Source organism: Paraflavitalea devenefica (assembly GCF_011759375.1).
Classification (GTDB): domain Bacteria; phylum Bacteroidota; class Bacteroidia; order Chitinophagales; family Chitinophagaceae; genus Paraflavitalea; species Paraflavitalea devenefica.
The window spans coordinates 1960828-2018498 of sequence record NZ_JAARML010000001.1 but is presented as its reverse complement, the minus strand read 5'-3'; the positions used below and the strand labels follow the sequence as shown (position 1 = coordinate 2018498).

At 46.5% G+C, this 57671-nt stretch carries 49 protein-coding genes; 15 read left to right on the top strand and 34 right to left on the bottom strand.

The genetic code is table 11. From position 1 onward, the window contains the following. Positions 1-74: 74 nt before the first annotated feature. Positions 75-764, top strand: coding sequence for a GNAT family N-acetyltransferase (locus HB364_RS08275; RefSeq protein WP_167287413.1), 690 nt, complete (start codon positions 75-77; stop codon positions 762-764). Between the two features lie 6 nt (positions 765-770). Here the strand turns inward: HB364_RS08275 and HB364_RS08270 are convergent, their stop codons facing one another. Then, the gene (locus HB364_RS08270) at positions 771-2510 is read right to left on the bottom strand and encodes a M28 family peptidase (RefSeq protein ID WP_167287412.1); all 1740 of its coding nucleotides are present in this window, start codon (positions 2508-2510) and stop codon (positions 771-773) included. A gap of 134 nt (positions 2511-2644) precedes the next feature. Then, positions 2645-3778 carry an anhydro-N-acetylmuramic acid kinase gene (locus tag HB364_RS08265; RefSeq protein ID WP_167287411.1) on the bottom strand — a complete coding sequence of 378 codons (1134 nt, stop codon included), beginning with the start codon at positions 3776-3778 and terminating at the stop codon, positions 2645-2647. Positions 3779-3865: 87 nt separating this feature from the next. On the opposite strand from HB364_RS08265, the gene upp reads away from it, so the two are divergent. Both upp and HB364_RS08255 read left to right on the top strand, forming a co-directional pair. After that, the gene (upp, locus tag HB364_RS08260; RefSeq protein WP_167287410.1) at positions 3866-4516 is read left to right on the top strand and encodes a uracil phosphoribosyltransferase; all 651 of its coding nucleotides are present in this window, start codon (positions 3866-3868) and stop codon (positions 4514-4516) included. 66 nt (positions 4517-4582) lie between these two features. Next, on the top strand, positions 4583-5608 hold the full coding sequence (locus tag HB364_RS08255; protein WP_246228359.1) for a PorP/SprF family type IX secretion system membrane protein: 1026 nt from the start codon (positions 4583-4585) through the stop codon (positions 5606-5608). Positions 5609-5610: 2 nt separating this feature from the next. Here the strand turns inward: HB364_RS08255 and HB364_RS08250 are convergent, their stop codons facing one another. Continuing rightward, complete coding sequence (locus tag HB364_RS08250) at positions 5611-6231, bottom strand: DNA-3-methyladenine glycosylase (protein WP_167287408.1); 621 nt, start codon at positions 6229-6231, stop codon at positions 5611-5613. A 92-nt stretch (positions 6232-6323) separates the two neighbouring features. On the opposite strand from HB364_RS08250, the gene HB364_RS08245 reads away from it, so the two are divergent. Both HB364_RS08245 and HB364_RS08240 read left to right on the top strand, forming a co-directional pair. Further along, the gene (locus tag HB364_RS08245; protein ID WP_167287407.1) at positions 6324-7085 is read left to right on the top strand and encodes an EI24 domain-containing protein; all 762 of its coding nucleotides are present in this window, start codon (positions 6324-6326) and stop codon (positions 7083-7085) included. 1 nt (position 7086) lies between these two features. Further along, positions 7087-7815: an SAM-dependent methyltransferase gene (locus HB364_RS08240; RefSeq protein WP_167287406.1), complete on the top strand. Its 729-nt coding sequence runs from the start codon at positions 7087-7089 to the stop codon at positions 7813-7815. A 136-nt stretch (positions 7816-7951) separates the two neighbouring features. Here the strand turns inward: HB364_RS08240 and HB364_RS08235 are convergent, their stop codons facing one another. After that, a complete protein-coding gene (locus tag HB364_RS08235) occupies positions 7952-8341 on the bottom strand; it encodes a hypothetical protein (RefSeq protein ID WP_167287405.1) in 390 nt (129 codons plus the stop codon). A 155-nt stretch (positions 8342-8496) separates the two neighbouring features. Here HB364_RS08235 and bshA point away from each other — a divergent pair, with 155 nt between their 5' ends. Next, positions 8497-9666, top strand: coding sequence for an N-acetyl-alpha-D-glucosaminyl L-malate synthase BshA (gene bshA / locus HB364_RS08230; RefSeq protein ID WP_167287404.1), 1170 nt, complete (start codon positions 8497-8499; stop codon positions 9664-9666). A 28-nt stretch (positions 9667-9694) separates the two neighbouring features. Here bshA and HB364_RS08225 read toward each other — a convergent pair whose 3' ends face one another. The 6 genes from HB364_RS08225 to porU all read right to left on the bottom strand — a co-directional run bounded on the left by HB364_RS08225 (position 9695) and on the right by porU (position 17772). Continuing rightward, positions 9695-10993 carry a murein hydrolase activator EnvC family protein gene (locus tag HB364_RS08225; protein WP_167287403.1) on the bottom strand — a complete coding sequence of 433 codons (1299 nt, stop codon included), beginning with the start codon at positions 10991-10993 and terminating at the stop codon, positions 9695-9697. Positions 10994-11086: 93 nt separating this feature from the next. Further along, the gene (locus tag HB364_RS08220; RefSeq protein ID WP_167287402.1) at positions 11087-11911 is read right to left on the bottom strand and encodes a DUF4292 domain-containing protein; all 825 of its coding nucleotides are present in this window, start codon (positions 11909-11911) and stop codon (positions 11087-11089) included. A 42-nt stretch (positions 11912-11953) separates the two neighbouring features. Next, positions 11954-12397, bottom strand: a complete 444-nt coding sequence (gene dut, locus HB364_RS08215) for a dUTP diphosphatase (protein ID WP_208419875.1) — start codon at positions 12395-12397, stop codon at positions 11954-11956. 18 nt (positions 12398-12415) lie between these two features. Further along, positions 12416-12892 (bottom strand): 2-C-methyl-D-erythritol 2,4-cyclodiphosphate synthase, encoded by a 477-nt coding sequence (gene ispF / locus HB364_RS08210; protein ID WP_167287401.1) that lies wholly within the window; start codon positions 12890-12892, stop codon positions 12416-12418. A gap of 78 nt (positions 12893-12970) precedes the next feature. Further along, positions 12971-14152 carry a type IX secretion system outer membrane channel protein PorV gene (gene porV / locus HB364_RS08205; RefSeq protein ID WP_167287400.1) on the bottom strand — a complete coding sequence of 394 codons (1182 nt, stop codon included), beginning with the start codon at positions 14150-14152 and terminating at the stop codon, positions 12971-12973. A 191-nt stretch (positions 14153-14343) separates the two neighbouring features. Further along, positions 14344-17772 carry a type IX secretion system sortase PorU gene (porU, locus tag HB364_RS08200; protein WP_167287395.1) on the bottom strand — a complete coding sequence of 1143 codons (3429 nt, stop codon included), beginning with the start codon at positions 17770-17772 and terminating at the stop codon, positions 14344-14346. Positions 17773-17948: 176 nt separating this feature from the next. Here porU and HB364_RS08195 point away from each other — a divergent pair, with 176 nt between their 5' ends. Together HB364_RS08195 and HB364_RS08190 are read left to right on the top strand one after the other, a co-directional pair. Then, positions 17949-19550: an SUMF1/EgtB/PvdO family nonheme iron enzyme gene (locus tag HB364_RS08195; protein WP_167287386.1), complete on the top strand. Its 1602-nt coding sequence runs from the start codon at positions 17949-17951 to the stop codon at positions 19548-19550. A gap of 74 nt (positions 19551-19624) precedes the next feature. Next, on the top strand, positions 19625-20920 hold the full coding sequence (locus tag HB364_RS08190; protein WP_167287382.1) for a UDP-N-acetylmuramoyl-tripeptide--D-alanyl-D-alanine ligase: 1296 nt from the start codon (positions 19625-19627) through the stop codon (positions 20918-20920). 3 nt (positions 20921-20923) lie between these two features. Here the strand turns inward: HB364_RS08190 and HB364_RS08185 are convergent, their stop codons facing one another. The 3 genes from HB364_RS08185 to HB364_RS08175 all read right to left on the bottom strand — a co-directional run bounded on the left by HB364_RS08185 (position 20924) and on the right by HB364_RS08175 (position 23466). Further along, positions 20924-21748, bottom strand: a complete 825-nt coding sequence (locus HB364_RS08185) for a CHAD domain-containing protein (protein WP_167287380.1) — start codon at positions 21746-21748, stop codon at positions 20924-20926. 46 nt (positions 21749-21794) lie between these two features. Beyond that, positions 21795-22967, bottom strand: coding sequence for a trans-sulfuration enzyme family protein (locus HB364_RS08180; protein ID WP_167287379.1), 1173 nt, complete (start codon positions 22965-22967; stop codon positions 21795-21797). 64 nt (positions 22968-23031) lie between these two features. Beyond that, positions 23032-23466: an OsmC family protein gene (locus HB364_RS08175; protein WP_167287377.1), complete on the bottom strand. Its 435-nt coding sequence runs from the start codon at positions 23464-23466 to the stop codon at positions 23032-23034. 69 nt (positions 23467-23535) lie between these two features. On the opposite strand from HB364_RS08175, the gene metX reads away from it, so the two are divergent. Then, positions 23536-24549, top strand: a complete 1014-nt coding sequence (gene metX, locus HB364_RS08170; protein ID WP_167287376.1) for a homoserine O-acetyltransferase MetX — start codon at positions 23536-23538, stop codon at positions 24547-24549. Positions 24550-24556: 7 nt separating this feature from the next. Here the strand turns inward: metX and HB364_RS08165 are convergent, their stop codons facing one another. The 14 genes from HB364_RS08165 to HB364_RS08100 form a co-directional block, all read right to left on the bottom strand. Next, entirely contained in the window at positions 24557-26185 is a 1629-nt protein-coding gene (locus HB364_RS08165; protein WP_167287375.1) for a hypothetical protein, read from the bottom strand. A gap of 125 nt (positions 26186-26310) precedes the next feature. Beyond that, positions 26311-29259 (bottom strand): TonB-dependent receptor, encoded by a 2949-nt coding sequence (locus HB364_RS08160; protein ID WP_167287374.1) that lies wholly within the window; start codon positions 29257-29259, stop codon positions 26311-26313. Positions 29260-29354: 95 nt separating this feature from the next. Further along, entirely contained in the window at positions 29355-30875 is a 1521-nt protein-coding gene (locus HB364_RS08155) for a TSUP family transporter (RefSeq protein WP_167287373.1), read from the bottom strand. A 36-nt stretch (positions 30876-30911) separates the two neighbouring features. After that, positions 30912-32585: an NADPH-dependent assimilatory sulfite reductase hemoprotein subunit gene (locus HB364_RS08150; RefSeq protein ID WP_167287371.1), complete on the bottom strand. Its 1674-nt coding sequence runs from the start codon at positions 32583-32585 to the stop codon at positions 30912-30914. Positions 32586-32635: 50 nt separating this feature from the next. Then, on the bottom strand, positions 32636-34369 hold the full coding sequence (locus HB364_RS08145; protein WP_167287370.1) for a diflavin oxidoreductase: 1734 nt from the start codon (positions 34367-34369) through the stop codon (positions 32636-32638). Beyond that, entirely contained in the window at positions 34353-35207 is an 855-nt protein-coding gene (cobA, locus tag HB364_RS08140) for a uroporphyrinogen-III C-methyltransferase (protein ID WP_208419874.1), read from the bottom strand. Before cobA ends, HB364_RS08145 begins: the two co-directional genes overlap by 17 nt. An 85-nt stretch (positions 35208-35292) precedes the next feature. After that, entirely contained in the window at positions 35293-36534 is a 1242-nt protein-coding gene (locus HB364_RS08135; RefSeq protein ID WP_167287369.1) for a sulfate adenylyltransferase subunit 1, read from the bottom strand. A 30-nt stretch (positions 36535-36564) separates the two neighbouring features. Next, positions 36565-37473: a sulfate adenylyltransferase subunit CysD gene (cysD, locus tag HB364_RS08130; protein WP_167287367.1), complete on the bottom strand. Its 909-nt coding sequence runs from the start codon at positions 37471-37473 to the stop codon at positions 36565-36567. A gap of 63 nt (positions 37474-37536) precedes the next feature. Continuing rightward, positions 37537-38253 carry a phosphoadenylyl-sulfate reductase gene (locus HB364_RS08125; RefSeq protein WP_167287365.1) on the bottom strand — a complete coding sequence of 239 codons (717 nt, stop codon included), beginning with the start codon at positions 38251-38253 and terminating at the stop codon, positions 37537-37539. A 270-nt stretch (positions 38254-38523) separates the two neighbouring features. Beyond that, positions 38524-39639, bottom strand: a complete 1116-nt coding sequence (locus tag HB364_RS08120) for a formylglycine-generating enzyme family protein (RefSeq protein WP_167287363.1) — start codon at positions 39637-39639, stop codon at positions 38524-38526. A 26-nt stretch (positions 39640-39665) separates the two neighbouring features. Further along, positions 39666-40781 carry a glycoside hydrolase family 18 protein gene (locus HB364_RS08115; RefSeq protein ID WP_208419873.1) on the bottom strand — a complete coding sequence of 372 codons (1116 nt, stop codon included), beginning with the start codon at positions 40779-40781 and terminating at the stop codon, positions 39666-39668. Between the two features lie 94 nt (positions 40782-40875). Then, complete coding sequence (locus HB364_RS08110) at positions 40876-41310, bottom strand: hypothetical protein (protein WP_167287361.1); 435 nt, start codon at positions 41308-41310, stop codon at positions 40876-40878. A gap of 11 nt (positions 41311-41321) precedes the next feature. Then, positions 41322-42365 (bottom strand): AAA family ATPase, encoded by a 1044-nt coding sequence (locus HB364_RS08105; RefSeq protein ID WP_167287360.1) that lies wholly within the window; start codon positions 42363-42365, stop codon positions 41322-41324. A 111-nt stretch (positions 42366-42476) separates the two neighbouring features. Further along, positions 42477-44744 (bottom strand): aconitate hydratase, encoded by a 2268-nt coding sequence (locus HB364_RS08100; RefSeq protein ID WP_167287358.1) that lies wholly within the window; start codon positions 44742-44744, stop codon positions 42477-42479. A gap of 169 nt (positions 44745-44913) precedes the next feature. Here HB364_RS08100 and HB364_RS08095 point away from each other — a divergent pair, with 169 nt between their 5' ends. Together HB364_RS08095 and HB364_RS08090 are read left to right on the top strand one after the other, a co-directional pair. Then, the gene (locus HB364_RS08095) at positions 44914-45135 is read left to right on the top strand and encodes a PspC domain-containing protein (RefSeq protein ID WP_119052007.1); all 222 of its coding nucleotides are present in this window, start codon (positions 44914-44916) and stop codon (positions 45133-45135) included. 88 nt (positions 45136-45223) lie between these two features. Further along, positions 45224-46213 carry a helix-turn-helix domain-containing protein gene (locus tag HB364_RS08090; RefSeq protein WP_167287356.1) on the top strand — a complete coding sequence of 330 codons (990 nt, stop codon included), beginning with the start codon at positions 45224-45226 and terminating at the stop codon, positions 46211-46213. Between the two features lie 415 nt (positions 46214-46628). Here HB364_RS08090 and kdsA read toward each other — a convergent pair whose 3' ends face one another. Continuing rightward, positions 46629-47450: a 3-deoxy-8-phosphooctulonate synthase gene (gene kdsA, locus HB364_RS08085; RefSeq protein ID WP_208419872.1), complete on the bottom strand. Its 822-nt coding sequence runs from the start codon at positions 47448-47450 to the stop codon at positions 46629-46631. 395 nt (positions 47451-47845) lie between these two features. Between kdsA and HB364_RS08080 the strand changes: the two genes are divergently transcribed. Beyond that, the gene (locus HB364_RS08080) at positions 47846-50248 is read left to right on the top strand and encodes an alpha-amylase domain-containing protein (protein ID WP_167287355.1); all 2403 of its coding nucleotides are present in this window, start codon (positions 47846-47848) and stop codon (positions 50246-50248) included. Positions 50249-50369: 121 nt separating this feature from the next. After that, the gene (locus tag HB364_RS08075; RefSeq protein ID WP_167287354.1) at positions 50370-51338 is read left to right on the top strand and encodes an NAD-dependent epimerase/dehydratase family protein; all 969 of its coding nucleotides are present in this window, start codon (positions 50370-50372) and stop codon (positions 51336-51338) included. Between the two features lie 95 nt (positions 51339-51433). Here the strand turns inward: HB364_RS08075 and HB364_RS08070 are convergent, their stop codons facing one another. The 5 genes from HB364_RS08070 to HB364_RS08050 form a co-directional block, all read right to left on the bottom strand. Further along, a complete protein-coding gene (locus HB364_RS08070; RefSeq protein ID WP_167287352.1) occupies positions 51434-52186 on the bottom strand; it encodes a 3-keto-disaccharide hydrolase in 753 nt (250 codons plus the stop codon). Between the two features lie 56 nt (positions 52187-52242). Continuing rightward, positions 52243-52515: an acylphosphatase gene (locus HB364_RS08065; RefSeq protein ID WP_167287351.1), complete on the bottom strand. Its 273-nt coding sequence runs from the start codon at positions 52513-52515 to the stop codon at positions 52243-52245. 45 nt (positions 52516-52560) lie between these two features. Beyond that, entirely contained in the window at positions 52561-52995 is a 435-nt protein-coding gene (locus HB364_RS08060; protein WP_167287350.1) for a hypothetical protein, read from the bottom strand. A gap of 118 nt (positions 52996-53113) precedes the next feature. Next, entirely contained in the window at positions 53114-53524 is a 411-nt protein-coding gene (locus HB364_RS08055; RefSeq protein WP_167287349.1) for a hypothetical protein, read from the bottom strand. Positions 53525-53642: 118 nt separating this feature from the next. Further along, a complete protein-coding gene (locus tag HB364_RS08050; RefSeq protein WP_167287348.1) occupies positions 53643-54878 on the bottom strand; it encodes an isocitrate dehydrogenase (NADP(+)) in 1236 nt (411 codons plus the stop codon). Between the two features lie 214 nt (positions 54879-55092). On the opposite strand from HB364_RS08050, the gene HB364_RS08045 reads away from it, so the two are divergent. After that, positions 55093-55692 (top strand): Crp/Fnr family transcriptional regulator, encoded by a 600-nt coding sequence (locus tag HB364_RS08045; RefSeq protein ID WP_167287347.1) that lies wholly within the window; start codon positions 55093-55095, stop codon positions 55690-55692. Positions 55693-55701: 9 nt separating this feature from the next. Next, positions 55702-56307, top strand: coding sequence for a Crp/Fnr family transcriptional regulator (locus HB364_RS08040; protein WP_167287346.1), 606 nt, complete (start codon positions 55702-55704; stop codon positions 56305-56307). Positions 56308-56367: 60 nt separating this feature from the next. Here the strand turns inward: HB364_RS08040 and HB364_RS08035 are convergent, their stop codons facing one another. After that, entirely contained in the window at positions 56368-57591 is a 1224-nt protein-coding gene (locus tag HB364_RS08035) for a DUF6807 domain-containing protein (protein ID WP_167287345.1), read from the bottom strand. Between the last annotated feature and the right edge of the window lie 80 nt (positions 57592-57671).

The following is a 57671-nucleotide window of genomic DNA, read 5'->3' as shown; positions in this document are numbered from 1 at the left end:
AACAAACCGTAACCCTTTCATAGAATACATTTTTTTGGTCAAGGCTCTGGTATACATACTTTAAATCAACAGTAATGTCCACCAGCTTTATTTTTATGCCCGCTGCTTTTCAGGCCAAAACAGGAGCAGTTAACAGCCCTGCTGATACCCGTAATATTAATGTGGTACATAAGATGCTGTGCAAGCCTGTTTCGTACGATGCAGTACAGAATGTTATTTACTCCCACGATTTTAAAACAGACCAGGTAATTATTTCCTTACGATTATTGTGTTTGTCCACCGACCTGCCGGTGATCTACAATTGGTTGCCTTGGGAATATACCCGGCACCTGAAAAAAGAAGCCCATGTAGAGCACCTGCAGGAGATCTATAGCCGGATTGCCGGATCGGGTACCGCACAATCGTTCATGGTGATGATGAATGGTACGAACCTGGCGCAGGCGGATGTTTACCAGGCCTCTGCTGACGATATCAGTTTACAATACGCCGTAAAGCCCGGGGATTACAAATTGCAGTTCCTGATTAAACCGGAACGGTTACTGATCGGCAATTATTCCATTTCTGCTATCCAAACGACCCTTGAATTTTTCTTTTCCTTCCAGGAGGTGAAACGCATTGTTATGCAGCTTGATGAAAATGAATACCTGAATAATAAGATGGAAAAAGCCGGATTTATATTTCATAAGAAGACTACTTCCCGGCAAAAAACATCACGCCTTTATACCTGTACAAAAGAAAGTTTTCTGAAGACAATACAGCATTAATGGCTGTTATTGAGCAATACAGGCGGCAGCTTCCTCACGTACTTGTTGCTGAGCCCGTTTAATAGCCTTGTCTATTCTGTTATTAGCACCTTTCACCGCAATGTCCCTTGTTTTATCGAGGGCTGTCAGGTACCAGTCGCGCCATACATCCAGGATATGTTTTTCCCGGGCGGCATCGCCTCCCTGCTGAATGATTGCTTTGCTCAATCCACATTCCGTACGCAGCCGCTGCCGGGCATTTTCAGCGAGGTCTTTTATGAGCGCCACAGCCGTATGACGGTTGGCCTGTGCGAGCAGGTAAGCAGTGACCAGGGCACTAACTCCTACGTGCTTCATTTCTTCGGCAGAGACCATGTCGAGCCGGTCGCCATCGGTATGATAAAATACATCGGTAAAATGCCACATGAGCAATCCGGGGATTTTGGCCTGCAAAAACGGCGTGTGGTCGCTTCCTCCTTCAAAAGGGTTGGTGTTTACTATCCATCCGGTAGCTTTTGATTCCTGCAGGCAACGGTTCAGCAACAGGTCATTAAAGTAATGGGGAAACATGTCTGATTCCTTTAATGGCGAGCCGCCCCATTCACTGTGTTTATCATTGCCCCTTGTCCAGATGGCTGAGGGATCGGGCATTTTTTCAATGAGGAAGCTACCGCCTGTTTTTTGTACATCCTCCCCTACCATATCGAGGCTGAGCCCCCATTTTATACCCTTTGCCCGGATGGAATCATCGCGTATATACCGGTTGGTAGAGACGATCTCATCACCCCATAAGAACGTGATCGTACGTTGGGGAGCTATCTGTTTTGCTTGCACAAGTTGCGCTGTAAGGCGGGCCATTTCGGCCAGGGTGCCTACGCCGGTGGCATTGTCATTGGCGCCCGGCTCCTGTACATGCGCACTGAATACAAAACGCTCATCGGGCTTTACGCTCCCACGCACATTGGCTACGATGGTCAACTCTTCGGAGGGATATATCTTTGTATGGGTGATTACCCGCACTGAAACGGGACCTTTGGCCAGTGCAGCTTTTAATTTCTCCCGCGCTGCATAAGATAAAAGGATGCCCCATTTGCGCCGGGCAGAATCGGCCTCATGCCTGATGCCCTGGAATTGTATGGAGTTAATATGCTTTTGTGGTTGTGTATATCCCGGCAGGGAATAGGACAAGGCGCCCAATGCTCCTTTATTGATGGCTTTCGTGTATACACTACCTATTCCTCCTTCGGCCAATACGATCTTCCCGGTAAGGTCTTTCCCTCCGAGCTCTTTATCAGTGGCTTTTCCAATATCTACCAATTCTGCTGTAATACCTGCCGCCGGTGTAGAGCCGGAATACATGGCCAGCATGTTACGATTGGTCGTAAACTCCAGCAATGGTTTATCCTCGCCCACAATAAATAGTTGCGCATTCACCGGCTCCCAGGTAGGCCTTTGCAGAGGGCGCTTTTCAATGCGGTAAGTAAGGATGGCATCGGTTTCCCCATTTACCTCTTTTTTGAACCCGGCCTGCTGCAGTATTTTTTCTACATAGAATATGCTTTCATTGAAACCGGTATTACCGGCAATCCGCCACCGTTGCTCTACAAATGCTACGGTTTGGTAAGCATTGTCCGCTACAAAATGTTTACGTAAGAGGTTGAAATATTTCTTCTCCTGGGAAGATGCTTTTTGAGCAAATGATCCGGAACACGATAGGATTAGTACCAGCAAGTGGATTACTGCAAAAGGTTTATTGGTTATATGCATGAAATTTCGTTAACCTCAGTTAGCAGGCTAACCGTTACAATATACGAATTATCCGGACGCTGCTGCCGCCAGCCATGTTAAGGATTCGCAATTGAAAGACCAATTGTCCGGGATCAATATTTAATGCGCAACGATCAGGCCTCCTGACCGATCCATACCGCACCGCCAATGCTGTTACGCAGTGAACCGGTTACTGATGCCAATACATTATTCTCTTCGCGCCAGCGCAGCACACCGATCAATGCCATGATGATGGCTTCCTTATAATCTATCAGCTTTTTATCAGGTACCACTACGTCAATATTGATTTCACGCAATAAGGTAGCTAACCGGTCAATGAGGAAGGTATTATGGGCACCACCGCCGGTGACGAGCAGTTTGTAGGGAGGTTGGTCGCTGGCAGCCGGTGGCTGGTGGCCGGAAAACAGACAGGCGCTCAACGCATTTTTAACCTGTACGGCAATATGCTCTACATACGTTCTGAGGCTATCCTGTATCCAGGTATCTTTTATCCTGAACCGGGAACCGGTTACCAGAGGAAATACGACATCGGTACCAAAGTCATTGGCCAGTGATTTAGGCCCGGGCAGGTGATAATACTCCAATGCATTAAGAATATTTAATAACTCTGGCTGAAGCGTTCCGCCGGCAGCCATTTGCCCGCCTTCGTCGAATGATTTACCAGCTTTATTGGCCAGCATGTTAAGCACGCGGTTGGCAGGGCATACATCGTATGCGATATAATGGCTGGCAAGGTTGCAGGAAACATTGGCAATACCTCCAAGATTGAGGAATAAGGGGTAATCTTTCAGAAGCAATTTCTCCCCGATGGGCACAATGGGGGCGCCATTTCCGCCGAGGGCCACATCCATGGCCCGCAGATCGCTGACAACATTGATGCCGGTGGCGGCAGCAACGGCGGCGCCATCGCCCAATTGGGCCGTCATTTTTTGGGCAGGCATGTGAAAGGTGGTATGCCCGTGCGACGCAATGAGCTGTACCTGGTAGTCCAGCCCGTATTCTTCTATAAAAGCATTGACCAGTTGACCAGTATAATGCCCATAGGCGGTATGCAATAACTGGTAATCTGCGGCATTGAGCGAGGTGGCTTTTTTCAGTTTTTCTACCCACTCGGCGCTATAGGCGTAGCATTCTGTAGCCTTTATCTCATAGCTCCAGGCGCCGGCCTGCTCATGGAATTCAACAAATGCAATATCCAACCCATCCAGGGAACTGCCACTCATGAGCCCGATTACACGATATACCATAATTTTTATATTTCTGATTTCAGAACGTAGGTTATAGTTTTGTTCACCAAATGTCAGGCTTCGCCATCAAAATCCAAAACTTAAAGCATGGTAATCAATTTAAGCGACCAAAGTTCCCTGGTATCTCAATGGATCAGTGAACTGCGTGATATCCAGGTACAGACGGACAGGATGCGCTTTCGCCGTAACCTGGAACGCATTGGCGAAATAGCCGCTTACGAGATTAGTAAAGTGCTTGAATATGAAGAGAAAGAGGTGCAAACGCCGCTGGGTATCTCCGTATGCGATGTGTTGAAGGAACAACCTGTACTGGCTACCATCCTGCGCGCAGGCCTGCCCCTGCACCAGGGTCTGCTGAATTATTTTGATAAAGCCGACAATGCCTTTATTTCCGCCTACCGGAAGCATTTACGGGATGGATCATTTGAGATAAGTCTGGAATATGTTTCCTGCCCGGAACTGGAAAACCGGGTAGTGATTATTTCCGATTCCATGCTGGCTACCGGCTCTTCCCTGGTAAAAACGATCCAGTATTTACGGGAAGAGGGCCATCCGCGGGAGATCCATATTGTGGCCGCTATTGCCTGCACCGTTGGGATTGAATATGTTCAGCGCAGTGAGCCGAACGTCAAATTGTGGTGCGGGGCCATTGACGAAGAACTGACGGCCAAAGGATATATTGTTCCCGGATTGGGCGACGCAGGCGACCTGGCTTTTGGCACAAAGGTCCAAATGTAAAATTTACATTGACATTCCCCCTTTTTGTTGTACTTTGGAGGTACTTAGTAAGTACCAACTATGCGGATGAGGAATTTATTTATACTGATGGCCATTTGCCTGATGCTGAAAACGGCCGCCGTTACAGCCCAGGACCCTAACTTTTCCCAATTTTTTGTTTCTCCCCTTACACTGAACCCCGCACTAACCGGTAAGTTCAATGGCAATTTCCGCATAGCCGGCAATTACAGGGACCAATGGCCCGCTATCAGCAATGCTTTTATTACTTCCACCGCCTCTTTCGATGCGCCGATTCTGAGGAATCGCATATCCGAGCTGGATACCTGGGGCGTAGGGGTGATGGCCATGACCGACAGGACTGCCAATGGCATTCTTACCACCAACTCTATTTCACTTACCACCGCTTATCATAAAGGACTGGACGAAGATGGCCTGCATCAGCTCGGCATTGGATTCCAGGGCACCTATACCAATAAAAGGCTGGATGGTACGAAACTGCATTTTGAGACTGAGCTAGACTCTTTGGGAGGCTGGACAAACGCCAGCGGTGAGGCAGTTGATGACCAGGTGATCAACCTGAATTATTTTGATTTCAGCGCAGGCGTACTGTATAATGGTTCTACTGATGGATATAATAACTTTTATTTAGGGGTATCTGCTTACCACCTCAATAAGCCCCAGGAAAGCTTTACCGGTATTTACTATACGTTGAATCCACGCTTCACCGTACATGCCGGTGGTGCTATCCCGATAGGTGACCGCAGTAAAACGATTTACCTGAGCTCCCTGTTCAGCCGGCAGGCGGCAGCCAGCAACATTGTATTGGGCGGCGCTGCAGGCTTCAACGTAAATGGGGATGAAGAGAACCCAACAAATTTTTATGCCGGTCTATGGACACGTTTCAATAATGTCAATGATGCCGTGATCCCTTATATTGGTCTTGAGTTTGGCGGCTTCCGCTTAGGCGCTTCTTATGATGTTAACATCTCCAGCCTTAAAACGGCTTCCCAAAGTCGTGGAGGTATTGAAATTTCCCTGATCTATATCAATTTGCCGCCGGGTAATAAAGGTATTCCCTGCCCGAGGTTCTAATACTATTTCTTCACAAGCCCTATCTTCTTTCCGCTTACATACGGGTTACCCTGTATGATAAAACGGTAGGGCAAGGCCGCATCTTCCCCGGCATAATCCACACCTATACGGGGCGTAGCTACAATATCGTTTTTCTTGACGCGGAATCCGTCATCTGTAATGAACAGGTCGTCGTCCAATAAACTAAGCCCAGTATGACGGGTGAAGATACCCAGCGCCTTCGCCACATTACCAGGACCCTTGGTAAGGGTATTGTCCAGCCGCTTTTTGCGGGTGCGCTGCAACATGATGTCTATACCTGTTACCGGCTCTACTGCCCGCACCAGGATAGCATGGGGAATGCCCAACTGGTTGGTAACAACGTTGAACATCTGGTGAAGGCCATAACACAGGTATACATAGGCGGTGCCACCTATGCCGTACATGATCTCCGTCCGGTTGGTACGGCGGCCACCCCAGGCATGCGAAGCCCTGTCTCCTACCCCGGCATACGCTTCCGTTTCCACGATGCGGCCGGAGGTAAGCTGCCCATCGAAAGTAGTAACAATGATCTTCCCCAGTAATTCTTTGGCTATTTTCAGCACATCGGTACGGTTGTAAAAATGCTGGTCCAGTTTTTTCATTGATTATTCAATAGATATATTTGTTAAGTTTGACTGCACAAGCACTCCTTATCCTGTGAGTCATTGCCCCGGGCACATCAAATTTATACAACTTGCTCAAAGAAATTGTTATAGCAATACAGTCCTATTTCAGGGCTCACAGGTTCATTTCCAAACACCAATTGTGGAAATGGATCCTTATTCCGGGCGTTCTGTACATGATCCTCTTCGTGGCGGGTATGATCTTCTTCTGGGCATCCTCGGGAGCTGCCGTTACCTACCTCAGCCATAGCCTGGGCATTGACCGCTGGCTGCATCGCCAGAGCAGCGGTTTCCTGAGCTTTATTTTTATGATGGGAGAGATTATGATCCGTCTTCTCCTGGTACTCTTTTATTTCTCCCTGTTTAAATACCTTTTTCTCATTATCGGCTCCCCGCTGTTTGCCTACCTCAGCGAAAAAACAGAAGCGATCATATCCGGCAAGGAATTCCCTTTTAGCTGGCCGCAGCTATTAAAAGATATGATGCGGGGTATTAAGCTGGCGCTGCGCAATACGTTGTGGCAAACGGTATACTCTATTTCATTACTGATCCTTTCCTTTTTCCCGGTAATAGGCTGGGTTACGCCTGTGATCGTTTTATTTGTAGAATGCTACTATTATGGCTTCTCTATGCTGGATTACAGTTGTGAACGCCATAAATTATCCCCTTCCGAGAGTATTGAATACATCGGTAAGCACAAAGGGCTGGCCATTGGCAACGGCATGGTATTTTACCTGATGCACCTGCTACCAATAGTAGGATGGGTGCTGGCGCCGGCCTATGCGGTTATAGCGGCTACTATTAGCTTGTATTATCAAAATAAAGAAGTCTAAAATGGCTTTATTTGCTCCCACTGTATACCTGATCCCTTCTTTTCTACATGAAACAGCTACAGAAACCATTCCGGCCTATGTGCTAACTGCCGTAAAGGAATGCCAGGTATTCTTCGTGGAAAATGAACGGAGCGCCAGGCGTTACCTGAAGACCCTTTGGAAAGAAATGGTGATTGATGATTATGAATGGGTGGTTATTCATAAGGCAGAAGAGGCGGTGCGTGCTACATTCCGCCAATACCTTAAGGCGGGCAAGAATATCGGGATCATCAGTGAGGCCGGTTGCCCGGGCGTAGCTGATCCTGGGCAGTTACTGGTAGGTGTAGCGCATGAAGCACAGGCATTGGTGAGGCCTTTAACAGGCCCCAGCGCTATCCTATTGGCATTGATGGGCAGCGGCATGAATGGCCAGCAGTTTCAATTTGTAGGCTACCTTCCCATTGATACCGGCCACCGCATAAAAACCATCCGTGAACTGGAAGCAGAGTCGGTCCGTAAACAATGCACACAACTGTTTATAGAAACGCCTTACCGTAATAATCAACTGCTGGAAACATTACTGAAAGCCTGTCAGCCAACTACCCGCCTGTGCATAGCAGCAGACATTACCGCCTCTACAGAGTTTATCCAGACAAAAACAATGGCCGATTGGAAGAAAAGCCTGCCGGACCTGCACAAAAGACCTACCATATTTTGTTTGTTGGGAGGCGCGGCGCCTAAAAAATATTAAAAAACTATAGAGCTCCTATAGAGCTTTTATAGAGGAGTTATAGAGGTCTTATAGAAACTACCATCCAGAGATAATCCGGGGACCATCCGGAGGCTAACCAAGGGCATGGAAGGGGTGTACAGGTGTACTTGCTGGCTTACTTATTTTTCGGGCTAAGGATGGTTTCGCCATTGGAGCCCCTTACTTCATAAACACTGTCTACAATGAACTTTTGCATCCCCCGCCAGGGCAGCGCACCAAAGTAACTTCTATAATGCAGTTCCACATCCTTACCGGCATTTTCCATTAAAGTTTTGGCCACCGATTCACTAACGACACTGAATTCAAATTCATTACTTTGTACATTCACTTTAAAGCCGCTTTGAATGATCTTTCCCTCATAGGTTTTGAACAGGTATCCTTTCTTCTGAAAAGTGTTGAGGATACCGGCCTTGGTTCCATCAGCAAATACCCAGTAATAGCGAAAATATACAAAACCTGCGAGGATCAGTAGCAACCCGAGGATGATGTAATGCTTTACTTTCATATTTATAATCCATATTTATCAACAAGATAATCCAATGACGCCACATTAACAGCACATAAAGTGAACATTCCGTGCATTATAGGTGTTATTTCCAGCTAAAGTTAATTCCAAACTAATTCATTTACCTTCACATTCTCAAATAATTAAAGCAGCGTATGCGTATTGGTATTGTTTGTTATCCTACGTTCGGTGGTAGTGGCGTTTTGGCAACAGAATTGGGAAAGGCCCTGGCAGATAAAGACCACCAGGTACATTTTATTACCTATCAGCAACCAGTGAGATTGAGTGAGTTCCATGCCAATATATTCTACCATGAGGTGAGGGTGCCGCATTATCCCTTATTTGATTATCCGCCGTATGAAACAGCCCTGGCCAGTACTATGGTGGATGTGATCGTGAACAGCAATATTGACCTGCTGCATGTGCACTACGCTATTCCGCACGCCTCTGCTGCTTATATGGCCAAAATGATCCTGGAAAAACAGGGCAAACGAATACCTGTCATTACCACCCTGCATGGTACAGATATTACCCTGGTAGGCAAGGACAAGACGTTTGCGCCGGTGGTTACCTTTTCCATTAATGAAAGTGATGCCATTACAGCCGTATCCAATAACCTGCGGGATGAAACTTATAAGAATTTCCAGATAGAGAAAGAAATAGAAGTGATCCAGAATTTTGTGGATGTAAAGCGGTTCAATAAAAAACCGATCGATGCTTTTCGTCGGGTAATAGCACCCAATGGGGAGAAAATATTACTCCATGCTTCCAACTTCAGGAAGCTCAAACGGGTACAGGATGTGGTGATGATATTTGCAGAAACAGTAAAGAAGGTACCCAGTAAACTATTGTTTGTAGGCGATGGCCCCGAGCGTCCTGCTGCCGAAAGCCTGTGCCGTGAGCTGGGCATCTGCGATGAAACCCGCTTTGTAGGCAAACAGGAGCAGATGGAAGATATATTAGCCATTGCCGATCTTTTCCTGCTGACTTCCGATTATGAAAGCTTTGGCCTGGCAGCCCTGGAAGCTATGGCAGCCGGCGTACCGGTAATCTCTACCAATGCAGGTGGTCTGCCCGAAATTAATGTGCATGGAAAAACTGGCTACCTGGCCAATGTGGGAGACGTGGATACCATGGGCCGGTATGCTATTGAACTGTTGTCAGATACGGAGAAGCTGCAGCAGTTTAAGCAAAATGCAGCGGCCCATGCCCGCCTGTTTGATATTGACAGGATTGTACCCCAATATGAGGCATTGTATAACAGGTTCCTCGGCGCTTCATTTAATAGTGCCGGCATGAAAAACCCCGCTGGTGTGCGGGGTTAAGTTATCGGGCTAATCATTTATTTCCTGCTTACCGCCTTCTGATCCAGGGTTCCGGATCGAGGTTACGGGTATCCTGCATTAATACAAATTCAATTTCACCGTTGCCTTCACCATTGGAAGCCGCCTTGCCCAATACCTGGCCGGCCTTCACATGCTGATTTCTGGATACGCTTACTCCATTCAGGTTACTGTAGGTAGTAAAATACTTACCATGACGCACAAAGACAGCGCTGGTCCCATCCACTTCAAATACAGAGATCACTTCTCCGTCGAAAACAGCCTTTACAGCAGCGCCTTCGTCTGTTTCCAGGGTAAGGCCCGGATTGTTACCGGTAATTTTTAATTCAGGGATCTTATAAGGGCCAAAATGGATCTTGATCTGTCCCTTATCTATAGGCCAGGGCAATTTACCACGGTTCTTTTCGAAGTTATCAGAGATGAGCTCTCCCTCGGGCGTTGCTGCAAATACACTTTTAGGTTTGGCAGCAGTAGTTTTTGCAGGTGCGTTGGCTGCTGTATTGGGGTTCGAAGCTGCATTGTTGGCTGCCGCTTTCTTAGCAGCCGCTGCTGCTTCTTTCTCCCGGCGCAATGCCTCTGCCCGCGCTTTTTCCGTTTCGCGGCGGATAGCGGCCATGATACCATCACGTAATTTCTTATCTGCACGCTGCTTATCGGTCAGTTCTTTTGTTAACTCCCGTTCACGGGCTTTGAGCTTGTTAACGATCTCATCTTTTTCCTTGCGCTCTTCTACCAGTACTACTTTTTCTTTTTCCTGTTCCTGCAAGGCATCACTTTTACGCTTTTGGGTACTTTCCAGGCTGGATATCTTCCCCTGCAAAAGCAGTTGGGTGCTTTTTATGGAAGTAGCCTGCTGCTCACGATACTGACGGTACGATTTGAGGTACTCTATCCTTTTGAGGGCATCATTAAAGTTGGCGGCAGAGAATATAAAGTTCAGGAAGTCGTAATTGCTGCGGTTCTTGTAGGCATATACCACACTTTTTTCATACTGGGCTTTCAGGGTATCCAGCTCCAGCTTGAGGCGGGAAATTTCGTTACGCGACTGACTGATATTACCCTGGATCACGTTGATCTGGTCATTGATGTTGTTGATGGCCTGCTCCCGGAGACGCAGTTTTTTCTTGATCATGGATAGCTGACCAAGGCCGGCCTTTTTATTCTTTTTGGTATCATTCAGCGACTGCTTCAAATCATCTATTTCTTGTTGAATCTCAGCCTGTTTCTTCTTCAGGTCATCACTGGTTTGAGCCAGCAGGGAGCCGGAAAAAGCAAGTACCAGTAAACAGGAAAATAATGTTTTGAGCATGACAGAATTTTTACGAGTTAAAAAGCGCATATACCGGGTCGCAACCTATACAGCAACGCTCAGGGATGCCAAAAGATTGTACAGCTATAACGTTTATTGACGTTTATAATTTTTCGGGATATTGAATGGGAAGCTTAATTGTTCGTTAAATTCAAATTGCTTGAACTGCAGTTCGATCTCCAACTTAGACTTCTCAGACACTACGATTTTCCGGTATTTAGAGAAATTAATGCCATTTTTGGTTTCATAATCCCCATAAGTGATGTCACAGGTACGGGCCCGGATCACATCTATATCGTCCAGCTTACTGTGTTGTGGCGTATAGTCGCCCCGGGAAACTGTTAACAAATGCTTAAACAGGGTGCCTACACTGATGAGGGAAACCGTTTTTTCCTCGTTCTTATAAGACACAATATTGCTATCGAGGTAGATAGGGTTGCCCATGAGCAAATCCTGCAACTCTGTAAAAGAGAAGGGTATTTTGGTTACTTCCTGGAGGTACTCGATAGACCTCAATTGCGCCATTCTGTCCATTTTATATAACACCTTCACACTATCTTTTGTTACCATGGCCCGTAGCGCCTCGCCCAGTATGGAATTGATACTGATCCAGATAATACTGTCCTTTTGAAGTTTCACGTTAGCCGTGAAATCGGGCTTTTTACCATCGGCGCCTTTGTATTCCACCTTCACCTTAGCCGACATAGTGCGGAAGTTGATGATACGGTTGTTCTGTACAGCATTGTATACCTGCTGAATGAATTGGGTGGAATCGGCCTTACGGTCAATCACCGGTACTACTACGGCAGTATCTTTTTTTGTAATGGCCGTCTGGATCTTTTTGGCCGAACGGCAGCTACTTACGTTAATACCAATCACCAGGATAAGAGGAGCCAATAACCAATGAAAATATCTCATAAATTAAGAATATAGAAATTCAGAAGCCAGTGTATAAAATGATCAGGATTTGCCGGTGTGACCAAAGCCACCTTCGTTGCGTTGAGTAACCGCGATACTGGTAACGGGTATCCATGCTACCTGGCCCACGCTGTGTACTACCATTTGTGCAATACGGTCGCCATGCTGAATGGTTTGCGGTTCCTGCGACAGGTTGATGAGTATAACCTTAATCTCCCCCCGGTAGTCGGCATCTATGGTACCAGGCGAATTTAAACAGGTAAGTCCCTGTTTGATAGCCAATCCGCTCCGTGGCCTCACCTGCGCTTCATAGCCCTCCGGCAATTCAATGAATAACCCGGTAGGTATCAAAGAACGTTCCAGCGATTTTAATACTACCGGCGCTTCGAGATTGGCGCGCAGGTCCATACCCGCTGACCCTTCAGTGCTGTACTCGGGTAAAGGATTAGACGATTGATTGATAATCTTTACATGAATTTTTGACATGGCGCAAAGGTAAAGGATTTAGATTTTTTGCAGGAGCACATTAGCATAAGCCACCAGCCCCTCCTCCCGTCCTACAAATCCCATCTGTTCTGTAGTAGTAGCCTTTACAGATACATCTTCTTCTGTAATTTCCAGAATGGAAGCAATCACTTTACGCATTTCCCCGGAATATTTTTTGATCTTGGGCGCCTCCAGGCAGATGGAGGAATCAACATTTACCACCCGGTAGTTTTTTGCTTTAATGAGTGTATACGTATGCTGCAGCAGTATTTTACTGTCAATATCCTTGTAAGCAGGATCAGTATTGGGGAAATGTATACCAATATCACCCAGGGCCAACGCACCCAGCAAGGCATCACAAATGGCATGCAGCAACACATCTGCATCACTATGCCCCAAAGCGCCTTTATGATGAGGAATGTTTACACCACCAATCCATAATTGCCTGCCTGCTACCAATTGATGAAAATCTATGCCAAAGCCTATGCGATACATTAATTTAATATTTGATCATTAAAAAAGCGTTCCGGAGACCGGAACGCTTCAAATATATTCAATTAATATTAGTCGTAATTATTGAGTGGGAGAAGTGCTGCTTCCGGTATCATCCAGGTCAAATACCAAACCGAAGCGGAGGGTATTGGACAGGGGGTTCCTGTTCACGCCAGAACCCGAAGGCACCAGGTAAGAGAAGTTAAGACCAAATACATTGTATTTAAGGCCCAGACCTACAGTAAAATATTTGCGGTTACCCTTGTTCTTGTCCTCGTAGAAATAACCCGCACGAACAAAGAACTGGTCATTATAACCATACTCAGCACCAACAGATACCTGGAATTCCCTCAGTTCTTCACTGAAGCCCCCGGGCGCATCGCCAAAAGAACTGAACCAGCTATTTACAACACTCTTATCCCTGTATTTAACAGTGAGTGCTGAATCGGTAGGGATATCACCAGTAAATTTAGGCGGTGTAGGCACCAGCAGTTTATGCAGGTCAAGACCGAACTGGATCTTATTGGTTTCATCAATCTGTGCAGTATAAGTAGTACCAATGCTAAGGTTGGCAGGAATATAATCCCTTTGCTGAGCATCGTTGGTATAACCTACTTTACCGCCGAGGTTACTGAGCACAGCACCGAAGTTCCAGCCATTGCCCGAAGGGCGTACACCAGAATAGAAGAAGGAAACATCACCAGCGAAAGTACTGCCCGCTTTGTAAGCAGTTCCGGTAGAAGGTGCGCCGGCCGCCAGGTTGGAATTAATATAGCGCAACGCTATACCAAGACCTATCTTATCAGATAATTTACGGGAATAACCCACATCTACACCAAATTCACGTGGACGTCCATCGCCCCAATAATCGCCATTACCATTCGTAAATTGAATATTACCGAGACTGAAATACCTGACGGATGCAGACATCGCTTGCAACTCATCCAGTTTATAATAACCGGCTAATGCCAGCAGGTATACATCATTAAGTCCCAGGTCTTTCAACCAGGGCGTGTAGGTTAAGCCAATGCTGAAATTCTTTTCAGCAAAGGGCGTTTTAGCGAGATTCCAAAAAGCTGAGTTGGCATCGGCTGAAGTAGCTACACCAAGATCTCCCATGCCGCCGGCCCTTGCATCGGGGGAAATCCTCAGAAAAGGTACGGCTGTAGTGACCACATTAATAGAGTCAGTTTGAGCAGTCAATGAATTCAACCCCGCCATTAAAAATAAAGCAGCAGTCAGTTTAAAGGTCTTTCGTTTCATACATGAGTATTTGTCTTGTTTTAAGGAATTTCGCCCTACAGCAAATGCGATCATTCAATAATAAAAAGAATCAGGTTTGGATTAAGTTAGTTTTGGCAAGATGGCCTTGCTGAGGCGAATAAAACTTTCAGAGTAGAATATCAATTCAATAGGCGGTTGAAATATAAGTGGCCAAAAATACAAATACTGAATTACAATATAAACAATTTTTCGAGTTTTTGAGCAGCTTTACCGTCCATCGTTTGTACCCGCAAACGGTAAATATAAACTCCCCGGCCTATTTTACTGCCATATTCATCGCGTCCGTCCCATTCTACCTCACTCGAACGGTTGCCGGGTGAAAATATTGTATGCCGAAGGGTCTTTACCAGCTTGCCGGTAATGGTAAATACCTGAATATCTACATGTAATTCCTCGCCTGGCCGGTTATGTTCAAACCAAAAAGTGGTGCGGGTGGTAAACGGATTCGGATAGTTCAAAACATGATCCAGCAGTAGGTTTTGCTGGTTAAAGATCCTGAATTCAAGGGTTACCTCACTGGAATTATTAACAGCGTCCCAGGCCTTAATGGTAAGGGTATGAGGCCCTTCCGTTAAGCCGGGCAGTTGGAACCGTACCGTTCCTTTCCGGAAATTGTCCAGGTCGCTTTCATAAAAATCATTCAGCACAAACGACTGTTGCTGGTTATGATCCAGTATGGCTACCAGGTCATGACCAATGCCGGTACCCATAATATTAATGCCGGAAGAGTCGGCCAGCCTTACCAGTAAAATCGGTCTGTCATTACTGATACTTCCGTTCACAAACTTCTCGTCGTTAAGAAATGCCTTGATCTGTGGTCCTTCCCGGTCAGCCGTGCTGTCACCCGATCCGCCAATAATGATATTGGTAAAAGCCCCATTGCCATCTGCAGCCCCGTTGTCGGCATAATAGCTGATCTTACCGTTGCCAAACTGGTAATTAATGTCCTTGGGCACCACAAAGCGGAAGGAGAACAGGCCATTGCTTACTTTGGCTTTGCCCTTAAAAAGGGTATTTTTTTGTACCTGGAAGGCGACGGGCAAACTGCCGGGATCATTAGCCAGTGTACTGGTTGTCTGGGCCTTATCAAACACCGTGGCATTTACTGTACCATTGAAATTGTTGAGCACATTACCGGCAGCATCGGTAACCTGCCCGCTAATAGTATATTCTGCCAGGGCTTTGAGGGTATCGGGCTGCGCCGTCACCGGTATGCCATTTACCGCAGTTGTTTGTACCGTATGCACCGGAAATGCCAGGTTCATGGCGGGGTCGCCCAGCAAGGTGAACTTGCGGTTATTGATTACATCACTAAAAAAGGTATAAGTGAGGTTTTTGGCGTAGCGCACGGCTTCGCCAAGGGTAAAATAACGGCCATCGGGTCGCTTTTGCAGGGCAGTTTCCACATAATTCTTATTCATGATCCGGTTACTGAAAGCAAATACCAGCCGGGTGGTGGTCATAAGGGCAATGGCCCCTGTTTTTTCACGCAGCAGCAGGTTTTCCCCGATAGAACTGACGAGTGGATTGTCATATGGCGCTACATCACAGGTAGCTGTAATAAATAAAGGTAGTTTTTCCGGGTTGTTGAAAGTATTGATAATATCCTGGTCCAGTACCACTTCTTCTGCCAGCCTGCGATAGCCTCCATGCCCGCTGTAATTCCAGATGAGGGTACCATTGAAAAGCTGGTTATTGATGGCGAGATTAACTGCTGGGTAACGGCTTCCACCGGCGCCACTCTCCTGCCGGAAAGCATCGAGATAGATCTTATCCGTATTAAAGACCGGTGCTGTAGCCGCAGCCGATTGGGTGATGATCTCAGCATCCTGCAGATGCAGGTTATTATCCTCATCGTCGGCCACAAAAGTAAGCTCATTCCGCCAGGGACCCAGGCTTTGGGGCTGGTGATAAGCGATGATCTTATCAATGATGGCCTGCGCCTCCCGTTCATGGCGGGCAGGGATACGGCCTATGCCGATATCCAACAGGTAGGTACCGGTACCATTTATATCATCGGCATCATCCAGCAAGCCAAAAAAGTCATCAGAGGTATAGGTAGCCAGCGGATCCAGCGAGACAGGGCTTTCCCAGGCCGGCACCAGGTTGGTATTGTTGGTAATACGCGTTTTATAATCAAAGGAAGCATCGCCCAGCAACAATAAATACCTGGCCCGTTTGGTAGTGTCGGACCCTGCCCGGTCGTGATACATCTTTACAAAATCACGGATGGCTACAGGATCGGGCGTACCGGAGGAAAACTCATTGAAAATCTGTTCGGTAGTGACTACGGTGACTTTCAGGTTATTTTGCTGCTGGTGGAATTGCGCCAGCCGCTGCGCCTGTGCCAGCAAAGAAGTATGGGTAACAATCAGGAAATCGGTCAATACCGGGTTGTGGAGGTTCTGATTCATCACCCTGCCTATCGCTACCGGTATGAGCAGGCCCGAAGTATTAAATGCCACATACTCACGTAAAACACTGCAGTCGTTCACAAAATTCAGGTCACTCCCCTGGACAGTTACCGGCAGGCCAACCGGTTCCAACGGACGGGAGATATCCCATACCCTCGTAGTGGGGGAGCCATTCTTAATAATGAAATTGCCTGTATTGCCGGCCCCGGTACTGCTCCAGTCCCGGAAAAGCAATTGATTTACACCGGCCATAGACAGGTTCCGCCGGGTAAACACTTCAAACCAGTTGAGCCAGCCCTGGGCATTGACACTGGCAGGCGTATAATCGAACCGGATGGAAAGCTGTTGCTGGGCATTGGTAAATGATCCGGAAGACTCTATAATCCGGGCAAACTGGTCGTAGGGACCCGTAGCCACCGGAGGAATGTCCAGGACCATTACAGCCTGATTATTAACGGATACATGGAAGCGGCCGGAGGCCCCGAATGAACGGCTGAGGCAACTGGCCGTGATCAGCCCGGGATCAGTTGTTACGGAAGGGATGGAAAGGGTAAAACTGCGGGTTTTCAGTTTACCGGGACCATCAGCAAAGTCTTCTCCAAACCATTGACGGCCACTGCTTAACAGGTTTACGGAATCCAACTCATAAAAATATCTGTCGGAAAAAGTGGTAATAGTGGTATTGGGAGAAAAGGGCGTATTAAGGGTGGCGATGCGCTTGCCGGCGCCTCCGATCGACAGGTAATAAAATGATTGTTCGCTGTATACATTTTTCCGGTGGGAGAAACGCCTGTTGACAGGGTCATTTACCCAATCATGAGGCCCGGAGGCATAAAAAAGCAAATAATCGGCTCCATTGAAAATCCCATCGCCCCCATCTTCGATCAAGATAGCATTTTCTGCGAGGTCATCCACTACAGCACTGTTGGCATTTTCAGGAAGCATTTGTCCGCCATTGCCAAATAACCGGATGGAAGCAGATGGCAGGGAAGTTGCAGTAATACCGAGCGCAGTCAGAAAAGGGAGGTCTATTTTGTAGATGCCGGGACCGGATACAGCTAATTTATACCAATTCCCAACGGCCAGTACTGATTGACTCGTATAGGTTCTTTGACCGGATACAGAAATTGTTCCGGACAACAGGGTAACTGCCAGCAGCCAGGGGATGATGTAACTACGGCCCATTGCTTCAAAAATAGCTCATTTTTAATGTAATAAGCGTTACGGAAAAGGCTTGATTACGTGAAAGTACCTATATTCGCCATTCCTTGTACCCTGTGGATAAACAGCCCGCAAAACTGTACAATATTTGCTTTGAAAGCACGTTTAACTTAATTGAACCAAAGGCAAAAGTCATCAAAATGAATCTGAAAAACCTATTCATCCTGCTCTCCTGTACTGCAGCAGTGTCTTCCTGCAAAAACGGAGGCTTATTTGGCAAAAAGCAGGAGAAATCCGACGTTACGGGTTGGAACTACAACGACAAGAACATGGGCGGCTACCAGGTTTCCCGCGAGAAAGAACAGCGCACAGGTCCCGGCCTTGTATTTGTTCAGGGCGGTACCTTTCAGATGGGAGCCGTGGAAGAAGATGTAATGTTCGAATGGAATAATATTCCCAGCCGTAAAACAGTAAACTCCTTTTACATTGACCGTACCGAAGTAGCCAATGTTCACTACCGCGAATATTTGTACTGGATCAACACGGTGTTTGATGCAGATGAATATAAAGCTGTACGGGAAGGAGCATTGCCCGATACCTTGGTATGGCGCAGTGAACTGGGTTATAATGAGCCGATGGTGGAGTATTATTTCCGCCACCCCTCCTATAACTATTACCCGGTGGTGGGTGTAACCTGGAGACAGGCGCACGATTTCTGTCTTTGGCGTACCGACAGGGTGAATGAAAAAGCCCTGCTGGATAAAGGATTTGTCAACAAGAACATGTTCAAAAATATTCAAGGTCAGGGTGCTGAGTCTTTCAATACCAAAGCGTATCTGTTAGGTCTTACCACACCTACACCGGGCAACAGCGTTCGCTCTAAAAAGAACCCGCTGAAAAACCCGAATGGTACGCCACGTACTACGGTAACTTTTGAAGATGGTATCCTGCTGCCTTCTTACCGCCTGCCCACTGAAGCTGAATGGGAATATGCGGCACTGGCCCTGGTTGGTCAGAACCCACAACCCAGTAAGAAAGAAGGCAAACGTGGTGAGGAGTTAATCGCCAACAAGCAGGTGTATACCTGGAGCCAGAACGTAAATGGCCTGCGTGACAACCGCCGCGGTAGCTGGCAAGGTACTTTCCTCGCCAACTTCAAACGTGGTAATGGTGATAACATGGGTGTGGCCGGTGGTCTGAACGACCGTGCTGTGTACACTGCCCCTGTTACTTCTTTCTTCCCCAATGCTTTTGGTTTGTATAATATGTCTGGCAACGTGAATGAGTGGGTAGAAGACGTTTATCGTCCGCTAAACTCTGTTGACCAGGATGACGTAGCTCCTTTCCGTGGTAACTACTTCCAGAATGATTATAAAAATGCCGATGGTGAGTTTGAGAAAGACAGTCTGGGCCGCGTAAAAAGAGTATATGTTACTGATGAGGAAAGCAAGAACCGCCGTAACTATCAAAAGGGTAATGTGATCAACTACCTCGATGGAGACTCACTGGTAAGCGGTGTTACTTACGGTACTACTGATATCTCTGAGAACCTGAAAAACGGTGGCCGTGGTTATGGCTTCACTACCCTGATCAGCGACAAATCACGGGTTATTAAAGGTGGTAGCTGGAACGACCGTCCTTACTACTTATCTCCCGGCACCCGCCGCTTCCTGGAAGAAGACCAGGGTAGTAGCACCGTTGGTTTCCGTTGCGCTATGGACCGCGTAGGTAGCCCTGAAGGTAATGGTCGTAAGACCGGTATTGATTACCCGCAAAGAAGACAAAATACAAGAAAGAGATAATCTCAAACTAATAATCCTTAAGAAGCCATTCGATAGTATCGGATGGCTTTTTTTATACTCCTTATATTTGCTTTATGACGATTGAACAACTGTATAAATTATACGAGCAATACCCTTCTGTACAAACCGATACCCGTATATTAAAAGCCGGGGATATTTTCTTTGCTTTAAAGGGGCCTAATTTCAATGCCAACCAGTTTGCTGAAAAAGCACTGGCCGCCGGAGCCGCTTATGCCGTAGTGGATGAAGCACCAGCCACACCCAATGACCGGATCATTGTAGTACAGGATGTATTGGATACCCTGCAGCAACTGGCTAAATACCATCGTCAACAGTTCAATATTCCCTTTATTGCAATCACAGGCAGCAACGGGAAAACCACCACCAAAGAGCTGGTGCATGCCGTACTGTCTACCACCTATACCACCTATACTACACAGGGCAACCTGAACAATCATATTGGCGTTCCGCTGACGATACTGCGGGTAAAGAAAGATGCCGCCATGGTCGTCATTGAAATGGGCGCCAATCACCAGCAGGAGATCGCCGGTTATTGCACCTACACGTTACCAACCCATGGCATTATTACCAATGCCGGCAAGGCCCACCTGGAAGGCTTTGGCGGCGTGGAAGGCGTACGTAAAGGGAAAGGTGAGCTGTACGGTTTTTTGCGTGCTCATAACGGAACGGCCTTTGTAATGTGGGATTACGATTACCTGCAAAGCATGAGTAAAGGAATACCAGCTATTATAAAGTATGGTACCGACAGCGGCGATATGACCGGCCGGCTGATACAAAGTGAGCCATTCCTGTCGGTCAGGATCACTTCCGGCAATCCTTTCACCATTCAAACGCAACTGGTAGGCGCTTATAACCTGCCCAATGTATTGGTAGCTGTTACGGTAGGAAAATATTTTAATATTCCTGATCATTTAATCAGGCAGGCCATTGAAGCATACGCTCCTTCCAATAGCCGATCGCAGTTAATTGAGAAAGGAGATAATAAATTTATACTGGATGCCTATAATGCCAACCCCAGCAGTATGAGAGCGGCTATTGAAAACTTTGCAGCCATCCATGCCTCCAATAAAGTATTGATGCTGGGCGCTATGGCCGAGCTTGGCCCCGAAAGCCTGGCAGAACACCAGAATATTGTTTCCCTCATTCAACAGTATCCCTGGCAATCGGTAGTATTGGTAGGAGGCGATTTTATGAAGATTGATCACCCCTTCATCCGTAAAGAAAATGCACAGCAGGCAGGTGAATGGTTTCGTGAACAGGCATTCCATAATACCTTTTTCCTGATCAAAGGTTCCCGCAGCATGCAGATGGAAAAGACACTGCAGGCGGGAGCAGGTATTAGCCATTAGCTTTTAGCTGATACGCTCGAAATTAGAGACAAGGTGTAATTGGGAAAGTTGCCCGATCATTTGTTGCTTGAACATTTCTTTTTCTTCCCCCATCTCCAGGCGCCAGGCTTGCAGAACATCTTTTTCAGCTTCGGGCAGTGTGTCTATTATCTCTTCTGATAAGAAAGACAGAGCGATACACCGGTCATTAAAATCCCCCAGCATAGCGGCCGTATCCTGCAGCCGTTTTTCACTTCGCCAGGCTGTTACCGGAAATGAAATACCCCAGTCGCTATCAAAGATGCGGATATTGTAAATAATATCTTTCAGTTGTTTGCGTATAGTATGTAACTCCTTGTCTTTTTCAAGGGCCAGCAAGATCACCTGAACAGCAGCTACTTTATGGTGAATGAATTTACGTATAGCCGCATCATTCAGTGAGGCAGGTAATGCATGCGTTATATGGTCAAGGGCTTTGCCGGCTCTAAGCTTTTCTACCGCTTCTACAAGCGCTTCCTTTGCTTTGAATAAGCGTTGTTGCAAATGCTGTACATATACAGGTAAGGGAGTATTATCTTTTTCAGACCGGGCTATAACGGATGGCAGGAATAACTGAAGATCGCGCACCTGACCAGCAGCAGCATATAGTGTTTTAAAATCAGGAGACATAATGTGATGCCGGGTGCGGGAATCCATTTTTAGCAGGCGTATGAATGCCCTAAGCTTCTTATACTCTATCCGCAGCTCATGGATCATTTCTGTTTCAAAGGAGCCAGGAAGCTGGTCACCATACTTCTTTATACGCCGCCCATGTTTTTTGATCACCTCCGCCAGGTATGCCCGCTTCATGCTGTAAGTTTCCACATAAGTTACGAAATTTTACAGCAGCGGCCGGCTATGAACGGTCAAGCGCCTGCAAAATATCCTCTATAATATCATCAGCATGCTCCAGGCCGGTGGATATCCGTATCAGTCCGGGTGTTATATTCACCGCAAGCCGTTCTTCCTCTGTCAGTTTTGCATGGGTAGTGCTGGCAGGATGGGAAGCAATGCTACGGGTATCGCCAAGGTTGGCTGTTAAAGAAAGCATTTTCAGGTTGTCCAGGAAGCGGCGGCCGCTTTCTAATCCTCCTTTTAATTCAAAACAAACAATGCCACCTCCGTTCTTCATTTGTTTCAGGGCAATGGCATGCTGGGGATGACTGAGCAGGAAAGGATATTTAAGCCAGGTTACCTTAGGATGCCCTTCTATAGCCTTTGCCAGGCGCAAAGCGTTGGCGGCATGGCGTTCCATACGTACATCCAGGGTTTCCAGGCTTTTGCTTAACAGCCAGGCATTGAAGGCAGATAATGAAGGTCCGGTGCTGCGGCAAAACAGGTAGATATCTTTAATAAGATCGGGCCTGCCTACAATTACACCGCCCAATACACGTCCCTGTCCATCTATCCATTTGGTGGCAGAATGCACTACCAGGTCTGCACCGAAGTCAATAGGACGCTGCCCGATAGGCGTAGCAAAACAGTTATCTACATTGAGGATCAGATTATGCTTTTTAGCCAGGGCAGCCACCATTTCCAGGTCTATAATATCCAGGCCGGGATTGGTAGGCGTTTCAATATAGATCATGCGGGTATTGGGCCTGATGGCAGCTTCCCAGGTACCGGCATCGGCAGCAGCACTTACATAAGAAGATTCAATGCCGTATTTGGGAAGGAACTTAGTGATCACGGTATGGGTACTGCCAAAAATAGCATTGCAGGACAGCAGGTGATCACCTTTCTTCATCAGGGCCATGAATGAAGCGAATATGGCGCTCATACCCGAAGCGGTGGCATAACCTGCTTCGGCTCCTTCCAATGCACACATCTTGTCTACAAACTCTTTTACACCGGGGTTGGTAAAGCGGCTATAAATATTATCATCCGTTTCATCGGCAAAAGCAGCCCGCATGTCTTCGGCCGTATCAAAACAAAAGCTGCTGGTAAGAAATAGTGGCGTGGAATGCTCCATTTCCGGAGTACGGTCTGTTTGGGTGCGGATCGCTTTTGTAATGGGATGTTGTGACATGATGAAGATTTCGTATTGCTGATTGCTAATATTGCTGTTTCTCTCTACAGATGTTGTTTTTACTTTAGACTGCTGACTTCGCATTGACCCGCACTTCCCATTTCAGGTTGCTACCGCCACGGCGAAGCGTTTCTGCTACAGAACAATATTTATTCATGGATAGTTCGCAGGCCTTCCGGGCCTTATCGGGATCAATATCGCCGGTCAGCTCAAAAACAACGGTAATATCCTGCCAGATAGAGGGTTCCTTATTGGGTTCCCGCTCACCTTCAATTTTCATGGTAAAGGCTTCTATGGTTTGACGCTGCTTTTTCAGGATAGATACAATATCAATTCCGCTGCAGGCTCCTAACCCCATGAGTAACAACTGCATAGGTCTTACTCCAAAGTTATTACCCCCTGAGTCAGGGCTGCTGTCGGTATGCACAACATGTCCGTACGCGTCTTTTGCGGCAAATCCATAATCACCTGCGACCCTTTCCAGCTCAATTTTTATCATGGTAAAGATTTTTGCAAATGTAATTCATGCAGGCATTTACTTTGCACCCTGAATTAGCTTATCGGAAGAATGAAGTATTTCCATTATAATCAGCCCTTTCCACTGGAAAATGGCCAGTCACTACCTGAACTTACAATTGCATACCATACTTATGGCACCCTGCAGGCAGACAGTAAAGTGGTATGGATATGTCATGCGCTTACGGCCAACTCGGAAGTAGCCGATTGGTGGAAAGGCGTGGTAGGACAGGGTTGTGTGATCAATCCGGACAAATATTTTATCGTTTGCGCCAATATATTGGGTTCCTGTTACGGCACTACTGGGCCCTTGAGTATTAATCCGGCTACGGGACAGCCTTATTACCACCAGTTTCCCCTGATTACCATCCGCGACATGGTGCAGGCGCATATCCTGTTACGCCGCCACCTCGGCATCAACAAGATCCATTTATTAATGGGTGGCAGTATGGGTGGCTACCAGGCGATGGAATGGAATGTACTGGAAAAGGAAGTGATAGAACGGCTTTTCCTGCTGGCCACTTCCCCTACCGAAAGCGCCTGGGGTATTGCTATACATGCCACACAAAGATTGGCGATTGAGGCAGATAGCACCTGGCAGGAAGGATCTCCGCAGGCCGGACAAAAAGGACTAAAAGCCGCCCGCGCTATCGGGATGCTTACCTACCGGAATTATGGCATTATGGTGCAAAAGCAAACCGATACCGATACCGAAAAGCTGGATGACTACCGGGCAGCTTCCTATATCAATTACCAGGGCGACAAACTGGTAAAACGTTTCAATGCCTACAGCTATTGGTTCCTCACCAAAGCCATGGACACCCACCATTTAGGGCGTGGCCGGGGCGGTGATGTGGAGAAGATCTTACAACAACTGCAACAAAAGACTTTACTGATCGGCATCAGCAGTGATATTTTATGTCCTTTGGAGGAGCAACGGCATATGAAAGCACACCTGCCCAATGCTACCTTGGTTGAGATAGATTCTGCGTATGGTCATGACGGGTTTATGGTAGAGGCGGAGAAAATATCACAATGTTTGTCCGCCTGGCTGGATGAGCAATAATTTCAGGCTATTTTTTAGTATTCAGCATTTTCTCTACATGCGTAAGCCGGCGTGCAAAATCCTCATTGTCCGGGTATAGGTTTTTCATGAATACAAGCAACTCACGGGCCGATTTATAATTGCTTTTCCTTACATAGAAGCCGCTTACTTCCCCAATGGCGTTCGTCAACAACATTTTGTTTTGCATGTCAAGAGCAGGTTTTTCCTGCTGTAAAGTTTCTTTTAACAGTGTCAGGTATCTTATGCCTTCTTTGTCATTTTCTTCATCATACAACATGCCTACCTGGGTAGCAAGGCAAAAGATATAATACTCCTGTAGTTTATTTGTTTTCTTCAGGAAAGGATAGGTAGCAAAGTAGGATTTTAATGAGTCAATAACCGTTTTTTCCGCACCCATTTTAGACACCAGTTCCCGGATGGTTCCTGTAATTAACTCCTGTATCAGCAAATCATTCCGGTTCAGGTTGTACAACAGGTCTAAAAACGCCCTGGAAGAATCTGATCTTTCCTTAATAGAAAAGTAATGTGCTGAATTATAATAATGATCATATTGCAGATCGTACACCAGTGCCGAATCCTTCACATGCTGCATAACTGTATTATAGATCTGCAGGTACCTAGAACGATCAGGATGCTGGAATAAATACTTTTTCGTAGCGCCTTTCATATAATCACCAATCATTTCCTTTGCCAGCTTCACATTGCCCACCTGCATGTAACGGATATAACCGGGAAAGACTTTTTCTTCTGCTTCTCCATTTTCCTCCGATTTCAGGATAAAGCTGGCCAGGGTAATGGAAATAAAGTATTTGATCTTTTTATCCGGGTATAGGAAATAAGCACGCTCAAAATACCGGTAGGCCTTTTCATAATTCTCTTCCTGTGTGGCGGCAACACCCATGTTATAATACAACAGGCCGGTAAGCTCTCTCAGGCCAATCGCTTTATCATTGTAGAAATGCTTTTTAAACAATTCGTCCTGGTTGCCATTTGTCCACTCTTCTTTGGAAATGATCTTATTATTATACAGGTACTCCACGAACTGTTGCCGGGATTTATCATTCAATTGCCATGCAGTAGCGCCGGGAGCGGTGGTTTCAAAAATAACATTATGCGATGTAGGCGCGGCAACAATATATACATGGTCCGGAGTCTCATGAATATCGTATTCTATAGCCAGCTTGCCCAGCAATAGGGCATATAAGGCAGATGCCGTTGCGCAATTATATTTTCCATTGTCGAAGATCTCTGAAAAAGCAGGGTTATCTACATATTGACCCAAAAAGGCATCATGGATCTCTTTGTAAAGTTTCTTAAGCTCTTTACTGGTATAAGTTTTATTGCCGGATAAATTCTTTGATTGTATAAATGATTCCAGCTTATCCGCCAGTTCTTTTACGGCAGTATTATTTCTTTTGGTATTGCCCGCCAATAACATAAGCCGGAAGTAGTCGACATTCTTTTGCGCCAGCAGTTCTGTAAATAATCTCTTTTCCGTAGAGTCTGCAAATACATCGAGGTTTAAGATCAGCCTTTGTTCAGCTTCATCACCATCCTGGCTGAAAGCGAAAATAGGTAGCAGGGTAATCAGCACAAACAGGAATGTGCAGCATCTTTTTACGGATAGCGTGTACATATAAGGGTTTTAGACTACTAAGATAACACCCTTTGGGATAGGTTAATACTTATTATCCTCAAATAGAAAAGGCCCCACCAGCTTATTAAAACCGGCAAGGCCCTCATTCATGCACATATAATATTTTATTTCAATAACCCATCTACCGTAATAGCTACATAATACAAGCCGCCAATGGTGGGCCCACCGGCATATTGCAGGTAGCGGTGATTTAAAAGATCAGTGCCGCCCACTTTAATGGTACTGAATACTTTGGGTATGCGATAAGTAACCTGCGCATCCACTGTTTGATAAGCAGCTACACGGCCGGTAACCAGGGGGCTTTCCCACAGGAAAGCATCCTGCCATCTCCAGGTTACATTAAAGCCTAACTCCTTGGTAATAGCACGATTGCCAAAAGATACATTGGCTGTCCATTTCGGTGTATTAAATCCTGTTACAAACAGATCGGGGGTTGCATTTCCTTTGATCTCATTGTAGTTCAGGTTACCGGAAAGTGCATAGGTTTTGTGTACATTATAAGTAATACCCAATGAAGAGCCATAAGTAGTGTACTTATTAATAGCATTGGTATAAACCCTGTAGCGGTCCTGTCCCTTACTGGCAGCCGTAGCAGGTGAAGTGGACGTAGCATCCTTTGCAGGTTGCGCATCGCGGTTCCTATCAATCATCGCTATCACGGCGGTGTCCGAACCAATTGTTGCACCCTTCGGAACATATACCTGTACCTGGCCCAGGAAGCCATCATAAACATTAGCATAAGCATCAAAGTCAATAAACAGCTTATTATGCAGTAAAACGCCTTTGTACCCGATCTCAAAAGAGTTAATTCCCTCCGGCCGTCCATCCGGCAAATTAGCAGGCTTTAACAGGTCTCTGTTTGCGAGGGCAGCCTGGTCAGTATTGCCTGCTGCCTTCACTGCCGCATTGAATGCCGCTACAGATGGCTGTGTATAACTGTTCTCCCTGAAGCCTAATCCTTCATTGATAATAGGTAGAATACCTACGCGCTTTACGCGGCCATTGTTTACGTAAGACAGCGCCTCAAATAAGGCCGGGAACCTGTACCCCTGCTGAAAAGTAAAGCGGATATTATGGTGCTCTTTCAGGGTATATACAGCGGCTACGCGGGGCGTGAATTTAGGATCAAACTCCGGGTTATAATCATAGCGTAAGGAGGCGAAAATCTTGAGCTTATCATCAAAGAATGTTTTGGTAGCCTGCACAAAACCGCCAAACTTTTTATAATAAACATTACTGCCATAGCTTCCGTCCTTTTCAGGCAGGTTCCTTTCAGCAATAGGCCGGCTGAAATCCACAAAGTTGTTACCATCTGGGATCAATTCATACACCCGCGCATCGGCGCCTACCAGGATGTCGGCCACTTTCACGTACTTGTTCAGGTTCCATTGGCCTTCTACATGGTAGATATTACTCTTCTGGATCAAAGCCGCTCCGCCGGTTACAGGCGCATCGGGGATTGTAGAGGACTTGATGTCCCAGTTATTGATCCTGATAATAGAATCTTTTACCCGGTTGAATCGTGCAGTACCCGGCTCAGCACGGCTGGCATCTGCCTGCTGGCGGGCATAGGCTGTTGCAGCAGCGAGGTTGGCAGAGGTTAACTCACCACCATTGGCGGAAGCATAAGCATTCAGGGCCGCTTTATATTTGGCAGCCCAGGCCGTACCACTACCGCCTGTATAAAGGTCCATATTATCAGCCAGGGGCTTTACATTGTACGAGTTCCCCGTCCTTTCCCGGGAAACATAGGCATTGATGCTATAGTTAATACCTTTTAACTGCAGGTGATGGTTTTGCACCACCACATTATCCAGTTTCACCTTATTACCACGCTGGAAAACCCCGTCCATTTTACCTATCCGGTAAGAGTAAGACAACAAGGTGTTGGAATTTAAACGGTAATGCAAAGCCGCATCAAATTTCAGGTTATCCACTTTCGGGTCAACCAGGTCTTTTTCCCAATAACCTGTCCGGGCTACTGTTAACGTTCTGCCGCTTACGTCGTCAATGGTCAGGTCAGTAATAGAAACAGTATTGCTCAACTGTAAGGCGTCATCCCCATATTTATTCCAGCCGTCAAACGCGATATTGTTATCACCGTTCAAAGCAGGATAAGCAGGGTTAGCAGTATTCTTATTATTAGGGTTCTGGTCCAGGCGTGTATTGGAGATCCAGTCAATGCCCTGCATGTAGCTGGCGTTGATCTTGAAAGCAAACTTATTCTTAAAGGCTTTGGCATAGCGGATGGCTGTTTCTGTCAATATACCTGCATCGTGGTCTTTATTGTCTACATGGTTCACGCCGGTTTTGTGGTAAACGCTTAAACCCTGGTTAGTAAAAGGGTCTCTGGTCAACAGGTTGGCCATGCCATTCACGGCGTTCATACCATATAATGCGGAGGCTGCACCAGGTGTAATTTCAACGCTCTGGATATCCAGCTCGGTGGGGCCGATGGCATTGCCCAATGGTACGCCCAGCGTGGCAGCCTGCATATCCACACCGTCTACCAATTGCATAAAACGGAAATTATTGGGGATATTAAAGCCGCGGGTATTAGGTACTTTGAAGGTAAGGCTGGAGGTGGTCATCTGCACACCCTTGATATTTTCCAGGGCGTCATAAAAGCTGGGGGCTGCCGTTTGCCTGATAGCCCTGATATCGAGCTTATCAATCGCCACCGGCGATTTCAGGAGATTCTCCGGCACCCGGGAAGCAGTAATTACCACCTCATTGCCCAGGAAGCTTTGGGTGGCCAGTGCTACCTGGAGATTAGAACCGAGGCTTTTTACCTCCAGCTCCTGTTCTTTAAATCCGATAGAAGAAAAAACAAGTGTGAAGGGAAGTTTTGTTTTTGTACGTAATGTAAACTCTCCTGTTTTGCTGGTAATGGTACCTTGTACAGTTCCTTTGATCTGAATACTCACATCGGCCAGTGGCTCATGTTTTTCCTGGTCTGTTACCCGTCCCGATACTTCAATAAGATTTACCTCCTGTCCATGAACAGAAGTTAGGAAGATAACAGCCAATAGCAGTAAAAATGCCTGTTTCATGTCTCCGTTGATTGTTTAATGTTAAAGTCTATTATTTTTATAGACTATATACTTATAAAAAAGCCCGGTCTATATACATAGCCGGGGGTATATTATCAGAATATCTTAATAATGATCTTAATACTCCAGAACATCACCAGCAATCCCAATAAGATCAAAGATGTTTTCCGGGGTAATTTACCGGTTAACTTAGCAGCAATAGGAGCTGCCAGTAAGCCACCAATGATCAGCGCTACAATTACCTGCCAGTGGGTAACACCCAATAAAGTAAAGAAGGTAAAGGCGCTGGCCAGTGTTACAAAAAACTCGGTAAGACTTACAGAGCCAATGACAAAACGGGGGCTTCTGCCCTTGGTGATCAGCGTGGTGGTAACAATCGGACCCCAGCCACCGCCGCCAAAAGAATCAAGGAAGCCACCTGCTCCTGCCAGCAAGCCATAACGCTTGAACTTCTTAGGCTTTTGTTGCTGCTTTTTAAAGGCATTGTAAAAGATCCTAAGGCCCAGGAACATAGTATAGCAGGCCATAATAGGGCGCAAATAAGGCGTATGCGTATCGCCATACAGTGATAGCAATACCGCACCCAAAATAGCCCCAATCACACCGGGAATAACCAATATTTTAAACAGCTTCTTGTTGACGTTACCAAATTTATAATGGCTATACCCTGAGGCCCCACTGGCAAACATTTCAGCCGTATGGATACTGCCGCTGATGGCGGCCAGGTTAACACCCGCCGATAACAGGATGGTAGCACTGGTAACACCATAACCCATTCCCAAAGCGCCATCTACCAGTTGGGCCAGGAAACCGGCCAGTACCATCCAATGGAAATTCTTATCCAGTGTCTGGTACCACTTTACAGTATCATCGGCCATCTGCTGGATAGGCAGGTAAGAGAAAATGAAATGCCCTACCAGCATCAAGGCAAAAATGATCAATGAATAAGTAGCAATCTTTCTCCAGCGCCTTTCTTTCTCTGCCGTATCCCGTTCTATCAGAATCTTAGTGAGCTCATTCAGGCGCTTTACCTTGTATTCAAAGTTCCCATTCAGGCGGTTACGTACTACATGCAGGTTATTGATCACTTCATTCAGCTCACCGGGCAATGCTTTGTTGAGCACTTCCTTGATGCGCTTGGCCGCCGTGGGTGACTTACCGTTAGTAGAGATCGCAATCTTCAGGTTACCTTTCTGCACCACTGAGCTCAGGTAAAAATCACACTGATCGGGCTTATCGGCAGCATTGACCAGTATCTTTCTGGTCCTGGCGGCATCGCGGATAGACTGGCTTACCGCCTGATCATTCACGGCTATAATCACCAGGTCCTTGCCATCCAGGTCAGCTTCTTCAAAAGCACGTTCCTGAATGGTTACGTGCGCATGTCCTGCGGCCAGCTCGCGTACCTGTTCCGATATTTTGGCAGCCACTACGGAAACATGGGCAGCGGGCGCATTGCCCAGGATGGCCGTCAGCTTTTCCAGGCCCACATTACCGGCGCCCACCAATAATACCTCCAGGATCTCCAGCCGGAGAAATACCGGGAACAGGTGATTGGTGTCCTGCCCAATCACAGCCACTTCCGGCACTTCCTTATTTTCTTTCTCTGTCGCCATCCTTTCGGTATTGTTATCGTTTAATTATAAACAGCTTTAAATCGTAACCCATTGTTCGCGAACCGCGAAGTCACCAAAGGTCTCTCCTTTCTTTCTCTTTTTGCTATAGATGCCAAACAGGTTATCCAGTTCCTGCAGGATAGCTGTTTCATCCAGGCTGTCCTTATACTTTTTATTCAGCCGGAAGCCATCGCGATCGCCTCCCAGGTGCATATTGTATTGGCCATAAGCAGTGCCTACAAACCCGATCTCCGCTGCATAAGGCCGGCCGCAACCATTGGGGCAGCCTGTCATACGTATAGAGATCTCATCATCACTGATCTTGTACTTATCCATCAATGGCTCGATCTTACTGATCAGCGTGGGCAGATAACGTTGCGCTTCTGCAAGGGCCAGCGGGCAGGTATTAAATGCCACACAGGCAATAGCACTACGCCGTATTGCACCTGCTTTTTCAGTGTGTGCAATGATACCAAATTGCTGCAAAATATCTTCTACCGCTTTCTTATCTTTTTGCTCAATGTCACTGATAATGACATTCTGGTTACAAGTGAACCGGAAATTGGCTTTACCGGTTTTAGCTACTTCCAGCAGCGCAGTTTTTAAGGCTACCTGGTCGTCGTCCAGTATACGTCCATTTTCAGAAAATACGGTATAATACCATTTTCCTTCATGGTTCTGGTGCCAGCCGTAATAATCGGGGCGATGGTTGAAAGTGAAAGGCTTGGCTTCTTCCAGTGTAAAGCCGCAACGCTTTTCAAGCTCCGCCTTAAAAGCTTCCACGCCCATTTTGTCAACAGTATATTTTAAGCGAGACAACTTACGGTCGCTGCGGTTGCCAAAGTCACGCTGAACAGTAATCACTTCATAGGCCGCCTTCAACGTTTTCTCTTCACCCCGCACAAAACCCAGTATAGTGCCCAGCCGGGGGTAAGTGCTCGCATTGCCATGCGTAGTTCCCAAACCGCCACCTACGGCAATATTGAATCCTATCAGTTTGCCTTTTTCTACAATGGCAATCAGACCGAGGTCGTTCGTAAACACATCCACATCATTATGCGGAGGAATAGCAATAGCGATCTTAAACTTACGGGGCAGGTAACGTTCCTGGTATAAAGGATCTTCTTCCTCCTTTTTGTCCACCAATGGCTTTTCATTCAGCCATACCTCGTAATAAGCTTTTGTTTTCGGCAAGGCCAGTTGGCTCAGTTTGCCGGCATATTGAAACACTTCTTCGTGAATGGGCGACTGCTTAGGGTGCGCGCCACACACCACATTCCGGTTCACATCGCCGCAGGCGGCAATGGCATCCAGGTGAATAGTATTAAAAGCCTGTAAAGTGGGCTTAATATGCGATTTAAGAATGCCGTGCAGTTGAATCGTTTGCCGCGTAGTGATCTTGATCACACCGGTAGAATGGTCACCGGCAATATGATGTAAACCTTCCCACTGCTGTGGGCTCAGAAAACCACCCGGCAGGCGCAAACGCACCATATAGGAGTACAGCCATTCCAACTTTTTGGCGCTCCGCTCTTCCCGGCGGTCACGGTCATCCTGCTGGTACATGCCATGGAACTTGATCAATGCCGTATCATCTTCACGAATTGCCCCGGTCACTTCATCATGCAGGCTCTCCTTTAATGTGCCACGCAACGCATTACTTTCAACCTTGATCTTTTCAATGGGCGATAAATTCTTATTGGTGCTCATATTTTGTTCAACGTTCAATAATTAAAAAACAATAACCCTTACTCCCGGCTCTAATAAACGTCCTTTAAAAACCTTCCCGCTTCTTTTAATTCATCGAGGTATTGTATAGCCTCTACTCCGGTTTTGCCGCCGCAACGCTCAATTACCTGCAACACGGCATACTCCACATCTATCGCCATCGGGTTCTTAGCCCCGCATATATAGATATAAGCTCCGCTGCTGATCCAATTCCACAACTCAACAGCCTGTTCCAGTATACGGTGTTGTACGTATACTTTATAGGCTTTATCACGGGAAAAAGCAAGACTTATCTTTGTCAGAGCACCCGTTTGCAGCCAGTTCTGTATCTCTGTCTGATACAGGAAATCTGTTACAAAATGCTGGTCACCAAAGAACAACCAGTTACGGCCTCCCGCTCCGGCAGCATCACGCTCGGCCAGGAAAGAGCGGAAAGGTGCAACCCCTGTTCCCGGGCCTATCATGATCACATCCTTATCAGCTTCGGGTAAACGGAATTGATGGTTCTTGTGTATATAGAATTCAAGCTCACTGTCGGGAGTCAGGTGCTGGGACAGGAAATCGGAGCAGAGCCCGTATTTGAGTTCCTGGTTAATATAAAAAGTATCCCTGGCCACGGTAATATGTACTTCCCCGCTGTGTGCTGCCGGAGAAGAAGAGATGGAATACAGCCGTGGAGTAATAGGCTCCAGGATAGCAATCACCTCATGGAACTGCTGTACATCTTTTACCGGATAGATCTTCATCAGGTCTACCAGTCCGATCTTTGTTTCGGGAATATCCTGTTTTACAATGGCCGCATATTGCTTTACCACCCGTTCAGGCAGCCAGGTAACATTAATGCGTTTCTTTAAATGATTATAAATGGAATCCTCCTCATTGCGGAAAGTGACAGGCGTACCATTATTGCTGAAACCCAGCGCCAGGATGGTATTCACTACCGTTTTTGAATTCTCTGGTACAATACCGATAGCATCGCCCGGGGCATAATCTATTTCATCTTCTACGCCGATCTCAATATGATAAGTCTCCTTGGAGGAACCGCGATCATTCAGGTTCACCTTGGTTAAAACACTGCCCTTGTATATTTTTTTGCCCGTGGCTTTTTTGGCAACCGGCGTACCGGCTGTTGCCGCAGGAGCGCTGCTGCCTGCAGTAGTCAACTGCTTCAATACATTGGAGAACCAGCCGGAAGCCTCAGCCTGGTAATCGGTATCACAACGTTGTAGGGACGCGATGCGCTGGCCGCCCAGGCGCTGTAATTGTGCATCTACATCTTCCCCTGCTTTACAAAATAAAGGATAGGAAGTATCGCCCAGCGCCAGTACGCCAAACTTCAACTGGTTCAGCTTAAAACCATTCTGGTGGATATGGTCATAAAACTTCTTAGCGGTGGCAGGTGGCTCGCCCTCACCCTGTGTACTGATAATGGTAAAGAAGTATTCTTCTTTGGAAAGATCATTGAGCCTGTACTGATCAAGGCTTACAAGCTTTGCATTGATACCGCTCTTCTTTGCCTGGGAAGCGAAATCGGCAGCCAGCTTCTTGGAATTACCGGTTTCGGTACCATAGGCAATAGTAATCTTCTGTACAGCAGGTACGGCAGCTTTTACTTCAGCCGCTGCTGCAGGCGCTTGCTGAAGTGCCTGTACCGGCTGATTTTGTGCCAGCAGGCCAGCCAGGTACCCATTCATCCAGATCAACTCTTCTTTGGAGGATGAATGAACCAGATCAAGCAACATCTTCAATTTAGGCTCTACTAACATGGTCTTTTACTTTTTCAGTATGGTCGGTTATGGTTGTAAACAATTTGGCTACAGGTTTGAAATAATCTTCCCGGCTATTGCTGTTGGCCAGCCAGCGGAACTGCTCATGCAGCGCTACTACCTTGCCAATGATCACCAGGGAAGGCGATATGAACTTTTTGCCTTTCAGTTGTTGGTCGTATTCATAGATATTCGTCACGTGTACATTTTGCAGGGGTGTAGTAGCCTGTTCTACCACCGCCAGCAACTTATCAGCGCTTATAGTATGCTTTGTCAGGTTGGCTACTACACCGTCCAGCGTTTCAGACGACATGTAGAATACCAATGTATCATTGGTGGCAGCCAGTTCTTTCCAGTAATTGTCCGTTACCACATCCGATTTGTAGTAAGTGAGAAAGCGTACCGCAGTGGTATAAGTCCGGGCAGTGAGCGGAATGCCGGCATAAGCAGCAGCACCCAGGGCAGCCGTCACACCCGGCACAATTTCATAAGGTATCGCATGCTCAGCCAGTACCTCCAATTCATCCAGGATATTAGAGAAGATAGAGACATCACCACCTTTCAATCTTACCACCAGTTTACCCTTTGCAGCATACTCCACCAGCAGTTCATTGATGGTTTCCTGCGGTGTGGAAGCGCCCCGGCGGCATTGCTTGCCTACATATACTAGTTCAGCTTCCGGACGTACATACGTCTTCAGGATATCTTCACTTACCAGGCGGTCGGTCAATACCACATCGGCCTGTTGCAGGTACCGGGCCACCTTAATGGTCAGCAGCTCGGGATCACCCGGGCCAGCGCCCGCCAGAATCACTTTGCCTGTTTGCTTCCTGCTCATTATGTCTACTTTTTTAGTAGATTAAAAGGGTAAAAAAATTAAGTATTACTATCCCTCAGGATGTCACCCCTGACATAAACTACTTCTACTGGATCATACAAGCACCTACCGTAACATGACTTGTTTCATCAATTAAGATAGCGCCGCCATTGGCCCTTAACTCCTGGTAAGAGTCATAGGGAATGGGTGAAGCCGTTTTTATAGTGGCTTTAATGACATCATTCAGTACTGCCTGCTGAGGTGCTTCATTCTTTTCGAGCGTATTCACATCCAGCTTGTATTCAATATTCCGTACTACGGCACGCACCGACCGGCTATTGATCTGCAACAGGTACTTATTGCCGGGGATCAATGGCTTATTGTCCATCCAGCACAACAACACTTCCAGTTCCTGTGCGGTCTTCACCGGCTGTGCGGTATTGACGATCACATCACCACGGCTGATATCAATATTATCTTCCAGGTGCAGGATCGCGCTTTGCGGGGCAAATGCTTCCAATACGGGTGCGCCACCAATCTCGATGGCTTTGATCTTACTTTGAATACCGGCAGGCTGTATAGTCACTGCATCACCTACTTTGTAAACCCCGCTGATGACTTTCCCGGCATAACCCCGGTAATCGTGCAACTCTTCTGTCTGGGGGCGGATCACATACTGCACCGGGAAACGGGCATCGGTCAGGTTAATGGTATCCTGTACTTCTACTTCTTCCAGGAAATGCAGCAGGGATGGTCCTTCATACCAGCGCAGCTTCTCCGACTTCTCTACAATGTTATCCCCCTGTAAAGCACTGATGGGAATATAGGTTACCTGCTTCAGGCCCAGCGACTGGGCTACTTTTGCATAGTCTATTACAATATTGTTGTAGATATCCTGGGAGAAATTCACCAGGTCCATCTTATTAATGGCTACTACTACATGGGGAATATTCAATAAAGAAGCGATGATCGAATGGCGGCGGGTTTGTTCCGCTACCCCATTGCGGGCATCAATCAGGATAATCGCCAGGTCGGCATTGGAAGCGCCGGTCACCATATTGCGGGTATATTGAATATGCCCCGGTGCATCGGCAATAATGAACTTACGCTTAGGCGTAGAAAAATATTTGTAAGCTACATCAATCGTAATACCCTGTTCCCGCTCTGCACGCAGGCCATCAGTCAGTAAAGCCAGGTCAATCTCCCCGTCTTCCTTATTCTTGCTCTGCCGCTCAATCGCTTCCAGTTGATCAATCATGATACTCTTACTATCATACAGCAACCGGCCAATCAAGGTGCTTTTGCCATCATCCACGCTACCGGCAGTTATGAAACGAAGTAAGTCCATATTGTATGCTTATAATTTTTTTAAATTGATTTAGAAATATCCGTTCTTCTTCCTGTCTTCCATCGCTGCTTCCGACACCTTATCATCAATACGCGTTTCGCCTCTTTCGCTGGTCTTGGTAGCAGTGATCTCTGTAATAATATCATCAATCGTGGAAGCACCTGATTCTACTGCCGCCGTACAGGTCATATCCCCTACGGTACGGTAACGCACCTTCTTGGTGATCACTTTATCGGAAGGCTCCAGTTGAATAAATTCAGAAACAGCCACCAGTTGCCCTTCATGTTCTATCACTTCCCGGTCATGGGAGAAATAAATAGAAGGCAGTTCTATTTTCTCGCGGCGGATATAATTCCATACGTCCAGCTCTGTCCAGTTGCTGATGGGGAACACCCGTACATTCTCTCCTTTATGGATCTTACCGTTGTAGGTATTCCACAATTCGGGGCGTTGCAGCTTGGGGTCCCATTGACCAAATTCATCCCGTACAGAAAAGATCCTTTCCTTGGCCCTGGCCTTTTCTTCATCCCGGCGGGCGCCGCCTATGCAGGCGTCAAACTTAAACTCTTCAATCGTATCCAGCAGTGTATAAGTTTGCAGGGCATTGCGGCTGGCGAATTTTCCTTTGGGCTCTGTAAGTTGTTTTGCCTTGATGGTATCTCCCACATTACGCACGATCAGCTTTTCACCCAATGTGGCGGCCAGCCGGTCGCGGTATTCCAATGCTTCCGGGAAATTATGCCCGGTATCAATATGCACCAACGGGAAAGGGAATTTACCGGGGCGGAATGCTTTCAACGCCAGTTGAACAAGTGTAATAGAATCCTTACCGCCCGAAAACAACAAGGCCGGCCGTTCAAACTGGCCCGCCACTTCACGAAAGATGTGTATCGCTTCCGATTCCAACTGATCCAGGTAATCTAATCTGTAAGCACTCATTCGTTCGATATTTTTATTACTTCAAAAGTATTTATTACTAATCATTGTTTCCCTGCCCACACCTCAGGAATGCACATGCAGTCCGCATTCCTTTTTGGCAGCATCTTCCCACCACCAGCGACCTGCCCGGAAATCTTCTCCCGGCCTGATGGCCCTTGTACAGGGCGCACAACCGATACTTACAAATCCTTTATCATGCAGGGGATTGTAAGGAACATTGTTGTCATCAATATACTTACGCACCTGTTCGGTGGTCCAATGCAACAGGGGATTGTATTTGATCACCTGGTTGCTTTCATCCCATTCCAGGACAGTGAGGTTATGCCTGTCGGGAGAATGCTCTGCACGCAAGCCTGTTACCCAAACCGCATTGCCCTTTAATGCCCGCTTCAGCGGCTCCACCTTGCGGATAAAGCAGCATTGCTTGCGATTGTCTACAGATTCATAAAAGGCATTGGGGCCTTTCTCCTGCACAAACTCTTCCAGTAAGGTATTATTGGGATAATAGGCTTTTACATTCGATTGGTATTTGGCATTGGTACTGCTCCATACAGAATAGGTCTCTGCAAAAAGCCTTCCGGTATCCAGGGTGAATACGCTTATAGGAAGTGTATTGCTCAATATTTCATGGGCAATGACCTGGTCTTCAAAACTAAAACTGGTAGAAAAAGTCACCTGACCCGGAAACTGCTTTGCCAGCAGGGACAGGAACTCCGTAAGAGTTAGTCCACTCGACTGGTAGGTTAATTCGGGGATATAATTTTGTAGTGACGTATTCATGTATATTGACTATTCAGTGGTAATTAAAAAAGAAAGTAAAAAGCAAGTAAGATGGAGGAATGAATCAACAGCAACAACAACAGTTGTAATAATAGCGGGAATTATTGTATTGCATCGCGATAGTGTGTAGCATGAAAAATAATCGTTGACTCAGTAACAAAGATAAGACCCGGCGCGGAAACAGACAACTTTTTCTACCTCTCAGGTAGACTAATACAGATTTTAACAAACAGCAATACTAATGAATGTTAGTTACACTTCCCGGTTGCATTATTTCGATGATACACAACGGAATCCAGTATGCTCTAATCCCGTATCCGGAGAAGTTTTCATGCGTGTGGTAACGCGGTAGCCCTTGCAATAGGAGGCATTGCACATAAATGATCCGCCCCGCACTACTTTCTTGGGTACGGTAGGCTCCATGGGGTCATTGCTTTGGGCAGGTCCTGCCGGGTTGACTGTATTGCTATTTTTCAGGGATGCATACCAGTTTGCATCATACCAGTCACTGCACCATTCCCATACATTGCCGGCCATATCATACAATCCATATTTATTAGGCGTAAAGGACTTAACAGGCGCCAGGGCCTTAAAATGGTCCCAGCCGGTATTTTTATCCGGAAAACTACCCTGCCAGGTATTGGCCTTGGGTTTACCGGTTTCTATTTCTTCAGCGCCCCAGGGATAGCGGGCATTCTGCAGTCCTCCCCTGGCGGCATATTCCCATTCTGCTTCTGTGGGCAGGCGCTTACCCGCCCATTTCGCGTAAGCGGCGGCATCATACCAGGAAATATGTACTACGGGGTAATTGTCTTTTCCTTTTATATCACTGCCTGGCCCCTGCGGATGCTTCCAGTCGGCCCCTTTTTTCCAGGACCACCATTGCGAAGCATCATCTAGCGGTACCGTGTAGGCCGGTGGTGTAAATACGAGCGATGAGGCCACCAACAGACTGTCCGCCGGCTTTGGCGTACCGGCAGGCAATTGCTTTTTAATCTCTTCCCAATCCGGTTTCCGTTCGGCAGTCGTAATATATCCGGTAGCTGCTGTAAACTTCCGGAATTGTGCATTGGTCACTTCGGTAGCATCCATCCAGAAGCCTGCCACAGTAACCGTATGCTGGGGATATTCATCGGAACGGCACTCCTGGTCGGCCGCGCCCATGCCAAAGGTGTTGCCGGCAATCCATATCATGCCTTCATGCGATATACTATCCGATATTGTCAGTGAAGTATCGGCAGCAACTGTACCAAAACGTGTGGGCATATTTGATTCGCAGGAAACAGCCGTATCTTTTTTTTCTGTAGCTACGGTAACAGCAGGATCTGCTGAATTGCAGGAATATAAACTGCCAAATATGATATAAAGCAGGACGCCTCTCTTCATACGCCACAATTTAAGGCATCCAGAGGTTATTTACTTTCTTTCTGCTTTTTCACTTTATCAATCACATCCAGTAAGCCATCTTTTGGTTTATCCAACGTCAGCTCCCAGAACATAATTCCATTCAGCCCTTTGTCTATGGCATAGTTTGTTTTGAGATCAACAGAGAGACTGTCATCATAAGTAGCAAAAAGTTTTTTAGATGGGTTATAGCTATAAGGAGCCTTGGCAATATCATCCCGGTAGGCGGTATATCCATCTGCCTGTGCCAGTACTGTTGGAAAGATTCTGTAAGGAATAAAGCTTTTAAACTTTGTGGGTCTGTATAAGCCATTATTCACGCTGTCTACATTTTCAAATACACGGGCATAGAAAGCTGCGCCTATTACCATTTTATTCCGTGGTATTCCCAAAGATTCAAGATAGGTTACCGCATTATTGGTTGATTCTTTCAGTTCGGGCGTTGAATACAAAGCGGTGTGATGCCCTGTCGTTGTACTATAACCATTCACCAGGTCATAGGTCATAAGATTTACCCGGTCTACAACCGGCATCACCTCTTTCCAGGCAATGGATTCCTCCAGGCATTTGGTAAAGGCACCGGCTGCAAAACTGATCTCATGCTTACTGCCCAATACTTTACGCAAGGCTTTTACCAGTTCTGTAAAATTAGGCCGGTCCTCTTCCTTATATGGATGGCCGGGCGGACCTTCAATAGCGGGATACTCCCAATCCAGGTCAATACCATCCGTTCCCAGCTTATCGGTCCATTGCTTTACCGACAGGGCGAAGGAGTCACGCGCTCCCTTCCTGGAGAAAACATCGGAACAGGTTTTACAACCACCCCAGCCACCCAGCGACAATAATACTTTCAGGGAAGGTTGCTTCTTTTTCAGGGATACCAGTTTCCGGATAACCGGTTCGGCATTGCCTACATACAATTGGTTGCCACGCAGGTAACAAAAGCTATAAATAATATGGGTGAGCTTCTGTACATCGTATTGATCTATTTCTGACGCATTGCCGGAATAATAGGCCAGTACGGCCAGTGGCTGTTTGGCATGTCTGCGGGCAGTCTTTTGTGCCTGGCATTGACTTATGATAAGCAACAAGGCAAGGAGTCGGGAGAAGCGTGATAGCATCATACATGAATTTACACAATTTATGTGCCCTTACCCATGAAGATGTAATGTAGTGAACAGGAATATTTTAAATCAAAGCGAAGCAATGAACAAATGGCTATAATTTTTCCGAAAATTCAGCGGCTGAAATAATCTGTAAATTACCGCCATGCTGCCTTAACTTTTCCTCCAGTCCCGACCTTCGGGATTTGATGTTTGGCGTTACTCTCCGGCCAATTATTCTCCCAAACACCTGATAGTCTTTAAGAGAATTACCAAGGATTCGTAATGAGTTTTCAATTTGTTGTATTGCACTGGTTATATCTGAACCTTTTAACTCAATAAACAATGCCTTCATGGTATCCTGGCAATGCGCCACAATAAGATAATCGCATTTTTTCTGTTGCCTATCCGGAATGAGGCATGGATCCACTGCATATACAGTCAGTACAGCATTAGAACTGTTAATAATTCTGTAAGTCTTTCCTTTCTCTGAAACAGGACAGTCCTTCTTGGTTCCTGAATATTGAATGCAGTCTGTACTTAATGACATAACAATACTTCCTACTTAAATTTAATATCCGCAATCCTGTCATACTCTTCATTCAGCACCTCAGAAATTCTATCTATCTCTTCTGCTTTAATCTGCTTAGTTTCATCATCAATTATCGACCTCACCTTCCCTTCTTCTACAAACCATGCTCCCACATCATCAGGATTCAGCCACAATTTTTCAGGAACAATTTCCTGAACAGACTTATCCTTATTCCCAACCTGATAAGCGTAAATAAAATTATTAATAGCAGTAAGTGTATAAGGGCTATGAGTAGTTATCGTAAGATGATAATTTAAGGGAGCAATCTTTTCAAAAATAAACTTTAGCAGTTCATTCTGGGTAAAAGGAAAAAGTGATAGCTCCGGTTCTTCAATGGAGAGATAAATAGTTTTATTTCCTGCCCTGCTTTTTATCCTGGAAGTCAACCAGCTTAATACAATCAACAAAGGCACAATGGCCTTCAGTCCGCTGGAACTTTCCTGTAGCCTGATTGTCTTTCCATTCTTTAATTCCAGTACGTCTGCTCCATCCCTGAAATGATAGGTTATTCCATCCAAAAACTCAAACGTTTGAGATTTGACTTCCGTTCTTGCGTTTTGAAAAAGCAGGCCAAAATCAGCAATATGTCTGGATAGGGGCGTCTTTTCTTTTGAGAAAAAAAATGATGAACCTGCAATCAGGGGGATTACTGTTCTTTCGGCAGGTACATAAAGCGTGGCAGGCAGGCCATAATAGGATGGGGAAGGCTCGGCAGCCAAACTGGTATATTCGTTTCCGTCAATAAGCATTTCGATTCCTTCGCTGCTCCTGATAAAAATGCTGGTATCAGCTTCCAAACAATTGAAAAGATTCAGCTCTTCCAGAAACTTTTCCTTCTGGTTCCGGTCAGTTGATCCGGCACGCTGATTGTTTGTATAACTCACTGCCCCACTCATCACCTTGGTAATAATACTCTTCCCGCTTCCTTGCGGGCCAATGAATATATTCACCTTCTTCAGGGCTATTTCTGCATCTTTAACAGGGCCAAAGTTTTTAATGACAAGCGTTTCCATAGTATATTACATTAATTAAATATAATTAAAAAGCGAAACACTACTATAGTGTTTCGCTTTTCTTGTATCAGACCACAAAAATACTAAATTATTTAGTTATTTCCAAATATTTTAGTTCCCTGCAAACTGGCGGCGGATCACGTTTAGCGCACCACCTGCTTTGAACCATTCAATTTGTTGTGCATTGTAGGTATGGTTCAGTACGATAGAATCCTTTGATCCGTCGGCATGGTTGGCCACCAGGGTAAGCGGCGTACCAGGCGTAAAGGAGGTAAGGCCCAGGATATCGAAAGTATCATCTTCCTGTATCTTATCGTAATCTTCCTTATTGGCAAAAGTGAGCGCCAGCATACCCTGTTTCTTCAGGTTGGTTTCGTGTATACGGGCAAAGCTCCGTACAACGATGGCGCGCACACCCAGGTGGCGGGGTTCCATAGCCGCATGCTCACGGCTGCTGCCTTCACCATAGTTCTCATCACCTACCACTACGGTGCCAATAGCGGCAGCTTTATAAGCACGTTGCGTAGCTGGTACAGCGCCGTATTCACCACTCAGTTGATTCTTTACAGAGTCAGTCTTCTCATTGAAGAAGTTCACCGCGCCGATCAGCATATTGTTGCTGATATTATCCAGGTGGCCACGGAATTTTAACCAGGGGCCAGCCATAGAGATATGGTCGGTAGTACATTTTCCTTTGGCCTTGATCAACAGCTTCAGCCCTTTCAGGTCAGTACCTTCCCAGGGAGTGAAAGCTTCCAGCAGTTGCAGGCGCTGGGAGTCGGGCTTTACAATTACCTGTACACCGCTACCATCAGCAGCAGGCGCCTGGTAACCCGGATCATCTACGGAGAATCCTTTCGGCGGCAGTTCCACACCGGTAGGTTCATCCAGCATTACTTCCTTGCCTTCTTCATTCTTCAGTTTATCTTTCAGCGGATTGAAAGTAAGGTTACCGGCAATCGCAAAAGCAGTTACCAGCTCGGGAGAAGCTACAAAAGCGTGTGTAGATGCAAAGCCATCATTACGTTTTGCGAAGTTGCGGTTGAAAGAAGTAATGATAGAGTTCTTGCGGTTGGGATCGTCTATGTGACGGGCCCACTGACCGATACAGGGACCACAGGCATTGGCCAGTACCACACCACCGATCTGATCAAAGGTCTTCAGGAAACCATCTTTTTCAATGGTGAAGCGAACTACTTCAGAACCCGGTGTAATGGTAAACTCAGCTTTGGTCTTTAATTTTTTATCGATGGCCTGTTTTGCCAGGGAGGCAGAACGGCTGATATCTTCATAAGAAGAGTTGGTGCAGGAACCGATGAGGGCTACTTCCAGCTTTTCGGGCCAGTTGTTGGCTTTTACCGCTTCAGCAAATTTGCTGATGGGCCATGCGAGGTCGGGTGTGAAAGGACCATTCACATGGGGTTCCAGCTCATTCAGGTTGAGCTCAATTAACTGGTCATAGTATTTTGCAGGATCTGCATATACCTCTTCATCAGGGCGCAGGTGTTCTCGGATACCATCGGCCAGCACAGCCACTTCTTCGCGGCCGGTAGCCTTCAGGTATTCGGCCATCTTTTTATCGTAGGCGAATACAGAGCAGGTAGCGCCAATTTCAGCACCCATGTTACAGATGGTGCCTTTGCCGGTAGCGCTGAGGCTATCGGCGCCTTCACCAAAATATTCTACAATAGCGCCGGTACCACCTTTTACGGTAAGAATACCAGCCACTTTCAGGATCACGTCTTTGGCAGAAGCCCAGCCGCTGAGCTTACCGGTCAGTTTTACACCGATCAGCTTGGGCATTTTCAATTCCCAGGCCAGCCCGGCCATTACATCCACTGCATCTGCGCCACCAACACCGATGGCCACCATGCCCAAACCGCCCGCATTGGGGGTGTGGGAGTCGGTACCGATCATCATACCGCCGGGGAAAGCATAATTTTCCAGTACTACCTGGTGAATGATACCGGCGCCTGGTTTCCAGAAACCGATGCCATATTTATTGGAAATAGAAGCTAAAAAGTCATATACTTCTTTATTAACATCCAGGGCTGTTTTCAGGTCTTCGGTGGCGCCTGTTTTAGCCTGGATCAGGTGATCGCAGTGTACGGTAGAAGGAACGGCTACTTTAGAACGGCCGCAGGTGCTGAACTGCAGCAAGGCCATCTGGGCCGTGGCATCCTGCATTGCCACACGGTCTGGTGCAAAATCCACATAGTCCTTGCCCCGCTCATAAGCCCTGCCTGCAGGAACAAACAGGTGGGAATACAATATTTTTTCTGCTAAAGTCAATGGCTTGCCAACCAGCCTACGGGCTTCTGCAATATGTGCAGGCATGGCCGCATAGAGCTTTTTAATTAAATCCAGATCAAAAACCATGTTAAATATTTTATATTTTAATTATACGATCGCCCACCCTTAATCAAATACCGCCAAAGCCCTCATAAACGCGCCACTCGCATAAAATCGGTGCAAATTTACCTAAAAAATAATTTATTGGTATAAACAGGTGTTAGCATGGTGACTTAAAATGTATTAAATTAGTATCATGAATCGTCTGAGATTTTTTATTGAATGGCAGGCTTATGGTGTGTGTACCGCAATAGGTGAAAGAATGGGCATTGCCACCTCACGCATTCGTACCTGGTTTGTATACATTTCTTTCCTCACCATGGGGTCACCTCTCATTGTTTATTTTGTTCTTGCATTCTGGATGAATATTAAGCGGTACATTTTATCCGTACGCCGTAATCCATTGAAATACCAGTAACACTAACCCCCCCGTTATCCAAAGCAACGAAACAGATCATCCTGTGGTCCGATAGGTATTGCATTTATAACCTGTAAAGGCTGGCATTTTGTTTCAGTTTGACTATACTACATCTGATTATGAGCAACTGTTGCTCAAGCTGGCCGCGCAGCTTGAAATGCCAGTGCATAATAACCAGGTAATATTTCCTGCTTCGGTGGCTAATGGCAGTTTTCTTTTCCTGCCATTGCCCAGCGGCCTGCATGCCTGTATTACCAACTGCACCTTCAACCAGGACTGGTTCATACACCGGAAGCGCAATACAACAGAGGAATTTTACACCCTGCGTTTTGATGAACTTACCATACCCGGCACCCTCATAGTGACGATTGATGAAGAAAAGGTAAAAGAAAAAAATACCAGCAAGTCCATTGCCTATCTCACCAGTTCCCTCTTCGATTGGTCGTACCTCGGCACACAGGGCGGGCATTATAGTTCGATTGGCATCCTGTTTAATAAACAATGGCTGGCCAGGTACCTTGATATCAATACGGTAGAAGATGTGCTATCCACCTATATTTCCCTGAAAGCAGAAAACCTGAACATTGAGCCACTGGATAGTAAATACCGGCAATGGATGCGTACTATTATGGAAGTGGATGAACACAACCCCCTGCGTTTAACTATCATCCAAAACCGGATCATGCTGATGATCGAACGTTTTTTTACCCACCTGTATGATAAAATGAAGAACCCCACCTTCCGGGTACCTTTATCACCGGAAGATATTAACCGGGTAATGCAGATAGAGAATATCCTTACCAAGGACATTTTTCAGCAGGCTCCTTCTATACAACAACTGGCCAAAATGGTTTCCATCAGCGAATCAAAGCTGAAGAAGGATTTTAAGACTATGTATGGCTATCCCATCTATGAATACTACCAAAAAGCCCGTATGCAAGCAGCTCAGGATAAGTTGCTTACCCGTAAATATTCAGTCAAAGAAGTAGCCATGGAACTGGGTTACGCCAACCTCAGCAACTTTACCATTGCCTTTAAAAAAGAGTTTGGTGTGCTGCCCAGCCAGCTTTTGTCATAAACGGGCAATTTTATTGTAATTCCACCCTTTTTAACCTACTCGTTTGAACCAATAGATCTGTGAAGGGTTTCTTAAATAGCCACGCAAACGATTGTTTAAAGACTTTATGGGTAGTATTATACCTACTACAGGTAGACAAACCCATGTTTGGGGTATAGTTTTGCATCTGGAACTACCACTGAAAGGATTTGAGCTGAAGTCCCGTTTTTGATCCTGACGACTATGAAAAACCACCGCTGGTCTGTTACACCTATTAGATGAAACCACGGGTTCACCTTTGAAAACGTATTTAAAAGCTTCCGTTCCGGAAGCTTTTTTACTCCTGAAAATTTTTAAGTGCTATAATACGGTCACACAAAACAAAAGCTACTCCATCAAGAATAGCTTTTGTTATATGATTTACACCTGAAACGATTTAAACTACTGCCTTGCGCAGTTTCACCAGTTGCTGCAGCAGTCCTTCCAGCAAATCCAGTTTAAGCATGTTGGCGCCATCACTTTTAGCCACGGCAGGATTAGGATGTGTTTCTATAAATAAGCCATCCGCACCGCTGGCAATCGCCGCTTTGGCAATAGTGCCGATCAGTTGGGGGTTGCCACCTGTTACGCCCGAGGTTTGGTTGGGTTGCTGCAGGCTATGGGTACAGTCCATTACCACCGGCGTACCATGTTCTTTCATCCAGGGAATATTGCGGTAATCTACTACCAGATCCTGGTAGCCAAAGGTATTACCCCGCTCGGTAAGGATCACTTTATCATTACCGGCTTTCCGGATCTTTTCGGCCGCAAATTTCATAGAGGGTCCACTTACAAACTGGCCTTTCTTCACATTCACAATTTTGCCTGTTTCGGCGGCAGCCACCAGCAGGTCGGTCTGCCGGCAAAGGAAGGCTGGGATCTGGAGAATATCAATGTATTTGGCCGCCAGAGCGGTTTCATCATGCGCATGTACATCGGAAGTTACCGGCAGCTTGTACTTTTCGCCCGTTTTTTTCAGTAATTGGAGGGCTGTTTCATCGCCCAGGCCGGTAAAAGAAGAAGCGCTGGTGCGGTTGGCCTTCCGGTAAGAGGACTTAAATACGTACGGAATACCCAGGTTTTTGCAGATACCGCTCACTTTATCAGCCACTTCCATCAGCAACTCCTCACTCTCCACCACACAGGGCCCGGCTATCAGGAAGAAGTTCTTTTCGTCGTACTGTTGATTGGCAAACAGTTCTTTAAGCATTTTTTCCATGGCGCAAAGATACGGAACACCGAGCTTCCGGGAATAGATACTAAGAGGTTGCTGGGTACCTCAGATTAGGGATGTAAAAGCATTATTATAGGTTTAACCTTTTTTCCTGCTTCCTTTAAATTATCATACAGCATAGATGCAGCATATCTATATAAGGAACCTGTATCTATGCTGGATGTATGCTGTATATATGCTGCATCTATGCTGTATCCTATTATAATCCCTTGATTATCTATAAGGTGTCCTGCTCTCTTCTACATCCTTTCCAGACCTGATCCTCTCGTATTCCCTGCCGCTGAGAAATAGTAAGGCAAAATAATTTGTTCATGTTTTATATAATGTGTAATTTTTACACATTACTATTTACCTTATTTCCTCACCAAACTGATTGCTGTATGAAACACCTTGTTCGCAAGACGTGCTTTAGCGTCCTCCTTTATTTTTTTTCCACCTGCTTCTTTACTGTACAAGCCCAAAATCCCTGGAACGGGAAAGTGATTTTCCAGGGCTTCTGGTGGGATTACTGGAATACCAATTACCCCGAAGGCTGGTCCAATTACCTGGCTGATCTATCCCCGCGCCTCAGGGATATCGGTATTGACGGCGTATGGATACCCCCTTCCATTAAAAATGCAGGGACTAATAGCAATGGCTATTCGCCCTTTGACCAGTACGACCTGGGTGATAAATACCAGAAAGGAAACCTGAAAACCCGGCTGGGCAATAAGAATGAATTGCTGCGCATGATCGCCGTATTACACGCCAATGGCATGGATGCCATCCAGGATGTAGTGTTTAATCACATGGACAATGCCGGCTCTTCCACCGGCGCAGGTGGACAGGACCCATCAGCAAGCGCCAATAATGATGGCAACCTGTATAAGAATTTCCGGTATGCCTCCTGGTCTACGCCGGTTACTACGGAATTATCAGCCGAATACCTGGCCCGTTCCGGACGCTGGCCCAAGAACTGGCAAAACTTCCACGCCAACAGCGATCACAACTGTAATAGCGGTGACTGGTGCGCTGCTTTCTTTGGCCCTGATATTTGTTATTATTCCGGCGCTTATGGTCAAAGCTCCAATGCCACCTATAATCCTGTTCAGACAACGGATTATATGCGCACCCAAACCCGCAACTGGTTCGTATGGATGAAGAAACAAACAGGGGTAGATGGCTTTCGCTTTGATGCAGTAAAACATTTTCCGCACTGGGCCCTGCAGGATTTCCTGTGGAATGTAAAGTACAGTGCGGGCTGGGCCAATGGTGGCGCCAATATGTTTGCCGTAGGTGAATACGTAGGCAGCGCCAGCGACCTGGATACCTGGATCAATAATGTGAAAACGAGTAATGGCGGTACAGAAGATATGACCGGTACATTTGATTTTAGTTTGCGCCAGGCCGTTAAAGATATGGTAAGTGCAGGCGGTAGTTATAACCTGGCCAATATTCCCGGCAGTCAGCAAACCAATCGTTATCGCACCGTACCGTTTGTCAATAACCATGATACCTTCCGGCCCATTAAAGATTCCACCGGTAATTATACCGGATGGGATGCCGGCAATGAACTGGGAGGTGGTCATATAGACCCCTTCGATGCCAGGCTGGCCGCGGCCTATGCCATCACCTTTGCAGTAGATGGTTCACCACAGGTATTCTTTGAAGACCTGTTCAATATTGGCAGTACCGGTAAAAGATATTCTCACTTACCTACCAGTACTACCAACCTGCCAGTACGTGATGAAATAGCCAATATTATCTGGTGCCATCAAAAGCTGAATTTTAAGAAAGGCTCCTACAAAGTACGTTGGCAGGCTTCGGATCTGTTGATCATTGAGCGCGGTTATAAAAGCGGACCGGAAAACAGTTATGCTATTATAGGCGTGAATGACAACTGGAATACCTGGCAGAATGCCAATATACAAACAGACTTTGGTCCCAATGTGCAACTGCATGATTATTCCGGCGCCAACAGCAGTGATATCTGGACAGATGCCAATGGGCGCGTTACGATTTATGTACCACCTTGCGATGGCAGTAATGTACGCCGTGGTTATTGCATCTGGGGACCGGCAGGTGTAACCGGCGGCTTTAATCCCACCCAGCGCAGCACTACCCAGGAATGGGAAATGGCCAATGACCTGGGCGATTCACATGCCAGTTCCCTGCAACAGGGAGGCGCTTTGCCCGCCAGTTCCACCACCTTACGTACTGTAGGAAAAGTATTTGATGAGACCGGCAAAACCATTACCGTCAATTTATATCCTGCCAATACCGCTCAAAATCTCACCCTGAATTTGTACAACAGCAGCAATACGATCGTGCAAACGGTGAGTGGTACCGGCAACCTTACACTCACCTATACCCCTTCTTCTACTGGATTGTATGCGGTGAAGGTAAAAAATACATCTGCGGCCAATCCAGCTCAAAATGTGTATGTAAAAGTTACTTATACCGCGCCCAAGGTAGCCAACACGTCTTCTTATCCGGCCAGGGTGGGGCAACAGCCAGGCAAGCCTGCCCTCAGTACAGAGGAACCTTCGATCATTGTAAAGAATTATCCTGATCCATTTTCCACTGTTACGACGGTGAGCTTTACCCTACCGGAAAAATCCCTGACCAATGTTCAGTTGTACAACCTGCAGGGACAACTGGTCAGGCAGGTTTTAAATAAAGAGCTGGCAGCCGGTAAACACCAGGTAGACCTTCAAACACCCGATCTGGCGCCGGGTATTTATATGTTGAAGCTTACCACCGGTAAGGAAACAAAGCTGCACAGGATGTTATTGAGCAGATAGTTTTCTTTAAAAGCATAACGTGTATCAGATACCCAATGGCCATTCTTAACAGGATGGCCATTTTATTATTGCTACAACCAAAATTTTGCGTTTTTTTGCTCCCACTAAAACGCAACCCTCTATGATCCGGGAAAGAATACTTGTTATTGGCGCATCAGGACAAATAGGCGTAGAATTGACCCTGGCTTTACGCAAGATATATGGCAATGCGAATGTGGTAGCTTCTGACCTGCGGGAAGAAAATGACCTGCTCAAAGGCACCGGCCCCTATGTCAGCATTGATGTGATGAATAAAGAGATGCTGCATGTGCAGGTTATCCGCCAGAGTATTACCCAGATATATCTGCTGGCAGCTATCCTTTCCGCTACCGGCGAAAAGAATCCCAACCTGGCCTGGAACCTCAATATGCAGGGATTGCTGAATGTACTGGATATTGCCCGGGAAGAGAAGATCTACAAAGTGTACTGGCCCAGCAGTATTGCTGTATTCGGTCCCACTTCACCGCGGCAAAACTGTCCCCAGCAAACCATCATAGAACCTGTTACGGTATATGGCATCAGCAAATATGCCGGAGAGTTCTGGTGCAATTATTATCACCAGCGATTTGGCCTGGATGTGCGCAGTATCCGTTACCCGGGCCTGATCAGTTATAAATCTGCTCCCGGCGGCGGCACCACCGATTATGCGGTAGAGATCTTCCATGAAGCGCTGGAAGAGAAAAAATACACTTCTTTCCTGAAAGAAGATACCTACCTGCCCATGATGTACATGCCGGATGCTATACGCGGCACCATTGAGCTGATGGAAGCGCCGGCCAGCAAGATATCTGTACGCCACTCTTATAACCTGTCGGCGATGAGTTTCTCACCCAAAGAGATCGGCGCCGAGATCAAAAAGCATATTCCCGATCTTAAACTGGACTATCAGCCGGATTACCGCCAGTCTATTGCCGATAGCTGGCCGCAAAGCATTGATGATTCAGTAGCCACCAAAGACTGGGGCTGGAAACCGGAATATGACCTGCCTAAGATGACGAAAGACATGCTGGAGAACCTGAAGATTGAGCAGGGCGGTGTGAGTAAAGTATAAAACTACATCAATAAAAGAAGAAGGGTTAAAGTGGAAACACCTTAACCCTTCTTCTTTTATTGAACAGGTCATATCAAATGCGCTGTAATTACAACTTACAATGGCCTGATCCAGATATTGCGATAGCTTACGGGATTGCCATGGTCCTGTAACTGGATCGGTTCCTTATCACTGTGTTTTTCGTAGTTGGCAATACCAATGTATTGGGTGCTGCCCCAGATGGACATGTTGTTTTGTACCAGCACGCCATTATGAAGAACAGTGATCCTGGCCTGTGACTTCACAGTACCATCCGGATAGAATACAGGCGCCGTGAAGATGATATCATAGGTCTGCCATTCACCAGGCCCACGACTGGCATTTACCAGCGGCGGCAATTCCTTATAGATGCTACCGGCCTGTCCATTGGAATAGGTCTTGTTGTTGTAAGAGTCCAATACCTGCAACTCGTATTTTCCCATCAGGAAGATACCGCTATTACCGCGTCCCTGACCATCGCCTTTTACTTCAGCAGGCGTTCTCCATTCAATGTGCAACTGGCAATCACCAAAACCTTGTTTGGTACGTATGATACCGGTACCTGACACCACTGTCATGGCGCCGTTTTCCACTTTCCATTTGATAGGTCCGCCATCTTTCGATTCCCAGGCGCTGGCATCGGTGCCATTGAATAATACAACGGCATCGGCAGGAGCATCAGCAGCCGTTTTACCCGGGGCCACTACCCTGATAGCAGGATCATAATATTCAGATAATTTCGGATCTCCTCCGGCTCTGTTAGGCTGTTGAGCCTGTGTTAACGCTGACAGGGACGTGAAGCAAGCTATCAGCAATAATCGTTGGGTCATGGTACTAAAATTTTGAAATTGGAGGATCAAGATAGGGAAATGTCGTGAATCAGCAATCAGCGCTGTACCGTAAAGCCTATGAAAGCGCGCGGCTCGATGGTTTCTACCTGTACACTGGTGACTTCTGCCTGGGAAGGCCCCTGTCTGCACCAGACTATTAATTGATTTAGCAGGCCAGGATCGCCGGTAGCCTGGATGAATACACTGCCATCGGGCTGATTTTTGACAATACCCGTGATGCCCAGCGCCATTGCCTTTTCTTTGGTGCTTTGGCGATAAAATACGCCCTGCACTTTACCCGTTACAATAATAGAGACGGTTTGTACCATGTAAGAAAGATACGAAGATGTGTAGTAAAAGATTGTTCGGAGCGCTTATTGTATCAATCCATGCTCACGTAATACATCGTCTTCATCGCCGGTGATGTAAGCAAATATCTTTAACTGGTCTTCCCGGTGCTGCAGGAAATAAATAACATCAAATTCTATTGCCAGGTCAGTATTGTCTTTGTTCTTATAGCTGGCCCTCCATTGAATTTTTACCATGTAATGCAGGTCGTCGAGGGGTGTTACATCCTGGGCAACGATCTCCATGGAGTGAGTGCCAATCTGTCTATAAAACTCCATGCCTTTCGGAATCTTTTTACGGAACTCCTGGTCATTACTACCTCCATGAATACCTGCCGGACTTGCCTCTACAAAGAAAGGAGCAAAGGCATTGGCTGTTCCTTCCACATCTGTTTCGCCTTTCAGCGCATTATTGAAGCGCTTTTCATAAGCAGCAAAGAAGTTATAGATATTCTGTTCCATAGTATTCGATTTTGAACTTATACAGGATAGTTAACTCAAATTCTTTGCCATGGAAAAGATCAACAGATTACAGGCAATGCTGCCAATTTGGGTAAAATTGGCAACAGGTGCTCCATTACTACTTATCCTTTATCTTTTTTGCTTTCGCTTCTCTGTAATCAAGATAGATCTCTGCCAATTGATCAAAATTCAGGATAGCATATAATATGAAAATGAGAAAAGGTATTAACTGAAAAGAAGGCATTCCCAATTCGAGTGAGCCTATTTTAATTCCCATGGCTGTACGCATTAAAAAGGGAGTGAATGCCAAAAATTTACATACCCCCATTAAAAGGTAAATACCCGTCCACACTATTGCACGATTAAGATTATTAAAAAAGTAATATACCAATGGGATAAACAATACCAGCCCAATGTAATGTTGTACAATTGCCAGCCAATCAGTAGTTACAAAAATTATCCACGAATACAACAATAGTCCTGCAATAACTCCCAAAGGGATAAGAATACGTATTTTTTGTTTGGACATTTTTCAGGGTATAACGGCTGTTAAATTAAGAAAAAAAGCGTTCCGCTTTTCGCGGAACGCTTTTATAAAGAATGTCAGTATAAAACTCCAGACTCAGTACTCCTGATTCCAGACTCCTCTATAATCCCATTTTCTTCTTCAGGTTCTGGTCAATAGCATCCAGGAACTCTTCGGTGTACAGGAAGTGCTCGCCATGTTTTACTTTATTGCCATGGATACAAACCGCCAGGTCTTTGGTCATTTTGCCGCTTTCCACTGTTTCAATACAAACCGCTTCAATGGCATTACAGAAATCAATCAGCGCCTGGTTATTGTCCAGTTTGCCGCGGAAGGCCAATCCCCTTGTCCAGGCGAAGATGGAGGCGATGGGGTTGGTGCTGGTAGGCTTGCCAGCCTGGTGATCGCGGTAGTGACGGGTAACTGTTCCGTGGGCAGCTTCTGCTTCCATGGTTTTGCCATCAGGCGTTACCAGTACAGAGGTCATCAGTCCGAGGGAGCCGAAACCTTGTGCTACGGTATCGCTTTGTACGTCGCCATCATAGTTCTTACAAGCCCATACAAAGTTGCCATTCCATTTCAGGGCGCTGGCCACCATGTCATCAATCAGGCGGTGCTCATATACGATGCCTGCCGCATCAAACTGTGCTTTGAACTCCTTTTGATAGATGTCTTCAAAAATATCTTTGAAGCGGCCATCATATTTCTTCAGGATGGTATTTTTGGTACTGAGGTACAGGGGCCATTTTTTGCTGAGGGCCATGTTGAAGCAGCTACGAGCAAAGCCGATGATGCTTTCTTCGGTATTGTACATGGTCATGGCCACGCCATCACCTTTGAAGTTATATACCTCAAAAGTTTGTGGCTCGCCCCCGCCTTCGGGGGTAAAGGTCATAGTTAATTTACCCTTACCTTTGATAACGGTATCTGTGGCCCGGTACTGGTCGCCAAAAGCATGACGACCTACAATGATAGGCGCTGTCCAGTTGGTAACCAGTCGGGGGATATTATTGATAACGATTGGTTCGCGGAAAACGGTCCCGTCCAGGATGTTACGGATGGTACCGTTGGGGCTTTTCCACATTTGCTTCAGGCTGAATTCTTTTACACGGGCTTCATCCGGCGTAATGGTAGCGCACTTGATGCCCACACCATATTCCTTGATGGCATTGGCCGCATCAATGGTCACCTGGTCATTGGTTTGATCGCGGTGCTCAACACCCAGGTCATAATACTTGATATCTACGTCTATGTAGGGGAGAATAAGTTTATCTTTAATGAATTTCCAGATGATGCGGGTCATTTCATCACCATCCAGTTCCACAACAGGATTTGCTACTTTGATTTTTTTTGCCATGTGCTGAGTATTTTAAGCTGTGTTAAGGATTGCAAACCTACAGCAAATGCAGAAATTACACAAAGCGCTTTTGTGTCATATTCCGGGGGCAGGTAGGTACAGAACAGTTTTTTCCAGCAACGTTCGTACGTAATTACACGTATTTTTTAAGGAAATAGGTACAAGATGACCGCTGTGCGTTTTAAGTATATATGATAAACTTTAACTTGCAAGCATGCTGAATATGTTACAAAAGTATATCGGCCGTTTTATAACCCTTTCGCCCGAAGAAATGGCAGCCCTTGGCAAGGTGATGGAAGTACGTTCCTATGGCAAGAAGATACGCCTGATAGAGCCGGGCCAAACGGAGGATTACCTGCATTTTGTAACCAAAGGCCTGCTGCGCAAGTATTTTTATAAAGGCAGCGAGGAAGTGATTACCCAACTGGCCCGGGAAGGCGAGCTGATCAGCTCTTCCGTATCTTTCTTTTCCGGTCAGCCCTCGGCCTATGTCATTGAAACCATTGAACAATCCATCCTGTTTTCCCTGCATAAAAAAGACCTGGAAAATCTCTATAGCCGGTATCCCCGGATAGAAACGCTGGGGCGCCTGCTCATCACCGACCTGTTCCTGCAAAAGGAATACTGGGACCTGGACAGGATCCGGTACGATACCAAAGAGCGCTTTGTACGATTTGTACTGGAAAATACCGATCTGTTTCGCCGGGTACCACAGAAATATCTTGCCTCCTATCTTAACATTAAACCTGAAACCTTTAGTCGTTTAAAGCATCATTTAACTAAAAGGATTGCAGAAACATCTGCTGCGAACTAACCCCACAGCATGAGAGAAAGAAAGTTAGATATCAAAAGCTATCTGGACCATGTTTTCGCCTATCTCCAGCGGTTTGTGGAGATGAGCCGCCAGGAGTTTGACCAGTTAACCCCCTTTCTTGAACTACGGCCATTTGATAAGAAAGCCATTATACTTCCGCAGGGACAGGTGGACGACTACCTGAATCTTGTCATGAAAGGTATGGTACGGAAGTACATTATTACCAAGAGAGGCGAAGCCACCCTGCAACTGGCCACCGAGGGCCATATTATACAATCAGAGATATCCTTCCATACCCGTAAGCCTACCGATGTAATCCTCGAAGCCCTGGAGCCATCCGTACTGATTTCCATCCATTTTGACAATATGGAACTGGCTTTACAAAATGTACCCGGCGCCGAGCGGCTGGGACGCGCCATGGTAACGCAGATGTTTATCAAAAAGGACATGCGCTATTATGACCAGTTACAGATGACCACCCGCGAACGCTTCCTGGCTTATGTAACCAATCACCCTCACATGCTCCAGCGGGTGCCACAGAAGATATTGGCCTCCTACCTGAATATTAAACCGGAGACTTTCAGCAGGCTGAAGCACTTGTTACGGAAGAAATAGAAAAATACCGAAGCCGGAGATCGGAAATCTAAGGGCTGAAATAAAGCCCCTGCCTACACCTTATAGCCCGGTTACTGTTACATCGGGCGGCACTACCCAGTCTTTTTCAAATCTTTCGAGCGTAGCTATATCAGCCATCTGCTGGTGCACATAATAGCGGTATTGTGAGCGGTACCAGGTACCCGGATTGATGGTAAAAGCGCCATCCACTACCGGCGAATACACCCAGTAAGGCATACTGGGATGCACCCGTATGGGCTGCGGGTACCGGAAGTTAACGGGATGATCAAATACAGTAGCACCAACGGCACGCCCATTGATGAGGCCCGAAGCATCTACCCAGCGGGCATGTGTATGGTTGGCTGCTGAATCACGGATGCCTTCGCTGGTAAGGATATGCCAATGATCCTGGAAGTTCTTTTTATCATGGTCGTTCCAGTGACTGCTTCCGCGGAAACCCAATCCTCCATAGTGGTATTTGTTCAGGAACAGCGTATCGGTAGTTACATTGCGCTCTTCTGATATCAGGTCGAACAGGTAATAATCGCTGAAAGGATATACCCTGATCACCCACATTTCGCGCAATATTTCACCATGCAGCAAACTTTTGTGGCGCAGCTTTACCCTTAATTCTGTAACCACGGGCCCTTCTTTGATCCTGGTTACTTCTATGTGCTCTACAGTGCCCCGCTTGTGGTGCTGGTTCCAGAAATCCACGAATTCTTTGCGAAAGGTCGTATTGGTCCAGGCATTGAAGATGGCATGCTGGTGCGTATGACCAGCGGGGAAATCATCGGTGAGTATTTGTCCGCCGGGGCTGTACAGGGGATGAATGAACCCGCTGCGACGGTAATAGGAAGGGCTGTCTGCAGGAGGCATCGCTTCCTGTGTATGGTAAAAGAAGATGGGTTTGTTTTTAATGCTTACCTGGAGGCCGTTCTTCTTCCGGGCAACAGTAACTGCGTGTTGAGGGGCCTTATTGCGGGCTATTGCAGAGGCGGTGTAAGTATTCCAGGTGCCCGGCGCCATGCTATCGGGCAATATGAATACCAGTGTTACACTATCCAGCAACTGGGCAACCGCCGACTTACCTGTTTTGGTGTTTTTAAGCGTGTATAAAGCGCCTGCCGGTAAGGGTTTGGGCAGGTTTACCTGCACGGGCGTTTGATAGCGTGTATATTTTCCGGCCTTTACTTCAACCGTGAAATCAGCAGCGGACTGTGCCCGGAGCAGACCGGGGAGTGAAATAAGCAGTACGAATAAAAAACGTATTCCGGGTGTCATGTGCATGGAGGATATGCCATAAATGTACAGAAAACTTCTATGAGAAATGCCACAGTAAAACCTTGTGAAAGGTTAAACTG

What these genes read in the sequence shown, in the direction of transcription:
- HB364_RS08275 (WP_167287413.1), top strand. Translation starts at nt 75, where the DNA reads ATGTCCACCAGCTTTATTTTTATGCCCGCTGCTTTTCAGGCCAAAACA.
- HB364_RS08270 (WP_167287412.1), bottom strand. Translation starts at nt 2,510, where the DNA reads ATGCATATAACCAATAAACCTTTTGCAGTAATCCACTTGCTGGTACTA.
- HB364_RS08265 (WP_167287411.1), bottom strand. Translation starts at nt 3,778, where the DNA reads ATGGTATATCGTGTAATCGGGCTCATGAGTGGCAGTTCCCTGGATGGG.
- upp (WP_167287410.1), top strand. Translation starts at nt 3,866, where the DNA reads ATGGTAATCAATTTAAGCGACCAAAGTTCCCTGGTATCTCAATGGATC.
- HB364_RS08255 (WP_246228359.1), top strand. Translation starts at nt 4,583, where the DNA reads ATGAGGAATTTATTTATACTGATGGCCATTTGCCTGATGCTGAAAACG.
- HB364_RS08250 (WP_167287408.1), bottom strand. Translation starts at nt 6,231, where the DNA reads ATGAAAAAACTGGACCAGCATTTTTACAACCGTACCGATGTGCTGAAA.
- HB364_RS08240 (WP_167287406.1), top strand. Translation starts at nt 7,087, where the DNA reads ATGGCTTTATTTGCTCCCACTGTATACCTGATCCCTTCTTTTCTACAT.
- HB364_RS08235 (WP_167287405.1), bottom strand. Translation starts at nt 8,341, where the DNA reads ATGAAAGTAAAGCATTACATCATCCTCGGGTTGCTACTGATCCTCGCA.
- bshA (WP_167287404.1), top strand. Translation starts at nt 8,497, where the DNA reads ATGCGTATTGGTATTGTTTGTTATCCTACGTTCGGTGGTAGTGGCGTT.
- HB364_RS08225 (WP_167287403.1), bottom strand. Translation starts at nt 10,993, where the DNA reads ATGCTCAAAACATTATTTTCCTGTTTACTGGTACTTGCTTTTTCCGGC.
- HB364_RS08220 (WP_167287402.1), bottom strand. Translation starts at nt 11,911, where the DNA reads ATGAGATATTTTCATTGGTTATTGGCTCCTCTTATCCTGGTGATTGGT.
- dut (WP_208419875.1), bottom strand. Translation starts at nt 12,397, where the DNA reads ATGTCAAAAATTCATGTAAAGATTATCAATCAATCGTCTAATCCTTTA.
- ispF (WP_167287401.1), bottom strand. Translation starts at nt 12,892, where the DNA reads ATGTATCGCATAGGCTTTGGCATAGATTTTCATCAATTGGTAGCAGGC.
- porV (WP_167287400.1), bottom strand. Translation starts at nt 14,152, where the DNA reads ATGAAACGAAAGACCTTTAAACTGACTGCTGCTTTATTTTTAATGGCG.
- porU (WP_167287395.1), bottom strand. Translation starts at nt 17,772, where the DNA reads ATGGGCCGTAGTTACATCATCCCCTGGCTGCTGGCAGTTACCCTGTTG.
- HB364_RS08195 (WP_167287386.1), top strand. Translation starts at nt 17,949, where the DNA reads ATGAATCTGAAAAACCTATTCATCCTGCTCTCCTGTACTGCAGCAGTG.
- HB364_RS08190 (WP_167287382.1), top strand. Translation starts at nt 19,625, where the DNA reads ATGACGATTGAACAACTGTATAAATTATACGAGCAATACCCTTCTGTA.
- HB364_RS08185 (WP_167287380.1), bottom strand. Translation starts at nt 21,748, where the DNA reads ATGAAGCGGGCATACCTGGCGGAGGTGATCAAAAAACATGGGCGGCGT.
- HB364_RS08180 (WP_167287379.1), bottom strand. Translation starts at nt 22,967, where the DNA reads ATGTCACAACATCCCATTACAAAAGCGATCCGCACCCAAACAGACCGT.
- HB364_RS08175 (WP_167287377.1), bottom strand. Translation starts at nt 23,466, where the DNA reads ATGATAAAAATTGAGCTGGAAAGGGTCGCAGGTGATTATGGATTTGCC.
- metX (WP_167287376.1), top strand. Translation starts at nt 23,536, where the DNA reads ATGAAGTATTTCCATTATAATCAGCCCTTTCCACTGGAAAATGGCCAG.
- HB364_RS08165 (WP_167287375.1), bottom strand. Translation starts at nt 26,185, where the DNA reads ATGTACACGCTATCCGTAAAAAGATGCTGCACATTCCTGTTTGTGCTG.
- HB364_RS08160 (WP_167287374.1), bottom strand. Translation starts at nt 29,259, where the DNA reads ATGAAACAGGCATTTTTACTGCTATTGGCTGTTATCTTCCTAACTTCT.
- HB364_RS08155 (WP_167287373.1), bottom strand. Translation starts at nt 30,875, where the DNA reads ATGGCGACAGAGAAAGAAAATAAGGAAGTGCCGGAAGTGGCTGTGATT.
- HB364_RS08150 (WP_167287371.1), bottom strand. Translation starts at nt 32,585, where the DNA reads ATGAGCACCAATAAGAATTTATCGCCCATTGAAAAGATCAAGGTTGAA.
- HB364_RS08145 (WP_167287370.1), bottom strand. Translation starts at nt 34,369, where the DNA reads ATGTTAGTAGAGCCTAAATTGAAGATGTTGCTTGATCTGGTTCATTCA.
- cobA (WP_208419874.1), bottom strand. Translation starts at nt 35,207, where the DNA reads ATGAGCAGGAAGCAAACAGGCAAAGTGATTCTGGCGGGCGCTGGCCCG.
- HB364_RS08135 (WP_167287369.1), bottom strand. Translation starts at nt 36,534, where the DNA reads ATGGACTTACTTCGTTTCATAACTGCCGGTAGCGTGGATGATGGCAAA.
- cysD (WP_167287367.1), bottom strand. Translation starts at nt 37,473, where the DNA reads ATGAGTGCTTACAGATTAGATTACCTGGATCAGTTGGAATCGGAAGCG.
- HB364_RS08125 (WP_167287365.1), bottom strand. Translation starts at nt 38,253, where the DNA reads ATGAATACGTCACTACAAAATTATATCCCCGAATTAACCTACCAGTCG.
- HB364_RS08120 (WP_167287363.1), bottom strand. Translation starts at nt 39,639, where the DNA reads ATGAAGAGAGGCGTCCTGCTTTATATCATATTTGGCAGTTTATATTCC.
- HB364_RS08115 (WP_208419873.1), bottom strand. Translation starts at nt 40,781, where the DNA reads ATGATGCTATCACGCTTCTCCCGACTCCTTGCCTTGTTGCTTATCATA.
- HB364_RS08110 (WP_167287361.1), bottom strand. Translation starts at nt 41,310, where the DNA reads ATGTCATTAAGTACAGACTGCATTCAATATTCAGGAACCAAGAAGGAC.
- HB364_RS08105 (WP_167287360.1), bottom strand. Translation starts at nt 42,365, where the DNA reads ATGGAAACGCTTGTCATTAAAAACTTTGGCCCTGTTAAAGATGCAGAA.
- HB364_RS08100 (WP_167287358.1), bottom strand. Translation starts at nt 44,744, where the DNA reads ATGGTTTTTGATCTGGATTTAATTAAAAAGCTCTATGCGGCCATGCCT.
- HB364_RS08095 (WP_119052007.1), top strand. Translation starts at nt 44,914, where the DNA reads ATGAATCGTCTGAGATTTTTTATTGAATGGCAGGCTTATGGTGTGTGT.
- kdsA (WP_208419872.1), bottom strand. Translation starts at nt 47,450, where the DNA reads ATGGAAAAAATGCTTAAAGAACTGTTTGCCAATCAACAGTACGACGAA.
- HB364_RS08080 (WP_167287355.1), top strand. Translation starts at nt 47,846, where the DNA reads ATGAAACACCTTGTTCGCAAGACGTGCTTTAGCGTCCTCCTTTATTTT.
- HB364_RS08075 (WP_167287354.1), top strand. Translation starts at nt 50,370, where the DNA reads ATGATCCGGGAAAGAATACTTGTTATTGGCGCATCAGGACAAATAGGC.
- HB364_RS08070 (WP_167287352.1), bottom strand. Translation starts at nt 52,186, where the DNA reads ATGACCCAACGATTATTGCTGATAGCTTGCTTCACGTCCCTGTCAGCG.
- HB364_RS08065 (WP_167287351.1), bottom strand. Translation starts at nt 52,515, where the DNA reads ATGGTACAAACCGTCTCTATTATTGTAACGGGTAAAGTGCAGGGCGTA.
- HB364_RS08060 (WP_167287350.1), bottom strand. Translation starts at nt 52,995, where the DNA reads ATGGAACAGAATATCTATAACTTCTTTGCTGCTTATGAAAAGCGCTTC.
- HB364_RS08055 (WP_167287349.1), bottom strand. Translation starts at nt 53,524, where the DNA reads ATGTCCAAACAAAAAATACGTATTCTTATCCCTTTGGGAGTTATTGCA.
- HB364_RS08050 (WP_167287348.1), bottom strand. Translation starts at nt 54,878, where the DNA reads ATGGCAAAAAAAATCAAAGTAGCAAATCCTGTTGTGGAACTGGATGGT.
- HB364_RS08045 (WP_167287347.1), top strand. Translation starts at nt 55,093, where the DNA reads ATGCTGAATATGTTACAAAAGTATATCGGCCGTTTTATAACCCTTTCG.
- HB364_RS08040 (WP_167287346.1), top strand. Translation starts at nt 55,702, where the DNA reads ATGAGAGAAAGAAAGTTAGATATCAAAAGCTATCTGGACCATGTTTTC.
- HB364_RS08035 (WP_167287345.1), bottom strand. Translation starts at nt 57,591, where the DNA reads ATGACACCCGGAATACGTTTTTTATTCGTACTGCTTATTTCACTCCCC.